This is a genomic window from Streptomyces sp. JLBG701, from assembly GCF_058544905.1.
The window spans coordinates 2091019-2148192 of the sequence record NZ_CM178588.1 but is presented as its reverse complement, the minus strand read 5'-3'; the positions used below and the strand labels follow the sequence as shown (position 1 = coordinate 2148192).

The following is a 57174-nucleotide window of genomic DNA, read 5'->3' as shown; positions in this document are numbered from 1 at the left end:
ACACAGGACAACGTGGCGACGCTGCGCCGCCGGGGCGCCGTCGTCATCGAGCCGGCCGTCGGCCGCCTCACCGGTGTCGACACGGGCAAGGGCCGGCTGCCGGAGCCCGCCGAGATCTTCGAGGTCTGCCGCCGCGTGCTGGCCCGGGGTGTCTCCGAGCCGGACCTCAAGGGGCGGCACGTCGTCGTCAGCGCCGGTGGTACTCGCGAACCCCTCGACCCGGTGCGCTTCCTCGGCAACCGTTCCTCGGGCAAGCAGGGCTACGCTCTTGCCCGCACGGCTGCTGCGCGGGGCGCCCGCGTCACGCTGATCGCCGCGAACACGGGTCTGCCGGACCCGGCCGGGGTGGATGTCGTCCAGGTCGGTACGGCCGTGCAACTGCGCGAGGCGGTCCTGAAGGCGGCCTCAGACGCCGACGCGGTCGTCATGGCCGCCGCCGTCGCCGACTTCCGCCCGGCGACGTACGCGGCCGGAAAGATCAAGAAGAGGGACGGCCAGGACCCCGAGCCCGTCGTCCTGGTGCGGAATCCGGACATCCTCGCGGAGATTTCCGCCGACCGCGCTCGCCCCGGCCAAGTGGTCGTCGGCTTCGCCGCCGAGACGGACGACGTCCTCGCCAACGGCCGCAAGAAGCTGGAGCGCAAGGGCTGCGACCTGCTGGTGGTCAACGAGGTCGGGGAGCGCAAGACCTTCGGCTCCGAGGAGAACGAAGCGGTGGTCCTGGGGGCCGACGGCAGCGAGACGCCCGTACCGTATGGTCCCAAGGAAGCCCTGGCCGAAACTGTGTGGGACTTGGTCGCGGAACGCCTCGGCTGAGGTTTCATTCGCTTCTCGGTTCCCTCGGACCTCGCACATTGAGGCGTGGCGACCCTGGTCAAGCCCACTCGACATTGGGCAGAATGCCCGTGCCGCAGGTCACAGCGCTTCCGAGAGGCGAGACAGGGGACCCGTGGCAGAGCGCGACCGATAAACTAATCTCGGACGATGCCGGGCGCAGCCCCCGAGCCCGTCCGCCCATGATCAGCCAGCAGCCGCTGCAACCCCAGGGAGCGTTGTGTCCCGTCGTCTCTTCACCTCGGAGTCCGTGACCGAGGGTCACCCCGACAAGATCGCTGACCAGATCAGCGACACCATTCTCGACGCGCTTCTGCGCGAGGACCCGACGTCCCGCGTCGCCGTCGAGACGCTGATCACGACCGGCCTGGTGCACGTGGCCGGCGAGGTCACCACCAAGACGTACGCGGACATCGCGACGCTGGTCCGCAACAAGATCCTGGAGATCGGCTACGACTCCTCGAAGAAGGGCTTCGACGGCGCCTCCTGCGGCGTGTCCGTGTCGATCGGTGCGCAGTCCCCGGACATCGCGCAGGGTGTCGACACCGCCTACGAGTCCCGCGTCGAGGGCGACGAGGACGAGCTGGACAAGCAGGGCGCCGGCGACCAGGGCCTGATGTTCGGCTACGCGACGGACGAGACGCCGACGCTGATGCCGCTGCCCATCTTCCTGGCGCACCGGCTGGCGAGCCGCCTGTCCGAGGTCCGCAAGAACGGCACGATCCCTTACCTGCGCCCGGACGGTAAGACCCAGGTCACCATCGAGTACGACGGCGACAAGGCCGTCCGTCTCGACACGGTCGTGGTCTCCTCCCAGCACGCCTCGGACATCGACCTGGAGTCCCTGCTGGCCCCCGACATCCGCGAGTTCGTCGTGGAGCCGGAGCTGAAGGCGCTCCTCGACGAGGGCATCAAGCTGGAGACCGAGGGCTACCGCCTCCTGGTCAACCCCACCGGCCGCTTCGAGATCGGCGGCCCGATGGGCGACGCCGGCCTGACCGGCCGCAAGATCATCATCGACACGTACGGCGGCATGGCCCGCCACGGCGGCGGCGCCTTCTCCGGCAAGGACCCGTCCAAGGTCGACCGCTCGGCCGCCTACGCGATGCGCTGGGTCGCCAAGAACGTCGTGGCGGCGGGCCTTGCCTCCCGCTGCGAGGTCCAGGTCGCCTACGCCATCGGCAAGGCCGAGCCGGTCGGTCTCTTCGTCGAGACCTTCGGCACCGCCGAGATCGACACGGACAAGATCGAGAAGGCGATCGACGAGGTCTTCGACCTCCGCCCGGCCGCGATCATCCGCGACCTCGACCTGCTCCGCCCGATCTACTCCCAGACGGCGGCGTACGGCCACTTCGGCCGCGAGCTTCCCGACTTCACGTGGGAGCGCACGGACCGCGTGGACGCGCTGCGGAAGGCGGCGGGGCTGTAACGACCAAGCCCTGCGGCAAGCTTCTTGCTGAGGCCCGGTGTCCCTTGGGATGCCGGGCCTCGGCGTTTCTGGGAGCGTTGCCGGAGCGGTTGGGCCAGCGGCGCCGGAGAGGTCGGGCGGCGTCGGTTGTCAGTGGGGTTTGGTAAGAATGCAAGCGTGAGCAGCGAGGATGGGGCGGGTGTCGGGGGCGGGGAGGGTGTGCCGCCTGAGCAGCTTGCCTTGATTCGGGAGAGTGTGCGGCAGGCCAAGGGGCCTCGGGCCAAGCCTCGGACTTGGCGGGGGGCCGCTCTGGCCAAGGAGTTGCCTGTTGCGCGCGTGCTGGTCGACAAGGGTGTGCTGCATCTTGACCGGTATTTCGACTATGCCGTGCCCGAGGAGCTCGATGCCGACGCGCAGCCCGGGGTGCGGGTGCGGGTGCGGTTCGGGGCTGGGCGCCATCGGGTGCGGGAAGGGCGGCGTGAGGGTGGGGGGCTTATCGACGGGTTCCTTGTCGAGAGGCTTGCCGAGTCCGACTATGCCGGGCCGCTTGCGGCGTTGGCTCAGGTGGTTTCGCCCGAGCCTGTGCTCAGTGAGGAACTGCTCGGGCTGGCCCGGGCCGTTGCCGATCGGTATGCCGGGAGTCTTGCCGATGTGCTTCAGCTGGCTGTGCCGCCGCGTAACGCGCGTGCCGAGCAGAAGCCCTCGCCCGAGCCGTTGCCGGCTCCCGGTGCGCCCGAGGTGGGGTCCTGGGCGCGGTATGAGCGGGGGGCGGCGTTTCTGGAGGCCCTGGCCTCGGGGGGTGCCCCGCGTGCCGTGTGGAACGCGCTTCCCGGGGCTGAGTGGAGTCAGGAGCTCGCCCGAGCCGTTGCGGCGACCCTGGCCTCCGGGCGCGGTGCGCTCGTCGTCGTGCCGGACGGGCGGGCCGCGGCGCGCGTCGATGCCGCGCTGACGTCGCTGCTGGGGGAGGGGCGGCATGCGCTGCTCACCGCCGACGCCGGGCCGGAGAAGCGGTATCGGCAGTGGCTCGCGGTGCGGCGGGGCGCTGTGCGCGCAGTGGTCGGGACGCGGGCCGCCATGTTCGCGCCTGTTCAGGACCTCGGGCTCGTCGCCATCTGGGAGGACGGGGACGACAGCCACAGCGAGCAGCACGCCCCGCAGCCCCACGCGCGTGAGGTGCTGTTGTTGCGGGCGGCCCAGGACAAGTGCGGCTTCCTGCTGGGGAGCTGGAGCTGCACGGTGGAGGCCGCGCAGCTCGTGGAGAGCGGGTGGGCCCGGCCGTTGGTCGCTGGGCGGGAGCAGGTGCGCGGTGCCGCTCCGCTCGTACGGACCGTGGGGGACGGGGATCTCGCGCGGGACGAGGCCGCGCGCGCCGCCCGGTTGCCGACCATCGCCTGGCAGGTGGTGCGGGAGGGGCTGCGGCAGGGGCCGGTGCTGGTGCAGGTGCCTCGGCGGGGATACGTACCGCGGATGGCCTGTGCCCAGTGCCGGGAACCCGCGCGGTGCCGGCACTGCGCCGGCCCTCTGGAGGGGCAGGACGCGGGGGTTCTGAGGTGTGGGTGGTGCGGGCGGGACGAGGGTGCCTGGCACTGTCCGGAGTGCGGGTCCTTTCGGTTGCGGGCGCAGGTCGTGGGGGCCCGGCGGACCGCTGAGGAGCTGGGGCGGGCGTTTCCAGCGGTGCCCGTGCGGACGTCGGGGCGTGAGCATGTGCTGGACACCGTGCCGGGGACGCCCGCGCTGGTCGTGAGTACGCCGGGGGCCGAGCCGGTTGCCGAGGGCGGCTATGCGGCGGCTCTGTTGTTGGACGGCTGGGCCATGGTCGGGCGACCTGATCTGCGGGCCGGGGAGGATGCGTTGCGGCGGTGGATCGGGGCGGCGGCGCTTGTGCGGCCGCAGGGGAGTGGCGGGACCGTTGTTGCCGTTGCCGAGCCGACCTTGCGGCCTGTGCAGGCGCTGGTGCGGTGGGATCCCGTCGGGCATGCGGTGCGGGAGCTTGCCGAGCGGGCTGAGTTGGGGTTTCCGCCGGTTTCGCGGATGGCGGCCGTGTCGGGGACGGGGGAGGCTGTTGCCGAGTTTTTGGGTGCCGTCGAACTGCCTCGTGAGGCTGAGGTGTTGGGGCCTGTTGCGGTGGCGGTGCCGCGGCGGGTGGGGGGGCCGCCGGCCGGGGAACAGTGGCAGCGGGCGTTGATTCGGGTGCCGCCGGGGAGCGGAGGGGCGCTTGCCCATGCGCTCAAGGCTGCGCAGGCGGCTCGGATGGCTCGAGGGGGTGGGGAGGTGGTGCGGGTGCGGATTGATCCGCCTGATATTGGGTGATTCCCTCGGCCTTCGGCCTCGGTTGTCTCCCACCCGCGCACCACCCGTTTCCAGTCGGATGATCGGATGCGAAGGGGACCCCTCCCGCGGAGGTCCTCGCCGTTGGCGGCTGTCCGTACATGCAGCTGCCTCCCGGTCTTCGTCCGGGAGGCAGGCAAAGGAATATCGGGTCAGCCGTTGCGTGGGCCCGGGAAAGCCGTCGGCCTGACCTCGTCCCGGAAGGTCGGGCTGCCTGCCGTCGGCTGGGTCGGCATGGAGCGGGCCGCGGGGACCGTCGGCACCGTGGAGATGCCGGTGGTGACGGCGACCGGGCGGGTGGCCGTCGTGTCCGTGGCCCGCTCGGTCTCGGCCGCTGCCTGGGTCGCGGCGCGGCGGGCACCGTAACGGCGGTGCACCGCCTGCTTGGTGACCCCGAGTGCCGAGCCCACGGCGTCCCAGGAGAAGCCGAGCGAGCGGTCGAAGTCGACTGCGGCCGTGACCAGGGTCTCGACACTGTCCCGCAGCTCCTGGGCGAGACGGACCGTCGGGGCGGGGGCGCGTCCGTAGACGACGAAGCCCGCGGAGGGGCCGGAGCGGCGCGGGCGGTAGACGTTGCCCAGCTGGGCGGTGAGCGTGCGCAGTGCGTCCACCTGCCGGCGGACCCGCTCGATGTCCCGCACCAGCAAGTGCAGGCTGGCCCGAGCCTGGGCGTCGTGGGTTGCGTGTTCGGCCATGAACAAGCCTCTCGAACCGGCGTTGAAAAGGATCGGGCCGCGATCGCGGCCCGTTGTGGTCAACTCTTCCTTGACCAACGCGTGTGCGCTCCGCTGGTCACGCAGTGGGGGCGTATGGGCATATGCGTACGCCCCCGGCGGGGGGGTCGCGCCTCGGCCTTCGGCCTCTCCCGTGGGGCTCCTCGCCGTCGGCGGCCGCGCCTCGCCATACACTTGTGCGTTGCCCCCAGCCGACACCGACCGAGAGGCCCGCACCCACCCATGAAGCTCGTCTTCGCCGGTACCCCCGAGGTCGCCGTTCCCGCACTGGACGCTCTGATCGCCTCCGGGCGGCACGAGGTGGCCGCCGTTGTCACGCGGCCCGATGCTCCCGCCGGGCGTGGGCGCAGGCTGGTCGCGAGTCCGGTGGCCGAGCGGGCCGAGGAGGCCGGGATCGAAGTGCTGAAGCCCGTCAAGCCGCGGGATCCGGAGTTTCTGGAGCGGTTGCGGGAGATCGGGCCCGACTGTTGTCCCGTCGTGGCGTACGGGGCCCTGCTGCCCCGCGTCGCCCTCGACGTTCCCGCCCAGGGCTGGGTCAACCTGCACTTCTCGCTGCTGCCCGCCTGGCGTGGCGCCGCTCCCGTGCAGCACTCCATCATGGCGGGCGACGAGATCACCGGGGCCTCCACCTTCCTCATCGAGGAGGGACTCGACTCCGGGCCCGTCTACGGCACGGTGACGGAGGCCATTCGGTCCACCGACACCAGCGGGGACCTCCTCACCCGGCTCGCCTTCGCCGGCGCCGGACTGCTCGCCGCCACCATGGACGGGATCGAGGACGGGAGCCTCAAAGCCGTACCGCAGCCGGGCGACGGGATCACCCTCGCGCCGAAAATCACCGTCGAGGATGCCCAAGTCGACTGGAGCACGCCCGCCCTGCGCGTCGACCGCGTCGTGCGCGGGTGCACCCCGGCCCCCGGTGCCTGGACCACCTTCCGCGGTGAGCGGCTCAAGCTCATCCAGGTCGCTCCCGTGACGGACCGGGACGACCTCGCTCCCGGTGTGCTTTCCGTCGGCAAGAACAACGTGTACGTCGGCACCGGCTCGTACGCCGTCGAGCTGCTGTGGGTGCAGGCCCAGGGCAAGAAGCCGATGCGGGCCGCGGACTGGGCGCGCGGGGTGCGGACCGCCGACGGGGACACTCTCGGGCGCTGATCCGCGGCACTGCCGGTCCACCCTTCACGACGTACGCTGGAATGCGCACTTCGGCGCACTTCAGCGCGCCACATCCCACACCCGGAGCACCTTTTTCGTGAGCGAGCAGCCCCGTCGGCCCCAGAAGCCCGGCAAGCCCTACCGGCGGCCCAAGAAGGACCCCGTCCGTTTCCTCGCCTTCGAGGCCCTGCGGGCCGTGGACGAGCGGGACGCGTACGCCAACCTCGTGCTGCCGCCGTTGCTTCGGAAGGCCCGCGAGAAGGGCGACTTCGACGGGCGGGACGCCGCGCTCGCCACCGAGCTGGTGTACGGGACGCTGCGGCGGCAGGGGACGTACGACGCTGTCATCTCGGCCTGTGTCGACCGGCCGCTGCGGGAAGTCGATCCGCCGGTGCTGGATGTGCTGAGCCTTGGGGTGCATCAGCTCCTCGGGACGCGGATTCCGACGCATGCCGCCGTGTCCGCCTCCGTCGAGCTCGCCCGGGTCGTCCTCGGTGACGGGCGGGCCAAGTTCGTGAACGCCGTGCTCCGGAAGGTCGCGCAGCAGGATCTCGACGCGTGGATCGCGCAGGTCGCGCCGCCCTACGACGAGGATCCCGAGGACCACCTCGCCGTCGTGCACTCGCATCCGCGGTGGGTCGTCTCCGCGCTGTGGGACTCGCTCGGCGGTGGGCGGGCCGGGATCGAGGAGCTGCTGGCGGCCGACAACGAGCGGCCCGAGGTGACCCTGGTCGCCCGGCCCGGGCGCTCCACCACCGAGGAGCTGCTCAACCAGGAGGCCGCGGTGCCGGGGCGCTGGTCGCCGTACGCCGTGCGGCTCAGCGAGGGCGGGGAGCCCGGCGCGATCGAGGCCGTGCAGGAGGGCCGGGCCGGTGTGCAGGACGAGGGCAGTCAGCTGGTCGCTCTCGCGCTGGCCAACGCGCCGGTCGAGGGGCGCGACGAGAGGTGGCTCGACGGGTGTGCCGGGCCCGGCGGCAAGGCCGCGCTGCTCGCCGCCCTCGCCGCCGAGCGCGGGGCCGTGCTGCTCGCCTCGGAGAAGCAGCCCCATCGGGCCGGGCTGGTGGAGAAGGCCTTGCGTGGTAACCCCGGGCCCTATCAGGTCATCGCCGCCGACGGGACCCGGCCGCCGTGGCGGGCGGGCTCCTTCGACCGCGTGCTGATGGACGTGCCGTGCACCGGGCTCGGGGCGTTGCGCCGGCGGCCCGAGGCACGCTGGCGGCGGCGGCCCGAGGACCTCGACGGGTTCGCGCCGCTCCAGCGCGACCTGCTGCACACCGCGCTCGAATCCGTGCGGGTCGGCGGGATCGTCGGCTACGCCACCTGCTCGCCGCACCTCGCCGAGACCCGGGCCGTCGTCGACGACGCGCTCAAGCGGCACCCGCACGCCGAACTCGTCGACGCCCGCCCCCTCCTGCCGGGCGTACCGGAGCTGGGCGAGGGTCCCGACGTACAGCTGTGGCCGCATCTGCACGGGACCGACGCGATGTATCTGGCGCTCATCCGCCGGACTGGCTGACCTTCGTTCCGGGTTCGGTCGGTGCCGGCGTGCCGCCGTCCTCGTGGGAGAGGCGGTGCGGCCACCACACCTTGCGGCCGACGTCCAGGAACAGGGACGTGACCAGCACCGATCGCACGATGAAGGTGTCCAGGAGGATGCCCAGCGCGACCGTGAAGCCGATCTCGGCGAAGGCCACCATCGGGAGGGTGCCCAGGGCGGCGAAGGTGCCGGCCAGGACCAGGCCCGCGGAGGTGATGACCGCGCCGGTCGCCGCCAGGCCCGTCACCACGCCGGGTCGGGTGCCCTGGCGGATCGCCTCCTCGCGGATGCGGGTGGTCAGGAAGATGTTGTAGTCGATGCCCAGGGCGACCAGGAACACGAAGACGAAGAGCGGGAAGTCCGTCGACTCGCCCGCGTAGTCGAAGACGTGCCGGAACGCGAGCGCGCTGATGCCCAGGGCCGCCGCGAACGACAGGATCACCGTGCCGATGAGCAGCAGCGGGGCGATCAGGGCGCGGAGCAGGGCGCAGAGGATCAGCGACACGACCACCAGCACCAGCGGGATGATCAGGACGTTGTCGTGGGTCGTCGCCCTGTCCATGTCCAGCAGGGCCGCTGTACCGCCGCCGACCTGGGCGTCGGCGTCCGGCACCGCGTGCACGGCGTCCCGGACGCGCTCCACGGTCTGTTTCGCGGCCTCGCTGTCCGCGGGGGCGGTCATCGTGGCCTCGAAGAGCACCTTGCCCTCGAAGGAGGGTTTCGTGTTCGGCGGCAGGCCGAGCGACGTCGGCACGACTCCGCGGGTCTCGGCGACCGCCTGGCCGACCTGCTGAGCCTGTGCCTGGTTGCTGACGATGACGAGCGGGTCGCCGGTGCCCGCCGGGAAGTAGCGTGCCGAGACCTCCTGGCCGACGATCGAGTCCGGTTTGCCGGTGAAGGCGTCCGCGTTGCTGATGCCCTCCGCGCGCAGCTGGATCAGGCCCAGAGCGCACACGGCCAGAGCCGCGGCCGTGGCGCCCCAGATCACGCGCGGGTTGCCGGAGATACGCCGGCCCATGCGGGCCCAGATGCCCTTCTCGGTCGGGTCCGCCGAGCCGAAATGCGGGATCACCGGCCAGAAGATCCAGCGACCGCAGATCACCAGCAGGGCAGGGAAGAGGGTGATCATCGCCAGCAGGGCGACCGCCACCCCGATCGCCGCGACCGGGCCGAGGCCCCTCGTCGAGTTCATCTCGGCGGCCAGCAGCACCAACATGCTCAGGACGACGGTCGCGCCGGACGCGATCACCGCCGGGCCCGCACGGTGCAGGGCGAGCGCCATCGCCTCGTGCCGGTCCTCGTGTCGGCGCAGCTCCTCCCGGTAGCGGGCGACCAGGAGCAGGGCGTAGTCCGTCCCCGCGCCGAAGACGAGGACCGTGAGGATGCCGGCGCTCTGGCCGTTGACGGTCAGGCCCGCGTGTTCGGCCAGGAAGTAGATCAGCGCCTGTGCGGTGAACAGGGCCGCGACCACCCCGAGCAGCGGCACCACGAGCAGGGTCGGGCTGCGGTAGGTGAGCAGCAGCATCACGATGACCACGGCCATCGCGGAGAGCAGCAGGGTGGAGTCGATGCCCTCGAAGGCCTCGGAGAAGTCTGCGGACGTGCCGCCGGGGCCCGTGATGTGCACGGCCAGACCGGCGCCGCCCTTGCCGACGATGTCCCGGATCGAGTCGACGGCGGGCGCGATCCGCTCCCAGCCCTGCTCGTCCATCGTGATCGGAACCAGGATCTGGGCGGCGCGGGGGTCGGTCTCACGGTCGTAGACGGGGCCCGTGGTCTCGGCGCCGCGGATGCCGTGGGCGCTGAGCTCCTTGACCTGGCCGACGTTCTCCTCGATCTGGGCCCGGTCGGCGGCGGTGAGGCCGCCCTCGCGCGCGTAGATGACCACGGCGGGGATCTGCTCAGGCCTGAAGTCCTCGGATATCTGGAGGACTTGGGTCGACTCGGCGGAACCCGGGAGCCAGGACGCGGCGTCATTGTCCTGGGCGTCGGTGAGCTTGGACGCGAAGGGTGCCGTAAGGAAGAGCAGCACCACCCACAACCCCAGTACGACCCACTTGGCACGCCGCCCGCAGACGAGGTGAGCGATCCCTTGCTTGCCGTTCATACCGACCCCCGTGATGGACGCGCCCCGGAAGGGGCGCGGGTCTGTGCCGATATGCGGCTCCGCCGCGGGGCGCGATCAGCCACAGACCGCCTGAATCGGACAAACGACCGTACCCGTGACGGACCCATGCCGCCAACCCCCGGCGGGCATGGCAGGCTTGGGTCATGGCCGCGCAGATCAACCCCAGCATTTTGTCCGCCGACTTCGCCCGCCTCGCCGAGGAGGCGAAGGCGGTGGAGGGAGCCGACTGGCTCCACGTCGACGTCATGGACAACCATTTCGTACCGAACCTCACGCTCGGTGTGCCGGTCGTAGAGTCCCTGGCCCGTGCGACGGACACTCCGCTGGACTGCCATCTGATGATCGAGGCCCCCGATCGGTGGGCGCCCCAGTACGTGGAAGCGGGTGCCTCGTCCGTCACCTTCCACGTCGAGGCGGCGGCCGCTCCGGTGCGGCTCGCCCGCGAGATCCGGGCGAAGGGGGCCCGCGCCTCCATGGCGCTCAAGCCCGCGACGCCCATCGAGCCGTACGAGGATCTGCTCTCCGAGCTCGACATGCTGCTGATCATGACCGTCGAGCCGGGCTTCGGCGGCCAGGCGTTCCTCGACATCATGCTCCCGAAGATTCGCCGGACCCGCGAGTTGATCAGCAAGCACGGCCTTGAACTCTGGCTCCAGGTCGACGGCGGGGTTTCGGCCTCCACCATCGAGCGCTGCGCCGAGGCGGGCGCGGACGTCTTCGTCGCCGGCTCGGCGGTGTACGGGGCATCGGACCCGGCCGAGGCGGTACGTGCACTACGCACGCAGGCTGACGCGGCGACGGCCAATGCGACCTGGGCGTGCGACCACTGAACCAAGGGAACGTGAACGGCTTCGTTCAGGGCTGATCAAGTCCGCCGGATCTGCGAGGATGAACGGCGTATCCAGAGTGTGAACAGCAGTGAGGAGATCGCCGTGTCGGGTATGTCGGCGGGCCGGTCAGCCATGCGGATGGGACCCGCAGAGCTGGTGCAGGCGGCGGCCATGGCCCGCCGCTTCTACCTTGAGGGCAAGTCCAAGATCCAGATCGCGGAGGAGTTCGGCGTCAGCCGCTTCAAGGTGGCCCGGGTGTTGGAGACCGCCCTCGAACGGGATCTCGTACGCATCGAGATCCGTGTGCCGGCCGAACTGGACGCGGAGCGCTCCGATGCGCTGCGCGCCCGTTACGGCCTCAGGCACGCTGTCGTGGTCGAGTCGCCGGCCGAGGCCGAGGACTCGCCCGACCCCGAGAACCTCGGCGAGGTGGCGGCCGACCTGCTCGGCGAGCTCGTCAACGAGGGCGATGTGCTCGGCCTCGCCTGGGGTCGGTCCACCATTCACATGGCGGCCTCCCTCGACCGGTTGCCGCCGTGCACGGTGGTGCAGCTGACGGGTGTGTACGACGCCGGGACCGCCGAGCGCGGTTCGGTGGAGGCGGTCAGACGGGCCGCCCAGGTGTCGGGCGGCGACGCCCACCCCATCTACGCCCCCATGCTGCTGCCGGACGCGGCCACCGCGGAGGCGCTGCGCCACCAGACCGGGATCGCCCGGGCCTTCGAGTACTTCGACAAGGTCACGGTCGCCTGCGTCTCCATCGGTTCCTGGGAGCCGGGCATCTCGACGGTGTACGACATGCTCACCGACGACGAGCGTGCGCACTACGCGACCCTCGGTGTCGCCGCCGAGACCTCCGCGCACCTCTTCGACGCCGAGGGCCGCCGGGTCGGGCGGGATCTGGGCGAGCGGTGCATCACCGTGAAGGCCGACCAGCTCCGCCGGGTCCCCGAGGTCGTCGCGATCGCGGGCGGGCAGCGGAAGGCCGCGGCGATCGACGCGGTGCTGCGGTCCGGTCTTGTCACCAGCCTGGTGACGGACACGTCGGCCGCGGACGCGCTGATGACGGCCGGGCCGCCGCCGAAGCCGGCGCTCAACCGGACGGATCCAGACGGCCCCTGACGGCCCATCGCCGCAGGTCGGCGACGGGACGGCCGTGGCAGCATCGGCGACATGCTGCTGCGGTTCGTCTCCCGAGTACTGCTCGTCTGTCTGGTCCTGCTGCCGGTCGGGTGTTCGTCGACGGACGCCGCCACCTCGACAAGCCCGTCCTCGGCCGTCGGCCCGGCCACGGTCGAGGAGTCCCAACTCCCCGCCGAGGCACGGTAGACCCTCGCGCTCATCGACGAGGACGGCCCCTTTCCGTACGCCAAGGACGGTGGGTCTTCTGCGCAGTAAACGGCAATTCTTTGGAGGGCTGGGGAGTCTCATCCTGGGAGTTGGCGGTTGCTGAACAAGGCCACAGCCGTCCCGTTCATCGACCAGCTCACCTGTCACGGGCCGAACATCGAGGGACGGGATCCAGTGATCCAGCCGACTACATGATCACGGTCTGCTTCCGCTGTTCGGATGTCTGCGACCTTGCGTCCTCGGTTGAGGATCACCATGCGGTGGGTGACCTCGTAGCACAGGGGCAGGTCGTGCGAGACAACGACGACTGCTGTTCCCTGCTCGGACAGTTTTCGGATCAAGTTCTCGACCTGACGCGTCTGTTCATACCCGAGCGCCGCCGTGGGCTCGTCGAGCAGGAGGACTCCGTGTGATTCGCCGGCGACTCGAATGGCGCTCCTCGCGAAGGCGATGGCCTGGCGTTGACCGCCCGACAGAAGCTCCACCGGGCGAATCATCGGCGCGGTGCGGACACCGAGCCTGTCGAGCTGCTCCTCCGCATGACGACGTTGCGCCTTGCGATTGACGAACCCGAGCCAGCCGAGTGAGCCCCGGTAGAGGATCTCCTGACCGAGATTCAGGTTGGTCGCTATGTCCTGGGGGTCCACCAGGGACAGGTCCTGGTAGACCATCTGGATCCCGGCGGCGGCAGCATCGTTCGGAGCGTGAAAGGTGCGCGTCTTACCGTTGACGACGATCGTGCCGTGCGTCGGACGGTGTGCACCCGACATCACGTTCAGCAACGTCGACTTGCTGGCACCGTTATCTCCCAGCAGGCCCACGACCTCTCCGGGGCCGACGCGGAAGTCGATCCCGTCAAGCGCACGCACGAATCCGTAGTGGTGTTCGATCTCAACGGGATTCTCGACCCGTCCGCCCGCCAACCCACGGCGGTCTCAAAGCCCTCGCTCTCAACTGCCACTGGAAGTGATCTTCAGTGAGAAAACCTCACTCGCCGCGATCCCGGACCGGTCGGTCACCGTCACCCCGAATCGGGGTCGAATAGGGGTCGAATCAGAGTGTTTTCCTCATGACTGCCTCCGATCGCCTCTGCGACGCGCCCTAGCAGGTCACAGCCGTTTTGACCTTCATAAGCCCAGGTCAGAAGGGTGGGGCGGATTTACCACGAATACACCGTCACCACGCCGGGCTCACGCGATCGCGGACCCCGGCGCATTGTCACCGGGCAGGGCGGCGAGATCTACTACACAGTGATCACTACGAATCGTTCAGGACGGTGCTGAGATGACAGAGCTCGCGGTCACGCTGAACCTCGACGGAGTCACGGACAAGGCGGGCCTGATGGACCGCTGCGCCCGGGCCCTTGGGCTGCCCGACTGGTTCGGCCGCAACTGGGACGCTCTCGCCGACAGCCTCTCCGACCACACCGTGTGGCCCGAGGGTGCCGTCGAGCAGGGGCTGCTGGTCGTCGTACGGAACTGGCGACCGTACGCCAAGGCGCGGCCGGACGAGTGGGAGACCGCCGTCGACGTCTTCGGCGAGGCGGTGGACCGGACGCCGACGCTTTCCGTGGTGCTCGCTCTCGGAGGGTGAGGCCGCGAAGCGCTCCGCTGGAAGTCCGGTGCGCTCTACGGTGACCGGCTCGGCCCCGTTGCCTGAACACACCCACACCCCCAAGCCAGTACCCCCTCCGGGCCGGGGTCGAGGGCGCCATCAACCAGGCCCTCGACGTTAGCGACCTACGCCGGGCCTGCTACCGCGGCCTGACCAAGACCAGCCTCCAGCACACCTACTCCACACGGCCATCAACGCCATCCGGCTCGACGCCCACTGGACCGACCAGTCCCGACGCCCACGGAACAGCCGACTCACCCGACTCGCTCACCCACTCACAGCCTGATCACCGGCCCCGTGTTCAGCAACAGAGTCTGGGTGCGGTGCGGCTGTGCGCTGGCGGTGGCGTCGGTGGCCAGGTACGCCTCCTAAGTGCGTCAGCGCGAGTTCGCTCTGCGGGGCGGACGCGGTGAGCGCGACGTTGTGGCCCTTGTCGGTGGACGGGCTCTGCCGTTCTGGCCTGTTGGCGGCGGACTGGCAGGATCCCGGACACGGTGGGGCGGGCGCACTTGAACGGAGGTCGTGGCCACGCATGAGCACGGGCCGGCATCCGTGAGGGTCGCCGAGGCACTGGCTGGGCACTGGTGCCCCGGCAAGGTGATCTGGAAGGAGACGTCGTTGTCAGTGAGGCGGGCGGTGAGCTGGGTTGATTCGAACAAGTGTCGTTGCAGCTGTTCGGGGGTGTCGGCTAGATGGTGGGCCAAGTAGGGGAGGGCGTTGAGAAGCTCGGGCGAGGGTGTCGACTGTTTCGGTGGGAGTAGCGGTACCGAGAGTTCGGAGCGCGCTGAGGGCGTTGATCCGCTGGTTTTCCAGTCGTTGTAGGTGTGGCGGAGGACGTGGCCGGTGTGGAAGGCGGCGAGCACGTCCAGCAGGAGCTCTTTGCGTATGCACGCGGTCTTGGGGTGGCCGGCGTAGGTGTCGGGGGCGTCCGGGCGGGGCGAATGGTCGTGAGAATCCCTTTTGGGATCCTGTCTGTCCTGGATGCGCGGTGCGGGGCAGCGCCCGGCGCCCTCGCCTGCGCCGACGTCGTGGTCTGCGGTGCGCGGCCGTTGAGCGGTTCGGTGTGCCGGGTGCCCTGATCGGTTGCGGTGGGGGGGGCGGGTAGCATCGGCCGCGCCGGGATCAGGGGGCCACCAGGGAAGGTACCCGGCTCGGGGATGGGCGATACGGAAGGGCGGGGCGGGCCATGACGACGCCACCGGGAGGCGGCCGGGATCCGCAGGCGAGCCTGCGTGATCTTGAGGCGATGCTGGACGCGGTCACGGACCATGCCGTCGTCAAGTTGGGGCCGGGCGGTGAGGTGGTCCGTTGGAGCCGCAGCGCCCAGGTGATGACCGGCTACACGGAGCCCGAGATCGTGGGTCGCTCGGTGTCGGTTCTGCACACCGAAGACGACCGCGGCGCCGGGCTGATGGAGCAGGAACTGGAGTCCGCCTGCCAGGACGGGCGGCGGGAGTTCCAGGGCTGGCGTGTCGGCAAGGGTGGCAAGCGGTTCCTCGCTCACATCGCCCTGACGCCGGTGCGCGGCGAGGACGGGACGGTGACCGGCTTCGTCGAGGTCTTCCGGGACGTTACGGAGAGCGCGCGGGCTGAGTCGTTGTTCCACGGCCTGCTGGAGTCGGCCCCGGACGCGATGGTGATCGTGGGACAGGACGCGCGGATCGTGCTGGTCAACCGGCAGACGGAGGCGCTGTTCGGCTTCGAGCGCGAGGAGTTGGTGGGCCGGGAGATCGAGGTGCTGGTGCCGGCGCGGTTCCGCGACCGCCATGTCGGCCATCGCTCCGGCTTCCTCGCCGATCCCCGGCTGCGGCCGATGGGCGCGGGGCTGGAGTTGTCCGGGATGCGCCGGGATGGGACCGAGTTCCCCGTCGAGATCAGCCTGAGCCCACTGCAGACCGCCGAAGGACAGCTCGTGGCGGCGGCCATCCGGGACGTCACCGAGCGCCGGGAGACCGAGCAGAGGCTGCTACGGCAGCGCGACGAGATCCTGGAGCTGTCCACGCCCGTGATCCAGGTGTGGGACAAGGTGCTGGCGCTGCCGATCATCGGGACGCTGGACACGCTACGGGCCACCCGGCTGACTGAGGGGCTGCTGGAGAAGATCGCGCAGACCCAGGCCGAGGTGGCCATCCTGGACATCAGCGGGGTGCCCACCATCGACACCCAGGTTGCCCAGCATCTGCTGAAGACGGTGCAGGCGGCCGCCCTGATGGGGACGGTGAGCATCATGAGCGGGGTGCGGCCGGAGACGGCCCAGTCCATGGTGCATCTGGGCATCGACATGGGGCGCCTGCGCTCCCGTAACACGTTGCAGGACGCCTTGCAGCTGGCGTTGGCGGTGCTGGCCGAGCGGGCCGGGACCGCAGCGGCGGCCGCCCGGGCGCTGACGTCGGGGGAGTCGCGGTGACCGAGGACGTGGTTCCGGTCATGAAGATCGGTAACACGCTGCTGGTCGCGTTGCACGGCGACCTGGACGACACCACGGTGATCCAGATCGAGGAGCAGCTCACCCGGGAGGTCGCGCGCACCGGTGCGTCGGGCATGCTCATCGACGTGAGCCGGCTGAGCGTGGTCGACTCGTTCATCGCCCGGGTACTGGCCAGGATCGTGGCAATGGTCCGGCTGTTGGGCGCACAGGCGGCCGTGGTGGGGATCCAGCCGGCGGTCGCCATCACCCTCGTGGAACTCGGCGTGCCGATGGGGCATCTGGACACCGCGCTCAACGCCGAACAGGGCTTGGCCCTGCTGGAGCGGCTGCGACGCGCCGATACCGGTACGGACCGCCCGTGACCGCCGCTGGTGCTGTGACGGACAGGGAACCGTCCGTTTTCGACATCGTCGACGAGTCCGACCTGATCCGCGTCCGCAAGGTGCTGCGCACCGAGGCCGAGGCCGTGGGGCTCAACCTGGTGGACGCGACCAAGCTGATCACGGCCGGCAGCGAGCTGGCCCGCAACATCCTCAACTACGCAACCGACCACCGTGGCCGGGTCACCGTCGAGCAGGTACACCGGCAGAGTCGGCGGGGTGTGCGGGCCACGTTCGCCGACGACGGTCCGGGCATCGAGGACATCGAGGCGGCGCTGACCGACGGCTTCAGCACCCGGGGCAGCATGGGGTTGGGCCTGCCGGGAGCGCGGCGGCTGGTGGACGACATGACCCTCACCTCCGCCGCCGAGTCGGGCACGACCGTGGTGATCGTGAAATGGCAGCGGTGAGGGTGGTATGGGTGTGGCGGCCCTGAGCGAGAGCGAACACCGCCGCTATGCCGTCGCGGCAGAGGAGGACGTCGGCGCCCTGCGCCGTGCGGTGGCCCGAATGGCCGCCGGACAGCACGCGCTGCGCCCGGGAGTGGCCGAGCTGGTGGCCACCGAGCTGGGCACCAATCTGCTCCGGCACGCCCATCCGGGCGGGTATGTGCTGGCCCGGAAGGCCGGGGTCGGGATCGAGTTGCTGTCCGTCGACCATGGCCCGGGTATGACTGCCGCTGCACTCGCCCCGTCGGCCGGGGCGGCCTCGCCCGTAGCGCCGCCCTCGTCCCGCGGGGGCGGTCTGAAGGCGGGGCTGAATGTCGTCAGGCGGAACGCCGCCGAGTTCGACTGGTACGCCACCCGCCGCGGCACCGTCGTTTACGCTCGGCTTGGCGTCCCTGTACCGGCCGGGCACGCGGGTTGGCGCTTTGGCGGGGTCAACGTGCCCCTCGGCGGCGACGGCGAGTCCGGGGACGCCTGGGCAGTCGCGCCCGGCTCACGGACAGCCGCCTTGGTCGTCGATGGACTGGGCCACGGCCCGGGAGCCGCCGTAGCGGCCCGCGCCGCGATCACCACCTTCGGAGGCGCTGTCGTCACCGACCTCGACCGGCTCGTCCGGCGCACCCACGAGGCGATGCGTGCCACCCGCGGCGGCGTCCTGGGCGCGTGTCTGATCGACCCCGGGCGCGGCGAGTTCGTCTACGCGGCGGTCGGCAACATCACCGGACGGGTCGTCACCGGCACGCGGTCCGTTCACTTGCTGGACCGTCCCGGCACCCTCGGCACCCAACTGCCCATTCCCACCGTCCGCCTTCAGCACGGCCCGTGGGAGCCCGGATCGACCCTCATCCTGGTCTCCGACGGCATCCGCTCCGCCTGGAGCCTGGAGGACCACCCGCGCCTGCTGGACCATCATCCGGCGATCATCGCCGCCGTGGTCCATCGTGAGTACGGCCGGGCCACCGACGACGCCACCGTGCTCGTGGTCCGCCAAGTCACGGCCGTGGCATGATGAGTCGGTTCTCGTCACCACGCGAAGGGCGGTCAGATATGGGGGACGTCCATGGCCTCCGGATCGCCGACGGCACGGACGACGCGGCCGGACAGCAGGCCGAACTGGCGCGCCGCGCACAGCTGGTGGACGAGCTGAGCCAGGAGCTGGACGACACCAACCGCGGCCTGATAGCCCTGCATACCGAGCTGGAGGCGGCCCGGCGCGCCGAAGCCCGGCTCGCCGCCATCGTGGCCTCTTCCGACGATGCCATGATCTCGGTCGGCCCCAGCCACCTCATCCAGACCTGGAACCCCGGCGCGCAGCGGCTGTTCGGCCACACCGAGCAGCGCATTCTCGGCCAGACCATCGACACGCTCATGCCCGGCGCGGCCTTCCACGTCTTCCAGGCAGTGGTGGAGCAGATCCGTTCCGAAGGGCACGCCGACTCCTACCAGAGCCGCTGGCTCCGTACCGACGGCACGGACGTCGATGTGGCGGTCACCGTCTCGCCGATGCGCGACGCGGAAGGGGCTCTGATCGGCTTCTCGACGGTGGCGCGGGACATCACTCACCAACTGGTCGCCCAGGCCGAGTTGGCCGCCGCCCGCGCCGAGCGCGAGGTGATGGCCGAGCGCGACCGCATCGCCCGCGACTTGCACGACATGGTGATCCAGCGGGTCTTCGGCGCGGGCCTAGCCCTGCAGAGCATCACCGCTCGCATCACCCGCCCCGACGCTGCGACGCGTATCCACACGGTCATCGGCGAACTCGACGCCACCATCCGCGAGTTGCGCGGCACCATCTTCAATCTCAACCAGCCCACCCAGAAGGCGGCCAGTCTCCGCGCCCAGGTCCTCGGCGAGACCGCCACCGCGCAGAACCGGCTCGGCTTCGCCCCCTCGGTCGAGTTCGACGGCCCTGTCGACGCCGCCCTGCCCGACGAAACCGCCGCGCACCTGCTCGCCGTGTTGCGTGAGGCATTGTCCAACGTTGCCCGCCATGCCCACGCCACCGCCGCCTGGGTCGCGGTCCATGCCGGAGACGAACTGCTCCTGGACGTCTCCGACAACGGTCGCGGTCTGGGCCGGCTCACCCACAGCAGCGGCCTGACCAACCTGCGCCGCCGCGCGGAGAAGCTCGGCGGCACGTTCGAGGTGGCCGACCGTCCCGAAGGCGGCACCCGTTTGTGCTGGCGCATCCCCCTCACCACCGAAGACGCGGCCCGCACCCCCTGACCCCGTCAGGTCGGCATCGGACGGCCCGACACGCGCGATGCGCGCCCTTCCTTTGGGTCAAGCGGGCCGGTGTCGTCTGGCCGGTTCGGGGAACTCAGGGGGACCGAAGAGCAGCCCGGGGGGACCGCCTTGCTCCCGCGGCCGACTGGTCGCGGGAGCCGGCCGCTCCCATCAGGGCTGCTGGCAGCGGCCGGCATGCTGAGTGGTCAGCCTCCCTCAGCTTTTCCCAGACCAGCGGGAGGCACGTCTCGTGGTTGACGTGGCCGTGTCCTGATACGGACGGTGCCTGTTGGGACGGTGACACGACGCGTGCATGTGTCGGCGGTCCCAACTCCGCCCCGGCGTCGGGTCTGGGACCGCACGTCCGCCGGAAGGCGACCAGCGGCGGGAGGCTCTGGGCTGTCATGGCCCTCGATCAAGTCCCGGAGCCTCCCGTCTGCCGGGCCCCAGGCCAGGCGGCGGCTTGTCCGGCCCGGGCCTCGATACGGGCCGACGGATGGGAGTCGGTGCCGGTCTGGATGATCGTGCTGCTGACGGTCAGCCGACCGGAGACCCGCTGGGCGGCGTCCCGCCGCTTGGCCGACGCATCCAGATCCGCCCGCGGCATGGCGTCGACTCCCGCCCTCGGTTACCAAGCCACTCCGCGGGCACGGTGAGGCGGCGTGGCAGACGACAGTTGCCACGACCGCCCCTGGCACCGACTCCCGCACCTGCACTACGAGTTGTCGCCGCGTCGGCCACCCCGACCGTCCGGCGGAGGCGGTCGAGGCGCTCACCCACACGGCGTTAAGGGCTCGACGCCACCCGAACGCGTCTGCCGATCGCCCCACGCGGTTACCGGCGGTGCATGGTTTCCAGGGCAGCGGCCAGGACGTGGGGGTCGTGGTGACCCTTGTAGACGGCAGGCGGTCGCCTGTCGAGGCCGAGGAGTTGGGCCACGGCTGTCCAGGCGGTGCGTACGGAGTACTCGACGGTGAAGACGACGTCGTCTGGCACCTCCGCGAACTGCCCGATGAAGGCGAGGTTAACCGATCCATCGGGTACGACCTTTGGCCGGTCGTCGCGGCGGCGGGCCAGGAACTGGCTGGTGATGTACGGCATCAGGCAGGGCACGACGGTGGAGGTCTCAAGGACGCGGGCCGCCGTCGGTTCGTCGAGGTGCAGGTGGTGCAGGACCTCTTCGAGGATCTCCCGGCCGGAGCACATCGTCATCGGCTTGGGCGTGTTGTTGCCCGCACGTCCGGGGAACAGTCCATAGCCCCACCAGACCGAGACGCCATCGGGCTGGTCGCGGTAGACCGGCTGGCGGTTGGCGACGATGGTGAGCAGCCAGTTGGAGTCGGTGAAGGTCATCAGGCCGCCCTTGCCGGTCTCGCGGCCGCTGAACTTCGCCAGGGCGTCGAGGAAGACAGGGTCCGTGGTGGTGACGGTGAACGACTCCCAGCGGGACTCCTTGACGTGCTTGTCGAAGGGGTCCGGGTTGCCGAAGTCGTCGCGTCCCCTGGCCAGTCGGTGCCACAGCAGCCAGGCGGCCGAGCGGTGGGGAGCCGGTGGCGGTGCGGCGGTATGCGAGCCGAGGCTGGAGGCGTCGGTCATCGAGCCGTTGGTGACCAGGACCAGGTCCTCGGAGGACACGGCGATCTTCTCGTCGCGTCCGTTTCGGGAGAGATAGATGGTCTCGACTGTGGTGCTCCGGTGCCCGGGCGCGAGGCCGAGGTCGGTGACGTGGCAGCCGGTGTCGACGGTGACGCCGCGCTCGCGGAGCCAGGCGATCAGCGGCCGCACGATGGAGTCGTACTGGTTGTAACGGGTCCGGTAGATGCCCGACATGGACGAGAACTCGGGGAAGAGGTGGATGAAGCGCCTCAGGTAACGCCGGAACTCGATCGCGCTGTGCCAGGGCTGGAACGCGAACGTGGTGCACCACATGAACCAGAAGTTCGTCGTGAAGAAGTGCTCGCCGAAGCAGTCCGTGATCCGCTTGCCGTCCAGGTGTCCCTCGGGGGCCGCCAGGCACCGCACCAGGTCCAGGCGGTCGTGTTCGGAGAAGCCCATGGAGCGGGTGTCGACGATCTTTCCGTCGCCGTCGACGAGACGGGCGATGTCGTCCCAGGCGAAGTCCTCGTGCCCGGCCAGGATCTCCTGTGTCACGGACACCGACGGGTCGTCCAGGGTGGGAATGGCGGACAGCAGGTCGTACGTGCAGCGGAACTCGGCCTCGAACATCCGTCCGCCGCGCATGGTGTAGCCGGCGTCCGCCGTGCCGCCCGCGTCCAGGCTGCCGCCGATGTTCCCCTGCCCTTCGAAGAGGCGGATGTCCGAACCCTGGAAACCGCCGTCGCGGATCAGGAACGTCGCCGCGGACAGTGCCGCGATGCCGCTGCCCACCAGATACGCCTTCGCCATCACACAACTCCTCGTCCTCGCCCGTCGATCGGGAACCACGTCACCCACGGTTCCCCACGCCGCCACCGCCGTCAGTGGGCCGATGGTCACCGCCTTACGGTCCAAGCGGACTTGACCACGGTCTGCCCGGACTCAGAGACAGCCCCTCGCCGTACACGCGCACAGACGCGGACGTCACAGCGGCCCGGGCAGCGGACCGATTCGCCGGCCTACCAGCCCTGGTATGAGCCCGCATGGGCGGGGACGTCGCCGGTCTCGGGCGTAAGGGCCAGGGTCGCGTCCACGCTGGGGTGCAGCTCGAAGACCCCTGCCAGGCCCACGGCGCGAAGGATCCGCCGGAAGCGGACGCTGTTGGTGACCAGCCGCAACCGGCCGTGCCGGGCCACGACTCGGTTCCGAGCCCGGCACAGGACCCCCAGACCGGTGCAGTCGATGAAGGCCATCGAGCGCAGGTCGAGCACCAGATCGGGGTGCGGGTCAGCGGTGAGCGCCTCCAGCCGGGCCGCCAGGGACGGCGCAGTGAAGATGTCGATCTCGCCGCGCAGCTCCACGACGGTTGCTTCACCGACGGTGCGTTCCGTGTGGTGAGGCGCGGGCTTGGTGCCGATGTCGGACATGGTCTGAGACAACAGGGCGAGGCGAGACGAGGGAAGGGCCGATCGGCCCTGCGGCCGGACCGGTCGGACCTGCCGGGCAACAACCCTGAACTCGCACATGGGCTCAAAGAACAGTCGCTGTGACCTGCGGGTGCGTATCGGGGTCGCTTGCCGTCCGGCGCCGGATCCCGGTGGGACTGGGGCTGCTTTCCGGCACGGCCAGGTCCGATGGCCCCTCACCCCGCGCTGCCCTTCGGCTGAGGATGGTCTGAAACCGCACACCGCGGTACTCGGCGAAAGACGGACTGGTCATGTACCCCAACGACGGATTCCGTGAACTCGACCCGCAGGAGTGCCTCCGTTTGCTGGCACAGGCGCCGGTCGGCCGCATCGTACACACGCGACACGCCCTGCCCGCGGTGCTGCCCGTCAACTTCTGTCTTGATGGCGACGGCACGGTGCTGCTGCGCACCTCGGCCGCCTCGGAGCTGGCCCGCGCGGTCGACGGGGCGGTGGTCGCCTTCGAGGCGGACGAGGTCGACGCTGCGAGGAACGCCGGCTGGAGCGTCGTCGTCACCGGCCGGGCCACGGTCGTGACCGATCCTGGCGAGCAGAAGCGGCTGGCACGGGTCGGCCCGAGTTCCTGGGTGCGCTCGCCCGAGGAGGTCTTCGTCCGCATCAGCCCGGAGCTGGTGACCGGGCGCGAGCTCGTCGGGGGCCGCACGCTGTACGGGGTGGACCTCCCCTTGTGAGCCGGGCCCGGGCGCGGACGGCCCGGTCCGAGGACGGGGGCCGAACGGCCGTGATGGGTACACGACTCAGCGATCACCGCGCCGTGGCGCCCTCCTCGCTGGGACAACACGGCCGTCCTGCGGTGCTGCGGCAGCTTTCCGGGTGGTTCTTCGGGATGCTGTCAGCATACCTGCTTGAAATACCGAACCACTCGGTTTAGTTTTGAAGGGACGTCGGACGGCTCGGTCGAGGCGTTCACCGCTCTCGGAAGGACCCACGCTCATGCGTTACGCAGTTCTCGGCACCGGCATCGTCGGCCGGACGATCGCCGCCAAGCTCGCTTCCCTCGGTCACGAGGTCGTCATCGGCACCCGCGACCCGAAGGCCACGCTCGCCCGTACGGGGCCCGACGGCATGGGCAACCCGCCGTTCTCGCAGTGGCAGTCCGCGCACGGGCAGGTCCGCCTGGAGACCTTTGCCGACTCGGCCGCCTGGGGCGAGACGGTCGTCAACACCACCGCCGGCGCGAGCAGCCTGCAGGCCCTGGAGGCCGCGGGCGCGGCGAACCTCGCGGGCAAAGTGCTCATCGACGTCGCCAACCCGCTCGACTTTTCCGTCGGGATGCCGCCGTCACTGAACCCGGCCAACACCGACAGCCTCGGCGAGCAGATTCAGCGCAGCTTCCCGGAGGCGAAGGTCGTCAAATCCCTCAACACCATGAACTGTCAGATCATGGTTGATCCGTCCCGAATCGCGGGCGAGCACACCGTGTTCGTGTCCGGCGACGACACCGGCGCGAAGAAGCAGGTGACCGAGCTGCTGGTCTCCTTCGGCTGGCCCGCGCCGAGCGTCATCGACCTGGGCGACATCAGCACCGCCCGCGGCACCGAGATGCTTCTCCCGATCTGGCTGCGTCTGTGGGGTGCGCTCGGCCACGCCGACTTCAACTTCCACATCGCCGGCGCTCGCACCGCCGTCTGACGGCGTACATCCGGCGACGTACTGAGGACGAGACACGGCGCATGCGGCGTCGTTCCCGCTCCTCCACTGCGCGAAGCATTGTCGGAGAGCTCCCGCTCCGGACGAAATCCCTGTCCAGGCCGTCCCAGCCTGCGTAGTGCCGTCAGCGTCGGGTGAACAGTCGGAGACCTGGTGACAATCCGACTTCCGATCCCTCTGGTACCGGCCCAGGCTTTGCACAGGGCAGTCGGGGCAATCGCCCCACACAGGCTCCCAGCCCCCGAGCCGCGCGACGACCGACGCGAAGCCGGCTGGAGCCGCACCGCCGACTGCACAGCTCCGGCCCCGTCCTCCCGGTGTGCATCCCAACCGGGCAACTCCCGCTGCCCGCCGCCGGGAGGACACCTCGCGCGAGGACGCGATCGCCATGCCAAGCACCCTGCACATGTCCGGAGCGGGTCCGGTGGCCTCCGGCGTCGGTACCGGGGTGACGCAGTCACCGAGTCGAATCGCCGTCACTCGGGAAGTGGGGCCGGCACAACACCTCACAGTGGTGTGCGCGTACTGCACTCGCCGGGGTCTGGGGCGTCGGCCCTCGACGGAGCGGGACAGGGGGCCTCCTCGGCCAACCGGACGGCACGCAGCCACTGACCACCAACTGACTGGACGATCGATCTCAGTCCCACCGAGTTCTTCGCCTGCTCCGGCCTGAGGCTGTTGTGCCCCGCCCACAAGAGCGCCCGGACCCACGGCGGTCACCTGCTCCTGGTCTGCCCCCACCCCATGATCCTGCGGATCCCGCAGGCGGCTCGCCTCGCCGACCTCTTTCGCCCCATGACCACCCTGGACGAGGCCATCGACCGGTCCCCCTGACGCCAGGTTCCTACAGCCGCTCGCCGTGCCCCCGCGCTGAATCCCGTACCGAACCGCTCGGTGCGGGATTCCCCTATCCTGTCCGGATGGGTGACACGCAGACCAAGAGCGCGGGACGGCCGCGATCGGCCGAGAAGGACGCCGCCATCCTCCAGGCGGCCTTGGAACTACTCGCCTCGCACGGCTACACCCGGATGAGTCTCAGCCAGGTGGCCGCCGCTGCCAACGTCAGCAAATCCACCATCCACCTGCGCTGGAAGACCAAGGCAGACCTCCTCACCGCGGCCCTCGCAGCCTTGCGCATGGCCGACGCCCCGCCGGCCAGCGGCAACACCCGGGCGGACCTGACCGCCGTCCTGAAGGACTTTGCCGTGACCGTGGAACGGGTGCGCGGTATGGCCCTCATCGGCACCTGCTTGGCCGAGGAGGCACACACCCCCGAACTCCTCGCCTTGTTGCGGGAACGCACCGTCATGCCCAGGCGAGCGCTGCTGCGCGAGGTCCTCGAACAGGCCCGTGACCGCGGTGAGATCCGCCCCGGCGCCGATCTGGAAGCAGCCGTCTCCGCCCTCCTCGGCCCCTTCTACGCCGACTACATGGCCGACCGCAGCGGCCGTACGGGCTGGGCAGAGGACGCGGTCGACCTCGTCCTGGCCGGCCTGCGCCCTACGGACGACTAGACAACGGCAGCGCGCCGCCAGGCGCCAGCCATCCCGACAGCACCAGGGCCGTCTTACAGGCCAAACCGTTGCCACGGCGCACGCCGACCGCTGCGGCAACGGCCGCGGGCGGGCCCACACCGAGGTCGAGCAGCGCGATGGTCCGGAAGTAGAGGGTGCCTACTGGTAGTCCGCGGCCGGCGCAGCGGGCGTGGCGACCGATACCGAGCCGAGCGGGCCCGTTCGGGCAAGGCGCTCTGCGGGTAGTGCAGCGCGGCTCACAGCTTGAGCGTGAACCAGGTGCTCTTGCCCTCGTCGGTGGGGCGGACGCCCCAGCTGTCGGCGAGGGCACGGACGAGGAGGAGACCGCGTCCGGATTCGTCGTCCTCGGCCGCGAAGCGGGGCTGGGGGAGGTGTGGGCTGTGGTCGCTGACCTCGACGGTGAGATCGGTGGCGGTGCGGCGCAGGTGCAGGCCGATGGGGCCTGCGGCGTGCTGGACGGCGTTGGTGAGGATTTCTGAAAGCAGGAGAAGCGCTTCGTCCACCGGAGTGGCGCACTCCCAGGCGGTGAGGGCCTTGCTGAGGAAGGCGCGCCCCTCGGGTACGGAAGACGGTAGGGCGGGGAGGTCGGTGGTGAGCGCTGCCAGCGGTGCGGCCGGGAGCTGGGCCAGGAGCAGGGTGACGTCGTCGTCGTGGCTGTCGGCGTCGGGCAGCAGGCTGGCCAGGACGTGCTCGGCGGCGGCTTCCAGGCAGGGGGTGCCGGTGAAGAATTCGTTCAGTACGGCGGTGAGTTCACCGACTCGTTCCTCGATGTCGCTGCCGGGTGTCTCGACCAGCCCGTCGGTGTAGAGGATGAGGGCGGCTCCTGGTGGGATATCCGCACTGGACTGCTCATAGAGAATGTTGCCCACGCCGAGGGGAGCATTCACGGGCGCGGGGAGGTTGCGGACACCGGCACCCGGGGCGGTGACGAGGACGGGCAGGTGGCCCGCGGAACAGACGGTCACGGTGCCGGTGTCCGGGGCGATGATCACGTAGCAGCAGGTGACGAGCTGGTCGGGGACGTCGAGATCAGTGACACAGGTGTCCAGGGCCTGCATCAACTGGCGCGGCTGCATTCCGGTCTTGGCCAGTGCGTGTGCCGCCGAGCGCAACTGGCCCATGACGGCGGCGGCTTCGAGGCCGCGGCCCATGACGTCGCCGATGAGCACACCTACCCGCCCGGCGCCGAGCGGGATCAGATCGAACCAGTCGCCGCCCACGCCGGCGCCCTGGGTCGCGGGACGGTAGCGGCTGGCAGTGGCCAGGCCCGGGATGGCCGGCGGGGTGCCCATGAGACTGCGCTGCAGGGTGAGTGCGATGTGCCGCTGCTGCTCGTAGAGGGTCTTGAGTTCGGCCTCCGCGTGCTTGCGGTCGCTGATGTCCCGCACGATGGCGCACGCGCCGACCACCGTGCCACCGGTGTCCCGGGTCGGCCACAGCGTGACGTCGACGTCCAGCAACGCGCCGGACTTGGTGAGCCGCAGCGTCTCGAAGTGCTCGACCTTCTCGCCGTGCCGAAGCCCCTCCAACAGGGCGTTGATCTCGTTCTCCAGGCCGGACGGGGCGAGCAGGGACACGTGTCGGCCGATGGCCTCCTCGGCCGTGTAGCCGTAGAGGCTCTGTGCGGCGGTGTTCCAGTAGGTGATGAATCCGTCGAGGGTCTTGGCGAGGATCGCGTCCTGGGACGACTCGACCAGTGCGGCGAGTTCGTTGATGCGGGCCTCGGCTGCTTTGCGGTCGCTGACGTCGCGGACGGCGGCGGAGACCAGCAGCCCGTCCGAGGTCTCCAGCGGGCTGAGACTGATCTCCACGGGGAACTCGGTGCCGTCCTTGCGCAACCCGCGCAGATCGAGCCCGGCGCCCATCGGCCGCACCTGGCGATTGGCCGCGTAACCCTCGCGGTGCAGGGTGTGCTGGCTGTGGAAACGGTGCGGCATCAGCAACTCGACCGGGCGGCCCAGCAGTTCCTCGCGCCGGTAGCCGAACAGCACTTCGGTCTGGGCGTTGACGAGCTTGATGGTTCCGGTGTCGTCGACGATGACCATGGCGTCCGGCGCCGCTTCCAGCAGTCCCCGGAACCGCTCCTCGGCGGCTCCCGGCCCGCTGTCGCGCACGGCCGTGCTGCGCCGACACTGGTCCAGGCCGACTGTCGGCGCCGACAGGGCCAACTCCGGTCCGACGAAGTCACCCATGCGCACCTCCTGGTTCACTGCCGTGCAGTGTTGAAGGCCATCCCAACGCAGTGGGAACCCCGCTGCCACCACATGTCGCTTACTGTCCGTCCCTTGCTCGAACCTGTCCGTGGCCGACATGCTGGACGGTCGACTCCCGGTTCGACCGGAACCCCGGGGCAGGTCCTGCGGCCCATGTCCCGGGCGGACGCCGTGTACGGCACTCCGCACATCGTGAGCGATGTGATGACCTGCACCGCCCGGTCAGGCCCTGGTCACTGGGGGATACCTGTGTCGTTCCGCAGGGGGCAGTGGAGTGGTGGCGAGCGCCGGCTGACAGGGGATCAGGTCGAGGTCGGCGGTGGGGTCTGCACGACATAAGGCCGGGTCGCCGTCCGTGCGGACGCACCGGCCTTCCACCGGCGCGGGTTTTCGTGGCTCACGCGGTCCGGCCCGGCTACAGCATCCGGGCCGGACGGTCATCGCGTTCTTGGCGGGTGCGTTCACCAGTGGCCGAGGATCTTCAGCCACACGGCGCCGACGCCCATCCAGATGACGATGTTGGCCGCTGCGGCGGCCAGGCCGGTGCGCCACCACTCGCCGAGGGTTACGTACCCGCCGCCGAACAGCACGGGTGCCGGGCCCGAGGCGTAGTGGGTCAGACCGCCGTACAGCGAGCTGATGAAGCCGAGCACCAGCGCGGCCATCACCGGCGGCGCCCCGGTGGCCACAGCCGCCGTGAGGAACGCGGCGTACATCGCGGCCACGTGCGCGGTGTTGGAGGCGAACAGGTAGTGGGAGAACAGGTAGACCAAGGTCAGGGCCACGAAGGCGGCCTGCCACCCCACGCCGGAGACGGCATCGGTGATCGAGTCGCTGAACCAGCCGATCACGCCGAGGTCCTGCAGTTGGCCGGCCATCATGACCAGGACGGAGAACCAGACCAGGGTGGTCCAGGCCGACTTCTCGGCGACCAGGTCGGCCCAGGTCAGTACGCCGGTCACGAGCAGCAGGGCGACGCCGGTGAAGGCGGAGACGGTGGCCGACAGGTCCCAGACCTGGCCGCCGACCGACCAGAGCAGGAGCAGCAGGACGAAGACCGCTGCCATGGTCCACTCGTTGCGGGACATCCGCCCGAGCTCGGCGAGCTGGGCGCGGGCCTGGCCCGGCGCCTCGGGGGTCTGGCGCAGTTCCGGCGGGAAGATGCGGTACAGCAGCGCGGGGAGGACCAGCAGGGCGACCAGGCCGGGCACGATCGCCGCTATCGCCCACGAGGTCCACGTCAGCTGTACGCCGTGGTCGGCGGCGAGCTTCTGCACCAGTGGGTTGGCGGCCATGGAGGTCAGGAACATGGCGCTGGTGACCGTGTTGACCTGCATCGCGGTCACGCTCAGGTAGGCGCCCAGCTTGCGGCGGCTCTCGTCGCCGGGGTGTGAGCCGGCGGTGGTGCTGAGCGAGCGGATGACGGGGTGGATGACGCCACCGGAACGGGCCGTGTTGCTGGGCGTGGCCGGAGCCAACACCAGGTCGGTCAGGGTGATGCCGTACGCCAGGCCGAGGCTGCTGCGGCCCAGGGCCCGGACGAACTGCAGCGCTATCCGGCGGCCCAGGCCCGTCTTGGTGAAGCCGAGGGAGATGAAGAACGCCGCCACGATCAGCCAGATCGTCGGCTCGGAGAAGCCCCCCAGCGCGACATCCGGCTCCAGCGTGCCCGTGATCATGGTGGCGGTGAGGCCGACGAGGGCGACCGCGCCCAGCGGCAGGGGCTGCAGGATCAGGCCGAGCACTGTCGCGGTGAAGATGGCCAGGACCGCCCACCCGCCGGACTTGATCCCGTCGGGCTGCGGCAGCAGATAGACGATCAGCCCGGCCGCGACGGGGACGAGCCACTTCAACGTCGTCCACGCCGTGGCGGCCCTGGGCCCGGACTTGGTGGGGTCCGGGGCGGACCCGGCGAGTGATCCTTCGGTATCCCGGAACGGGCTCATGTTGCCATCCCATGCGTAGGTCCCGGCACGCCTCGGAATGCTCAGCCGGAACAGGTTCGAGCTTTCGCATCTACGGTGACGGGCGGAGGAGGGCCCTGGCGCGAGGCGACCGGCCCCAGCCGTGGGGCCGAACGGCACTACAGGGGACGCCCGAACGGCGTGGCACACCGGGCCGCATGACGCCGAGTCAGCGCAGGGGCGGAAGCGTGCCGCGACAGCCCTCGGCCTCGTCGTGCTGGTGGTCGCGGCCGGGACTGTCGGCTACGCAGCGGGCGGCGACACATTAGTGAAGCGCCACGACGGGCACTGGACACTGGTCCGCCCTGTCCCGGACTACTCTCCGTCCGTTGCGGGCAGGGGAACGGTCCATTCCATGACGGTGCCAGTGGGCCGGTTGGCCCCGAGCGTCAGGCTGCCGCCCAGGTCGGAGGCGCGCCGCTGGAGGTTGGCCAGGCCGCTGCGGCGGGTGACGGCCGGATCGATGCCGGAGCCGTTGTCGGCCACGCGCAGCAGCAGCCGGGTGCCGTCCGTCTCGGCGGTGACCTCGACGCGCGTGGCGTGAGCGTGCCGGGCGGCGTTCGACAGTGCCTCGCGCAGCACTGCCAGGAGGTGCTCGGCATGGTCGGAGGGCACGTGGGTGTCGAGCAGACCGGTCATGCGCAGTGAGGGTGCGAAGCCGAGCGTCTCGGCGGCCTGGTCGGTCTCGGTGACCAACTGGGCGCGCAGCCCCCCGCGGCCCCCGGAACGGTCGTGCTCACGCAGCGCGAAGATCGTGCTGCGTACCGTCTTGATCGTGTCGTCGAGATCGTCGATCACCCGCTGGATGCGCTCGGCCGCCTCGGGCCGGTCGGCCACCCGGCCGAGCACCGAGTTGAGGGTCATCCCGGAGGCGAACAGCCGTTGGATGGCCAGGTCGTGCAGGTCGCGGGCGATGCGGTCGCGGTCGTTGAGGACCAGCAGCTGATCCGCGTCCCGGCGGTGCTCGGCGACCTCCAGGGCGAGCGCGGCCTGGTCGGCGAAACCGCCGATCATGGCCATGGCGGCGTCGGGGAAGTCCGGGCCGCCGGGCCGGTTGGCGATCTGCAGCACCCCGCGCACCTGCTCGGCGGTGCCCAGCGGGAGGAGGAATCCGGGCCCCAGGTCAAGCCGCCCCGCGGAACCGCCCTCCGCCTCGGGCTCCGCCGACAGCCTGCTGCTGGTGATCCGCTCGCTGGAGTGGTAGACCTTCGCGGCCAGCGACGTGGCCGCCAGCACCAGCCCGCGCACCAGCTCAGCGCCCTCGCCGTCAGCGGCCTCGATCACCAGGCCGTCGCCGTCGTTGAACGGCACCGCCAGCGTGACCAGATCGGCCCCGGCCAGCCGCCTGACGGTCGCGGCGACCTGATGCAGCACCTGGTCCGGGTCGGTGCCCGACAACAGCCCGCGGGTCAGCTCGCCACTCGCCGCCAGCCAGCGCTCCCGGCGGCGTGCGTCGTCGTACAGCCGGGCGTGCTCGATGGCCACCCCGGCTGCCGCCGCCAGCGTGCGCAGCACCGCCTCGTCATCGTCGTCGAACTGACCCCCGCCGCGCTTCTCGGTCAGATACAGGTTCCCGAAGACCTTCTCGCGCACCCGCACCGGCGCACCCAGGAACGTGGTCATCGGCGGATGCCCTTCCGGGAAGCCCACCGCCTCGGGATGCCGGCCCAGGTCTGCCAGCCGCAGCGGCTCCGGCTCCCGGATCAGCAGCCCCAGGATGCCCCGGCCCTCGGGATAGTGGCCGATCGCGCCGATGGTCTCCTCGTCCACACCGACCGTGATGAACTGCTGGATCCGCCCTTCCTCGCCCAGTACCCCCAGCGCCCCGTACTCGGCGTCGACCAGGGCCACCGCGGACTCGGTGATCCGCCGTAGTACCACATCGAGATCCAGGTCGGAGCCGATCGCCAGCACCGCATCCAGGAGCGTGTGCACCCGGTCGCGAGTCGCCCCGACCCGCGACACCTGGGCCTGCAACCCCTCCAGCAGATCGTCCAACTGCGACTGGGGCGCCGCCGATCTGTCCCTCGGTCGTTCTGCCGGGGTGCCCGCCATTCCCGTTCCTTCCGGACTAGGTGCCTCTGGCACGTTCCCAGAATGCCCCCAACGGTACGGCCGATGCACGAACGGGCGTGTGAAGAGCAGGGATCGCGGCAGCTACGACACCGCCTCTCCGACCCTCGCATCGGGTCGAGGATGGCGCGATCTTGTCCGCATCGGCGAGGAGAAAGCGCGACGAACGGTGCGCTGGCCGGGCGTTTGGTGCTCTGGAGACCGGTCTGCTGCGAAGGGACAGCGGTGTCCCGCTCGCAGGCATGGTCCGGCGCAGGATGGGGGAGCTCAGGGGCCGGCCGCCGGTGTCCGCCCGCGCGCTGCCGACCGGGCTCCAGGAGAGCTCATCGACGATCCCGGGCCGGCCGGGTGGCTCGAGGCCGTACGTCTGCAGGGCCAAGCCGTCCGGCTCGTCGGTGGCCGGCCTCCTCCTCGTCGCCCAAGGGGCCGGGGCCCGCCGCCCCCGGCCCGGAACCTCCACCTCCCCTTCTCAAGGCTTCGGACCGGGCCGAGGGCCTGTCCGGGGACGTGCCCGCGCGGGCACGAGGTCGACGACCCGCGTAAGACCGCGGCCCTTCACGAGGCCGTCCCCCTGGCGCGCTGGGCACGGAGGCCGCGATGATTTGAACAAAAGTGTTCAGCCCAGCGAGGCGCCCGAGTACTCCAGTCTTCTCGCGCCCCGTTACGACGTTCCGGTATCGCGCCTCCTCCAGACATCGAGGTTGGCGCCCCGCCAGGACTGGCGTTGTTCATCGGTGGAATGGTCGACCATCCAACGCTGCAGAGCATCGATATCGGTACCCATTTCGGTTGCCGTAGGCACGAGCATGGTGCGAAAGGTCAGCTCGTACCACCAAGAGAAAGAATCCCCGAAAAGGCGGGATACGTATTTCTCCTGAACGGCCCCGTATTCAACAGCAAGCCATAACCTTTGGAAAAAGTAGATCACTTGATCCAGGTCGGCCGCGCCGGAGTAGCCCAACTGATCCCTGAGCTCCCGATAGTCCAGTTCAGGGTGGCCTCTGAGCAGCTCTGCCGCAGCGTGACGTGCGCGTATCATGTCCGAACTGTTGTATTCTCGATGAAGATCAAAGGTGAAATTGAGCCGCCGTTGGCTGTCGGCTGCCCGTCGGGCAAGGGAGGCGCCGACGAGGACACCGAGAAGGCTGGCTATAACACCAAGTGCCGTATCCATGGTTCTCCCCCAAGGGCAAGTGGGTGCTGCGGATTCGGGTGCCGGGGTCTCATCCTGAAGGCCAGTTACGAAGCTTTATTGATCAGGCCGCCTGCGCCAGGTAGTACAGGGTGATGTCGCGCCGTTCGGCAGGGCGGGCCGTGCGGCGGGTGAGGCGCCTGGTCATCAGTGTGATGGTCGCTCGGGTAATGAGTTCCCGGTAGCCGGCAATGATCTGCTCGTAGCGCTCGCGGTTTATGTGACCGGTCCGCGACCCGGTGGCGGGCGAGGGCCACGTGCAGATGGTGCTGCGCCTCGGATACGGCCCACAGGGCCCCGCCACGCCACGCCGCCCCGTCCGGGACGTCCTTGAGGCCGGGTAACCCGGACATACGGATGCCACGTGTCCCGGCGTCAGTCGTGACGTCCTGCACGGGGTGCGAGCCGCCCGTTGGCCAGGGAGTACATCCTCACCTGGTACGTGACCGGGTCGATCCGGCCGCGCATCCGCTGTCCCACAAGCCGCCGCTCGGCGGCCTCGAGCGCGGAGCGACGGTCCCGGAGCCGACGCCGCGGCGACCGACGGCTCGTAGCCGGTGCCAGCAGGCGGGCCGTGTCGTACAACGCGCCGACAAGAATCAGCAGACAGAGCAAAGCGGCTACGGCAACCATGGCATCGGCCCTACGAGGAGCGGCTCCACCCGGTACGGGCGGTCGGTGTCAGCCTGTTCCCGGACGGCCTTCCGGTACAGGGCCCACTCGGGTCACTGCACGGGCCGACCGTCCCTTTCGCCACTTGGTCGGGTCAGGGCGCGCAGATGGGGACGAGCTGCGCCGCCCGACCGGAGTGGACCGGGGGAGGCGAAACGCTCGGGGCCTCTGGGGGCCCGGGCGCGGTGCCGGCTCGTCCGATCACCCGTTGCTTGGTCAGTGGTGCGGGACCACCGCGACCGGTGCCGTGGCGTGGTGCAGCAGGGCATGGGTGACGGGCCCGATGCGGGCGCCGAGCGGAGTACGGCGGATGCGCCGGCCGACGACGACCAGCGACGCGTCGGCCGCGGCGTCCACCAGGTGGCTGCCCGCGTTCCCGACCGCGGCCTGCTCGACGACCTCGACACCGGGGAACTTCTCGCGCCATGGCGCCAGTACCGCCTCGACGGCGCTCTCCTCCTGGCGGGCCAGTTCGCCGCCCAGCGCTGGATCCGCGGCGAGTCCGTAGGCGAAGTAAGGCGGCAGGTTCGCGCCGTGCACCACGCGCAGCCTCGCCGCACGACGGGCCGCGGCCTCGAACGCGAACGCGATGACCGTGTCGGCGGGCTGCTTGTGATCGAGCCCCAGCACGACGTCCCGGAAAGGCGTGGCGGCGGAAGGGCGGCCGTCTGCGTCCGGCTGGTGCTCGTCCTCGGCGCACGCCCCGGAGCGTACGAGGACGACGGGCCGCTCGGTCTGCGCCACGAGGCCGAGCCCTACCGAGCCGACCAGGAAGCCGGTGACGCCGCTCAGGCCCCGGGAGCCGATGACCAGCGGGTCGGCGTGGCCGGACGCCGCAAGCAGCGCGGTCACGGGCGGCCGCGCAACCTGCTCCGATGTGATCTCCATATCCGGGTGCCGGTTGTGCAGCCGCTCGGTCGCCTCGCGCAGGACGTGGCCGCCCCAGTGCCGGTGCGGAGCGTCGCCGGGCAGCGGCTGGGCGTACGGTTGCCAGTCCCAGGCGTGCACCAAGTGAACGGCGAGGCCCCGCCGTTCCGCTTCGCGCGCGGCCCACTCGGCCGCGGCCAGGCTTTCGGGCGAGCCGTCCAGTCCGACGATCACGGTACGGGGCATGGCGAGGACCTCCTTGGGGTGGATGGGGGCCTTGTGCGGCCCGTTGACACGGTGTCAGCCGAGCGGCCGCGCCAGCAGGGCCGAGTGGCCCGCTGCCCGGTGTCGTACGGCCCTGATGATCGGGATTGTCGGGCGGGACCCGAGCGGACCGGATCTGCTGGTGCGGTGTTCCCGCCCCCCCTTTGACGGGTTGGGCAAAACCTAGTCGCGAGGCGGGGCCTCGTGGACCGACCGCCGCGACGGGTACCACTCCTTGCCGACCGGGCGACCGGCCATGTTCCAACTCCAGGAGACCGTCGGCGTGATGCGCATGTAGAGGCCTGGGCCGACCATCCCCACGCGCTCGACCGGCTCTTCGGCACGGCCGTAGACCCGTACGCCTCGGGCGACGAACGGATCGAGGGACACCAGATCGTCGATGACGAGGGCCACCTCGTGGTTGCCTGCCCGGACGTTGCGGAACTTGCGGGTCCCGGCGACCGCGGAGCCGGTCCCGCCGACCCAGAAGTACGTGCCGTCGTACTCGAAGGCGAGGGGGACGACATCGGGCTGCCGGCCGTCGGGAGACAGCGTCGCGACGCGGGCGAGCGGCTGGGACCGCATGTAGGCGATCTCTTCATCGGTGAACGACATGACATCCTCCGGGCCTACGCGTGAAGGGGACTTCCACCTTCCATACGACATGCATTCCTCCCGGCCGGCACCGATCCGACGCGTCTGAACGTGCACCCCGACGGCCGGTCCCGGCGCGCCAGGGCTGCCCTCGGGCCCTGGCCACGCATCTCTCGTCGTCGGCTCGATCGGTGTCGTCCTGCGGGCCGTATGAGGCCACATGGCCCGCGATGGCGGGCCGGTCAACCCTCCCCCGGAGCGGGACGGTGGCCGAGGGTTGACGGAACGGGGGACGAACCGTGTGGAGGAGCCGTCATGCAGATCCGGGAAATCGACGCTACGGCCGTTCAGGCCCTGATGTCCGCGGCGGTGGCCGCGCCGTCGATCCACAACACGCAGCCCTGGCGGTTCGGCCTGGATCCGGACAGCCGGTCGATCGAGGTCCGCGCCGACCGCAGGAGGCCCCTGCCGATGGCCGATCCGGACCTGCGGGCCCAGCACCTGTCGGTGGGCGCCGCCGTCTTCAACCTTCGTGTGGCCGCGGCGCATCTGGGCTGGAATCCCGTCGTACGACTGCTGCCCGCCCCGAACGACCCCGACCTGCTGGCCACCGTGCAACTGACGGCTGTGCCCGCCGCCGACGGGCAACCGTCCTTCCACGACCTGTATGAGGCGGTCCAGCGGCGTCACACCAGCCGGATGCCCTTCACCGGCCGCCCGGTGCCGGACCCGATCGTCACGGAGATGATCAGCGCCGCCCGGGCCGAGGGCGCGCACCTGGACGTCCCCGACATCCTGGGGACCAGGCGCCTGCTGCGCCTGACCCAGACGGCCGAGGCCCGCACCGCCGGCCATCCGGCCCGCACCGCCGAGGTGCACACCTGGATCACTCTCCCGCGAGCCGACACCCCCTACGGCATCCCCTTGACCGCCCTGGGCCCCCGGGACGCGTCCGGACGGATGCCGATGCGGGACTTCACCGGCCCGCTGCCCGCACCGCATCTGCCCGCCCTGCGCTTCGAACGCCACGCTCAGGTGGCCCTGCTGTGGACCCTGCGCGACCGGAGGGAGGACTGGCTGCGGGCGGGCCAGGCCCTGGAGCACGTGCTGCTCACGGCGACCGTGCACGGAGTGCGTACCTCGATGCTGCACCAGGCGATGGAGTGGCCAGACCTGCGGGCGGCGATGGACGGATCGGGGCGGCGGTGCTGCCCGCAGCTGCTGATCCGGTTCGGGTACGGCCCGGACGGCCACCGCACGCCGCGTGCGTCCGCGTAGCCCATGACTCGTCCCGCCCAGGGCAGCGGCCGGTGACCTCCAGTGTGGGGACCGAGCAGGCGGACTGACTCTTTCTCAGCGGCTCGCACCCCCACGGACTGGCTGCCCAACGGACCCTGGGAAGGGGGCCGTTACCCCCAGCCCGCGCCTGCTACCCACAGGGCCCACCGGCCCCGGTTGGGGACCTGCGGCCCCTCCTCCGGCACCACCGCCACCACCACGCTGGAATCAAATCCCCGTTGAGGAGGCAGAAACCATGGTCCGCAGTGTTGTCGTAGGTCTCGATGGCTCGGCCGAGAGCCGTGCCGCCGCCGAGTGGGCGGCCCGTGAGGCGAAGCGGCGCTTCCTTCAGGTCAAGCTGGTCCACGTCTGGGAGGCGGTCCCCGCGCCCATGGCCCTGGCGCCGTTCCTCGGCGCCGAGACGCAGCTGCAGTGGAGCGAGCGAAGCGAGGCGGGGGTACCCCCGGCCGAAGGCTGGGGGAGCATCCCGCGCGAGGCGGCCGAAGAGCTCCGTCTGCGTCACCCCGGTCTGGACGTGACGGTGGAGCAGGTCCCCGGCCGGCCCGCCGAGGTGCTGCCCGAGGCGGCGAAGGACGCAGAGCTGCTGGTCCTCGGCTCCCGAGGGGTGAGCGGCATCGGAGGATTCCTCGTCGGCTCCGTGGGCCAGGCCGTCGTGGCGCACGCCGAGCAGCCGGTGGTTCTCGTGCGGGCGGGGGAGCAGGCCGTGGACGGGCATGCGATGGATCCGTCCGGCATCCCGTTCGCTGGGGACCCGTTCGGGCCCGTCGTCCTCGGGCTCGACACCGACAGCCCCGACGACACGCTGCTGACCTTCGCCTTTGAGGCGGCCGCCCGTCGTGTCACACCCCTGCGAGTCGTCCACGCCTGGACCCTGCCGCCGTACTTCGCCTACGGCCTGCCCGCCGACCCCGAGCTCAACGCCTTGCTGGGCAAGCAGGACGCTGTCGCACTGGCCGGGGTGCTGCACCGCTGGAAGGAGAAGTACCCGGCCGTCAAGGTCGTCGAGGAGTCCCGCTCCGGCAATCCCGCCATCCAACTGATCGACGCCTCCCGCGAGGCATCCCTGGTCGTCGTGGGCCGCCGGATCCGCCGTAGCCCGCTCGGCGCGCATATCGGCCCCGTCACGCACGCCGTCCTGCACCACGCCACCGCCCCCGTCGCCGTCGTCGCGCACGACTGACGCATCCTCACGCATGGAGCATTGGTCAAGGACACGGCAGAGCTTCCCTTGGTGGTGGGCGTGGACGGCTAGCCGAGCCTGCGGGCCGTGGACTGGGCGGCCGACGAGGCCGTCCTGCGCGGCGTGCCGCTGCGGCTGGTCCACGCCTGCCGGTGGGAGCTTGCCCACGACCTCGGCAAGCCGTCCGCGCAGGTGTTGCCCCAGGACCTGGTCGGTGACTCCGCCCGGCGCGCCCGCTCCCGGCAGCCCGGTGTGAGGGTGTCCACCGACGTGGTGTTCGAGGAGCCCGAGTACGCCCTCGTGCACGAGCGACGGCGTGCCTCCGCGCTGGTGGTGGGCTCTCGGGGCCGCGGTGGCATCACCGAACTGCTGCTCGGCTCGGTGAGCCTGACCGTGGCCGCCCACGCCCACTGCCCGGTGATCGTGCCGCGCGGCAGCCATGACAACCAGGTGACGCCCGCTGTCCGCGGACGCGTCGTCGTGGGCGTCGGCGAACACCCGGAGCCGTCGGCGGCCGTGCGCTTCGCCTTCGAGGAGGCGCGGCGGCGTGGGGGCCCCTGGAGGCCGTACGGGCTTGGCGGCGCCCCGCACACGAGAGCACTGACCATCCGCTGCTGGCCGTCGAGTCCGCCCGCCTGCACGAGGAACAGGCCGCCCAGACGCTGGAGGCGGCGCTGCGCGACGCCCCCGAGGACGTGGAAGTGCGCCGGCGCACCGTCGAGGGCCACGCCCGCAAGGTGCTCCTGGACGCCTCGCACGAGGCACAGCAGGTGGGCGATCATGTTCAGCCGGCGCCGCAAGCGCTCCTGCTGCTCAACATTGCTCACCGAGAACCAGTACTTGCGCAGGAAGAGTTGGCACTCCTCCTTGGTGCAGAAGCCAATCCGGGCGACACGCGGGTTGAGATGCTCGGCGACCCGTTTGATGGTGCCGCACTTGCCCGCCGCGTCCCGGCCCTCGAAGACGACGGCCAGACGGGCGCCCACACCTGCAGCTTCACCAACTCCGTCTGCAGGCGTAGCAGTTCCCTCTCGTACGTCTTGCGCGGCAGTGTCGCCGCCTCCTAGGCCACTCGATCACCGCTCCCGTGGCGCACTGCCTTGGGTGGGCCCGCGCCCAGTGCCAGTTCCGCTGTCCTGCGCGGGGAAGGCAGTCCCTCCGGCCCGTACCCGAGGCGGAGCACCATCTGGGCGTGAGCGCGCCGGTCGCCATCGGCCCGTCCGAGCTGGTCGCGCAGGTCGGGCCACTCCAGTGCCTGGTGCAGCAGGGACGCCCGTGCGCCGTGCGCGGTGGCCACCAGCAGGACGCGTTCGAGTGCCTGGCCGGCGCGCAGCCAGTCGGCCCGCCGGTCGTGCAGCGTGGACAGCACCATGAGGGACGGCCGTGTCTCGAAAGGCAGGGCGGCCAGCACGGCCGGGTGCCGATGGGCGCCGAAGTCCCGCATGGGGATCCGGTCCCGGAAGTCCTGTGGGCCCAGTGTCTCGGGCGGCATGCCGAGGGCCGCGTCGTTCGGTTCGTGCACCCAGCGGCGGCTCTCCGCGGCCCTGTCGGGGTCGGCCGTGTTGCGACGCTCAGCCTCTCGGGTGAGCTGCAGCAGGCGGTCGGTCTCGGCCGGTCCAGGACGACTCAACAGGGCGCCTTCGGCGTGCGCGGCCTCGGCGAGCTCGGCCAGGACGGGGGTGGGCAGCGGCCGTTCGGAGTACGGGAAGCGGCTGCTGTGCCGGTGCCACAGCGCGTCGTACAGGTGCGGTGTGGAGGAGGAGGCGGTGGTGCCGCCGAGCCGCACGGTCGCGAGGAGGTTCGGCTCGTCGGGCCGGGGCAGCAGCCGGGTCACCGGCTCCCTGCCGAAGTGAGCCACCGCCACTCGGAGGTTGAGCACCGCGCAACCCACGGAGAGGTGCAGGGCGCGTCCGGTCGGATCGATGTGGCGCAGCCCGCGGTCCGCCGCGGCACGGATCTCCAGCGTGGCGCTGTCCGGGGCCAGTCGGAACCGCCAGGGCTGCGTGTTGTGGATCGAGGGGGCAGCTATGGCCGCGGAGACCAGGTCCTCCAGGGTCGGGACAGCGAGAACCGCAGAACGCATCAGGAACACCTCCCCGCCCTACGCCGACGGGTCGGCGGGGCTTGTCGTGAGCAGAAGCCAGCCTGGCGCCCAGGCCAGTGGCCGCAGGAGGGGTCGTACGGCCCTATCCGGTTCCGAACGGCCCGAGTTCATTGCGCGGGATCACCTGACCCGTGCCGTTCGGAGCCGGCCGCATCAGGGCCGACCGGCCCTACTGGCGTCTGGAATGCGCCCTGACCGGCCCTCCCATCGCGGACTGGTGGTACATCCCGTCGACAGTGCGAATGTGAAGGCCGGCGCCAAGGTCGGCACCGCGATGTCGGTGTGGACAGACGGACACGAGCAGCTGGTGTCCGCTCCGAAAGGCCCGGCGGCTCGTTCTCCCGTCGTGGCTCTGGTTGTCTCTGGAGGCGGTCTCCTGAGGCTTGTTCACTCGCTGTGGGTCATGACGGTGACGCGTTCTCGCTCTCGCTGTGATCTGACGGGGCAGTGGCCGACTCGGAGGAACCGCTGTGCTCGGCGAGGTCGAACTCCACGTTGACGACGCCCTCGATGGCCCGGACCAGACGTGCGGCCACGGGCACCAGGGACGTGTCCCGGATGCGGCCGCTGAGCGTCACGACTCCGTCCCGCACCGCCACGCGTACGGCTGACGTCGGCGCGGGGAAGAGGTAGGACACCACCTCCCGGCGGACCTCCTCCGCGATCTCCTCGTCCTCGCGCAGGAACACCTTGAGCAGGTCGGCGCGGCTGACGATGCCCTGCAGCATGCCCAGTTCGTCGACGACGGGCAGGCGTTTGACCCTCGCGTGAGCCATGGTCCGCGCGGCCTGCGCGAGCGTCGCGTCCGCATGGACCGTGAGGGCCGGAGAGGTCATCAGCTCGCCCGCGGTGACCGCGCCGGCCTTCGCCAGGTCGGACAGGCGCCGCAGCTGGGTGTACCGGTCGGGGTCGCTGTCGCGGAACTCCTCCTTGGGCAGCAGGTCGGCCTCCGACACGACCCCGACGACGCGGCCCTCGCCCTCCAGGACGGGCAGGGCGCTGACCTTCCAGTCCTGCATCATCCGCACGATCTCCTTGAAGGCGGCCTCGCGGCCGATGGCGGCGACGGTCTCGCTCATTACGTCGCTCACGATGTGCGGGCTGCCGTGCATGAGTCCTCCTTGGTCGCTGTCGCTTCGACTCGTCGGCGCGGTCACAGGAGGCTGCCGCTGCCGTGAGGGGCGTACAGGTCAAGCAGCCGGGTCCGGGCCGAGCGCAGGCGGTGGGCGAGGACGCCACCCACCCACTGGGCGACGCTCGAGCCGAGCGCGGGGTCGTCGTTGCACATCGAGCGGATCGTGGCGGCGTCGAACTCGTAGGCACGCACCGGACTGGTCGCCTCGGCACCCAGGTGCCAGGTGTGTGGGGCGAACAGCCAGGACCAGCCGATGAGTTCGTTGTGTCCGAGGGTCTCGATGACGGCCGCGCGATGGCCGGGTACGTGCATGTCGAGGGCGACGGTGCCGGTACGGATGATCCAGAACCGATCCGCCTTGCCGCCTTCCTCGAAGAGGCGTGTGCCCTGCGGGAACGACACTTCCCGAGCGAAGCGCATCAGCCTATGCCGGTGCTCGGCGGGCAGCGCCCGCAGCATGCTGGCTGTGGCGGGAGCGTTCATGACGTGCCTCCGATCCGGGCGTACGTACCTGTCACGTCCAGCGTGTGCCCATGCCCCGTAGCGGGCCATGGGCCACCAGGCCCCATGGCCGGGCCGCCCGGTACCCGGTGAGAGCCCTTGGGCCCCCTGTGCCGGAACGGGCCCTGCGGTTCGATGAAGCCGGGAGACAACCCATTCGAAGGGGGTGTTCATCGTGGGTACGTCACTGACCCCGGAGTTCTGGAGGCTGTTCGCCGTCCTCCTGGTGATCTCCATGGCGGTCACCTTCGTGCTCAGCGCCGCGCTCGACTCGCTGGTGCTACGGGCACAGCGGCGCCACGTTCGTCGTCGGCCGACGGCCACGCGGACGACCGAGGCGTCCCACCGACCCGATCGGACTCTGATTCGTCGCTGAGTGGATGTCGGCATCCGTGCGAGTCCTTTGCGGGCTGGAGTGGGGCCGAAAGGGTCCATGAGGGGTCTGTACGGCCCCTGCGTACAAGGCCGTTCCTGCACGACGCTCGAACCGGAAGTGCACAACAGGCTCGGACGTAGGAGGTAGGCAGCATGCTTCGGCAGGTCACCGCAGGAGTTGACGGTTCCCCCGAGAGTCTCGCGGCCGCGCAGTGGGCGGCCAGGGAGGCCCTGCGGCGCGGAGCCTCGTTGAGGCTGGTGCACGCGTGGCAGTGGCATCCCCGCCCGGCCTCCTCCGTACCGGCGGACGCGAGTGAGGGCGATTGGGCCGAGCGGACCCTGGACCAGGCGGTCATGAGCGTCCGTGCGGCGCACCCCGGGCTGCGGGTCGTCGACCAGTTGGTGTCCGGCTCCGCGGTCGCCGCCCTGCTCGCGGCGGCCGAGGAGTCGGAGTCGCTGGTGCTCGGCTCCCGCGGACTCGGCGGTATCGCGGGCTTCCTGGTCGGGTCCGTGTCCCAGCGCGTCGTCGCCAGGTCCCCGCAGCCCGTAGTGCTCGTGCGTGCGGGTGAGAGCGCCGCCGACGAGCACCTTCCCACGCCCGACGGTGTCTCGCCGGAGGAGATCCCCGAGACCCCGTACCGCGATGTCGTCCTCGGGCTGGACACCCGGCGTCCCTGCGACGAACTGATCGAGTTCGCCTTCGAAGCCGCCCACCGCTACGGCGCCGCACTGCACGTGATCCATGCCTTCAGCGTTCCGTCGGCCGACGGCGCCGACCTGCACGCGGTCACAGGCTCCGGGCCGGAGCTTCTCGCGGCACAGGAACGAACCGTCGTCGCGGCGCTGCGTCCGTGGTGCGAGAAGTTCCCCGAGACCTCCGTGACCGAGACCGTCTCCGAAGGAAGGGCGGCCACCGCGCTGGTGCGCGCGTCGTCCGGAGCCTCCCTCGTCGTGGTGGGACGCCGCATACGGGACGGCCACCTCGGCACGCACATCGGGCCCGTGACTCACGCGGCGCTGCACCATGTCGGCTGCCCCGTCGCCGTCGTACCGCACGCCTGAACCGGCTCTCCAGGAGCTTCCATCGGTTCCCGGCACCAGTCGGCGCCTCACGATCACCGCACCCGCCTGGACCGGGAACTGCTCGACACCCACGGCCTCGACGGGCCGGAGGTCACCAACGAGGTCTTCCCCCGCCCACCTGCACCGTCTTCGACCAGGCGGAGAACCGGTTGCACACCATCAAGGCCGTGCTGGTCGCCACACTGGAGGACTGAACCGTGCGCATCGTCATCGCCCTCGGCGGCAACGCCCTGCTGCGCCGGGGTGATCGCCCCGACGCAGCCGTACAGCAGGCGAACATCGACCGGGTGGCCACCGCCGTCGCCGCCCTCGCCCTCGAACACGAGGTCGTCATCACCCATGGCAACGAGCCGCAGATCGGTCTGCTCGCCATGGAGAGCGCGGCCGACCCGGTCCTGACCGCCCCCTATCCGCTGGACCTGCTCGGCGCCCAGACCGAGGGCCTGATCGGCTCGCTGCTCGTCCGGACCCTGCACGACGCGCTGCCCGGCCGCAAGATCACCGCACTCGTCACCCACACCCTGGTACGGCCCGACGATCCGGCCTTCGCGCGGCCCACGAAGCGCGTCGGCCCCGTCTACCCCCGCGACGTCGCCCGCTCCCTCGCGCGAAGGCGGGGCTGGCACATCGCCAAGGACGCCACCGGGTGGCGCCAGGTCGTCGCCTCCCCCTCGCCCGAGGGGATCGTGGAGACCGAGGCCATCCATGACCTGCTCACCTGCGGCGCGCTGGTCATCTGCGCCGGCGGCGGAGGCGTTCCCGTCACCGCCGACAGCGACACCGGCGCGCTGCACGGAGTGGACGCGGTCGTCGACAAGGACCTCACTGCGGCCCTCCTCGCCGAGGACCTCAAGGCCGACTTCCTGCTCATCCTCACCGACGTCCCGTGCGTCTACGACGGCTATGGCACCCACGACCCGCAGCCCGTCCTGGACGCCACTCCGGACGACCTGCGCCGCGGTGGCTACCCCGACGGCTCCATGGGCCCCAAGACGGAGGCCGCAGCCCGGTTCGTCGAACGCACCGGTGGCCTGGCCGCGATCGGCGCCCTCGACGCGGCGTACGAGATCGTCCACGGCAGGTCGGGGACGCTAGTGCGTCCCGATCTGTCGATCGGCTGAGTCGGTCCGGGCGGGGCTGGTGGGCCGAACGGCCCCATGGCCCGGGGACGGATGGCGCCGTTCGCAGGCCCTGTCCGGCACTGCCCGTGAGCACAGCGGAAGACGAGCATCTGCAGTGAGAGACGCACGTGTGACAACAGGGAGAGGACATCCGGCGATGACCGCAACGGTGACAGCTGGCAGCCGAGGGGCCGAGGCATGGCGTGGTTTCGCCGGGACACTCTGGCGTGACCGTGTCGACGTACGTGACTTCATCCAGGCCAACTACACGCCGTATGAAGGGGATTCGGGGTTCCTGGTCGGTCCGACGGAGCGGACCCTGGCGGTCTGGGGCAAGGTCAGTGTTCACTTCCCCGAGGAGCGGCGCAAGGGAGTCTTCGATGTCGACCCGGGCACCCCGTCCACCATCACCTCGCACCGGCCGGGTTTCATCGACCGCGACCGGGAGTTGATCGTGGGCTTGCAGACCGATGCCCCGCTGCGGCGGGCGATCATGCCGGGTGGCGGGCTGCGGATGGTGGAGAACAGTCTGGAGGCGTACGGCTACCAGGCGGATCCCTTCGTCACGCGTGTCTTCGGGACGTATCGCAAGACCCACAACGACGGTGTCTTCGACGCGTACACCCCTGAGATGCGGGCCGCGCGCAGGGCCGGGATCATCACCGGTCTGCCGGATGCCTACGGTCGTGGCCGGATCATCGGGGACTACCGGCGGGTCGCGCTGTACGGTACCGACCGGCTGGTGGAGGCCAAGCGGGCCGAGCGTGCTGTGCTGGATGGGCGGCTTTCGAGCCCGGATGTCATCCGGGACCGTGAGGAACTGGCCGAGCAGATACGGGCGTTGGGTGAACTGGGCCGGATGGCCGCCTCGTATGGCTGCGATGTCAGCCGGCCCGCCGCCACCGCCCATGAGGCGGTGCAGTGGCTCTACCTCGGTTTCCTGGCGGCGGTGAAGGAGCAGAACGGTGCCGCGATGTCGCTGGGGCGCACCTCCACGTTCCTGGATGTCTATCTCCAGCGGGATCTGGCGGAGGGTGTCATCGACGAGAGGCGGGCGCAGGAGCTCATCGACGACTTTGTGATCAAGCTGCGGATCGTGCGGTTCCTGCGCACCCCGGAGTACGACGCGCTGTTCTCCGGTGATCCGACCTGGGTGACGGAGTCCATCGGCGGTATCGGCGGTGACGGGCGCACGCTGGTCACCCGCACGTCGTTCCGCTTCCTGCAGACGCTCTACAACCTCGGCCCGGCCCCGGAACCCAACCTGACCGTGCTGTGGTCGCCTCGACTGCCTTCCGCCTTCAAGGAGTTCTGTGCCCGGGTGTCCATCGACACCAGCGCCGTGCAGTACGAGTCCGACGACCTGTTGCGGCCGCGGACCGGCGATGACACCGCGATCGCGTGCTGTGTGTCGGCGATGACGGTGGGCCGGCAGATGCAGTTCTTCGGGGCGCGGGTGAACCTGGCCAAGGCGCTGCTGTATGCGGTCAACGGCGGCCGGGACGAGATGACCGGTGAACAGGTCGCGCCCCAGGCCCGCGCCCTGTCCGGCGAGTACCTGGAGTACGGGGAGCTGTCGGCCGCGTACGACCGGATGCTGGACTGGCTGGCGCAGACGTATGTGAACACCCTCAACGTCATCCACTACATGCACGACAAGTACGCCTACGAGCGCATCGAGATGGCGCTGCACAACCACCCGGTGTACCGCTACATGGCCTGCGGCATCGCCGGACTGTCGGTGGCCGCGGACAGCCTCTCGGCCGTCAAGTACGCCCGGGTGAAGGTGGTCCGGGACGACACCGGACTGGCTGTGGACTACGAGACCGAGGGCGACTTCCCGGCGTTCGGCAACAACGACGACCGTGTCGATTCCATCGCGGCCGGCCTGGTGAAGTCCTTCATGTCCAAGGTCCGCCGCCACCCCGCCTACCGGGACGCCGAACACACCCAGTCGGTGCTGACGATCACTTCGAACGTCGTCTACGGCAAGCACACCGGCAACACCCCCGACGGCCGGCGCGCCGGGGAGCCCTTCGCGCCCGGCGCCAACCCGATGAACGGCCGTGACCGGCACGGGGTCGCCGCCAGCGCGCTGTCGGTCGCGAAACTGCCCTACGAGCAGGCCCGTGACGGCATCTCACTGACCACGACGATCACTCCCGAGGGGCTGGGGCACCACCCGGAGGAGCGGCCGGGCCACCTGGTCGGCATCCTCGACGCCTACATGGCCTCCGGCGGCTTCCACATGAACGTCAACGTCCTGGACCGGGCGACGCTGGAGGACGCCATGGACCACCCCGACAAGTACCCGGAGCTGACCATCCGGGTGTCCGGTTACGCCGTCAACTTCGTCCGGCTGACCCGCGAGCAGCAGCTCGACGTGATCAGCCGTACCTTCCACGGATCGCTGTGAGCACCACGGTCGCGCCGGTGACGGGCCGGATCCACTCCTGGGACCTGTCCACCGGCGTGGACGGTCCCGGGACGCGGTTCGTTCTCTTCCTCAGCGGTTGTCCGCTGCGCTGCCTGTACTGCGCCAACCCCGACACCTGGCACATGCGCGACGGTCGGGAGGTCACGGCCGGCGAGGCGATGGCGGAGATCGACACGTACCGGGCCTTCGTCACCACCGCCGGGGGAGGGGTCACCATCACCGGCGGGGAACCGCTGCTCCAGCCCGCCTTCACCGCCGCCGTGCTGCGCCGCTGCAAGGAGGCCGGACTGCACACCGCCCTGGACACCTCCGGCTTCCTCGGCGCCCGCGCCACCGACCGACTCCTCGCCGACACCGACCTGGTCCTCCTGGACATCAAGTCCTTCGACATCACCACCTATCGGGAGCTGACCGGCGGCGAACTCGCCCCCACCCTCAACTTCGCCACCCGCCTGGACCGACTCGGGATCCCCGTGTGGATCCGCTACGTCCTGGTCCCCGGCTGGACCGATGACGAGGCCTCCGTCGACGGCCTGGGCGCGTTCCTCGCCGGCCTGCGTAACGTCGACCGCGTCGACATCCTGCCCTTCCACAAACTCGGCGCCGCGAAGTACGACTCCCTCGGCATCCCCTTCGCGCTGCGTGACACTCCCGTACCGGACCCGGACCTCATCGAGCGGGTGCGCGAGCAGTTCCGGGCGCACGGCCTGCGGGCCGTGTGACAGAGCGGGCGGCGGCGCGCGGGGAGACGTCGCCCGAGCACTCCGGCGGGAACGCCGCCACCAGCACGGTGGTCACGACTGGCGTGCGTCACCAACCGGACAACGGCGATGGCGGTGTCCGACGGTGCGTCGGCGGCGGCTGCGGTCCGGGTGTGGTTGTCGTGCCGGTGTGGCCGGACGTTGGCAAGGTGGACTGGTTTCAGCGACTCGCCTGCCCGGTCCCAGGTGGGTAGCCGTTCCGACGCGGACTGCTCAAGGGCAATCCGCAGGAGCGGGACCTGCGGCCACTCAGCGAGGAGATCACGGAAGCGCACCGCGTCGTCATGCGAGACATCGTGCGTGCCACCGCGATCACCGAGCGGACCTGCCCCACCCCCTTCGCGGTGTTCGCGGGACAGACGGACAACATTGTTCCGCCCGCGTCGGCGCAGGATGTCTTCCCGGACGTCTCTGTGCTTCCTGGGGACCACAACGGGATCATCCGCTCCGACGCGCGCGAGCACCTGTGCTACGCGGCCCTGCGACGCCATCTCCTCCTTTGTTTCTCGGACCGGCCACCCAGCGACGCCCCGGCGAGCGCTCCGACGGGTCTGGCGCTGGCCCCGGAGCCTTGGTCTGCTCCGGGCCTGGACCCGATCCCCAAGGGCGCGGAAGCAGTGTCCGCGACGGTCCTCAGGGGCACCCGCCCGCTCTATGGCGGTCATGTCGGGCTGTGGAACGGTACGGCTTCATCGGCTCTCAGGCCGGGATGTGCTCGACACCGATGCGCTTGCGGAACACCCAGTACGTCCAGCCCTGGTAGAGCAGCACCACCGGCGTCATGATCGCCGCCACCCAGGTCATGACCTTCAGCGTGTACGCCGACGAGGAGGCGTTGCTCACCGTCAGACTCCATGCCGTGTTCAGGCTGGACGGCATCACGTCCGGGTAGAGCGCGAGGAAGAGCATCGAGACCGCCCCGGCGACGGTGACGCCGGAGAGGGCGAACGCCCAGCCTTCGCGGGCCCGTTGGTTCGCGGCGAGAGCGCCGAGCAGCGCGACCACGGTGAGGACGAGCGCGACGAGGCTGCGGACATTGCCACCGCTGCCCTGGGTCCACAGCAGGAAGACCAGCGCGAGCCCGGCGGTGGCGAGGCCCGCCCGGCCGGCCAGCGCCCGGGCCCGGTCGTGGATGTCGCCGCGCGTCTTGAGCGCCGAGAAGACCGCGCCGTGGAAGGTGAACAGGGCGAGCGTGACGAGGCCGCCGAGGAGGGCGTACGGGTTGAGCAGGTCGAACACTGTACCGGCGTACTCGCCCTCGGCGTCGATCTTCACGCCGTGGACGATGTTCGCGAAGGCCACGCCCCACAGGAACGCGGGCAGCAGGGAGGTCCAGAACAGGGCGTGTTCCCAGTTGCGCTTCCACTGCGCGTCGTCGCGCTTGCCGCGGTACTCGAAGGCGACGACACGGACGATCAGGCAGACCAGGATGGCCAGCAACGGCAGGTAGAAGCCGCTGAACAGGGTGGCGTACCAGACCGGGAACGCGGCGAAGGTGGCACCGCCGGCGGTGAGCAGCCACACCTCGTTGCCGTCCCACACCGGGCCTACGGTGTTGATGAGCACCCGGCGCTCGGCCTCGTCGCGGGCGAGCAGCTTGGTGAGGATGCCGATCCCGAAGTCGAAGCCCTCCAGGAAGAAGTAGCCGATCCACAGGACGGCGATCAGGGCGAACCAGACGTCGTGCAGCTCCATGATCCGTTCTTTCTCGTCAGGCCGTCAGTAGGCGAAGGTCATCGGGCGGTCGGTGTCCTCGTCGGCGGTCGGGCCGCGCAGTGAGGGGACCTCCGGTGGCGGCAGTTCGTCGACGGGGCCGGCCTTGGCGTACTTGACGAGCAGCCGCACCTCGACGACGGCCAGTACGGCGTACAGGGCGGTGAAGACGCTCAGTGAGGTGATCTGCTCGGCGACGGAGACGCCCGGCGAGACCGCGTCGGCGGTGGTCATCAGCCCGTACACGCTCCAGGGCTGGCGGCCCATCTCCGTGAAGATCCAGCCGAAGGAGTTGGCGACCAGCGGGAAGCCCATGGTGAGGACCGCGAACCGCCAGGCCCAGGTGTTCAGGGTCGGGCCCAGCCCACGGTTCGGGGTGAGCATCAGCAGCGGGACCTCGACCTCGTCGCGCCGCCTGTCGGCGGCCAGCCACCGCTTCTTCCGGGTCAGCCACAGCCCGGCGAGGCCGATCACGAAGGAGGCCATGCCGAAGCCGATCATCCAGCGGAACGACCAATAGGCGGTGGGGATACTGGGCTTGTAGTCGTCGGCGAGATCGCCGTACTTCGCCTTCTCCAGCGCCTCGACGGTGCTGATGCCGGGCACCGCCGAGGTGAAGTCGCCCTTGGCGAGATAGGACAGCAGCCCGGGTATCTCGACCTCGACGGTGTTGCGGCCCTCGTCGACATCGCCGTACGCGAAGAGGGAGAAGGGGGCCGACTCCTCCGTCTCCCAGAGGGCTTCGGCGGCGGCCATCTTCATGGGCTGCTGCTCGTACATCACCTTGGCGAGCGCATCGCCGCTGAGCGCCGTGCCGAGACCGGCGATGACGACCGTGACCAGGCCGAGGCGCAGCGACGTACGCATGGCGGCGATCCGGCCGGGGGTGTCCGGCTTCGCGGCCTTCGACGCTCGGCGCAGCTGGTACGCGGCGATGCCGACGATGAACGCGCCACCGGTGAGGAAGGCCGCGGTGAGGGTGTGAAAGACGACGACCAGGGTGGTCTTCTGGAAGAGCACGGCCGCGATGTCGTTCAACTCGGCGCGACCGGTGACCTTGTTGACCTCGTAGCCGACCGGGTGCTGCATCCAGGAGTTGGCGGCCAGGATGAAGTACGCCGACAGGAACGTGCCGATCGCCACCAGCCAGATGCAGGCCAGGTGGATCTTCCGCGGCAGCTTGTCCCAGCCGAAGATCCACAGGCCGATGAAGGTCGACTCGAAGAAGAACGCGAGCAGCGCCTCCATGGCGAGCGGGGCGCCGAAGACGTCACCGACGAACTTCGAGTAGGCCGACCAGTTCATGCCGAACTGGAACTCCTGCACGATGCCGGTGGCCACGCCCATCGCGACGTTGATCAGGAAGAGCTTGCCCCAGAAGCGGGTTGCCTTGAAGTACTTGTCCTTGCCCGTGCGCACCCAGGCGGTCTGCAGCCCCGCGACGAGGAAGGCCAGGCTGATGGTGAGCGGGACGAACAGGAAGTGGTAGACGGTCGTGATGCCGAACTGCCATCGGGCCACGGTCTCCTGAGCCAGCGCCAGCTCCACGGCGGGCCTCCTCGTGTACGGGGTTGCGCGCACCCCGGGTTCGGTGGGCGGCAGGGGAAAGGCCGGACCGGCCACGGAGGTCGCCGGCCCGTGGACGACACCCTCGCGGGCGGGCGTGCCGCCAGGACAGCGCCGTACGGTCCTGCCACTGGGGCCGAACGGACCACAGTCCCGGCTCTTCTCCGGGCCCAATGGCACTGCGGGGCTCACGGCTCCGGAGCGGAATCCCCGCCGTCGCCGCCTCTCCCGGCTCTCTGCTCCCTGCCGCGCCCGAGGCCGTTCGGCCCTCCGACAAGGGGCGCTCGGCGCGTCGGCAGGTGCTCACGGCCCCTGCCCCGCGAGTCCGCCGACGACGAGCATCGTCCACGGAGCCACCGTGGGAACCAGTCGAGCCGACCGGCGGCCAACTCGCCACCGTCCTCGGCCTTTTCCCGCCGAACACCCCGCGCACCCGAGCACGGAACAGAAGGGAACTGCACCATGACGCTCCACTACGTGGCCGTCGGAGTGGACGGCTCGCTGGTCGCCGTACGGGCGTTGGACCGGGCCGCGGACGAGGCGGCGCTCCGCGGCGCGGCGCTGCACATCGTGTACGCCGTGCCGGACCGTGACGAGGCCGGGCCGGTTCTGGCGTCGGCCGCCTCCCGGGTCCGAGAGCGTCACCCCGGCCTGCCGGTGGTGGCGTCGGCCGCGGAGGGCGGCGCCGTGGACGCGCTGGCGCGCGAGAGTGAAGGCGCCGCGCTCACCGTCGTCGGCACCCGCGGACTGGGCGGGCTCACCGGTCTGCTGCTCGGTTCGGTGAGTGTGCGTCTAGCCGCGCACGCGCACAGTCCGCTGCTGGTGGTACGCGGTGACCATCCGTGCGGGGACGGTGGCGAGGTGCTGCTCGGCCTGGCCGACGACACCGACGCGGACGTGGCTGCCTACGCCTTCCAGGAGGCGGAGCGGCGCGGCGCCCGACTGCGCGTCCTGCACTCCTGGACCCACCGGCACATCACCCCCGAGCTACCCTCACCCGTGCCCGCGACGAGCCCGGGACAGCGCCAACTCGCCCAGCAGGACCGGACCGAGGAGGCCGTGCCGCGATTCGCCATGGCCCGGCTGCGGCAGCAGCACCCCGAGGTCGGAATCGAGACCCGCACGGTCCGCACCGACCCGGCGCAGGCACTGCTGGAGGCCACCCGCGAGGCCGACGTCGTCGTCATCGGCGCCCACCGCCGCACCAGCCGGCTCGGCCCGCAGCTGGGGCCGGTCGCGCACACCCTGGTGCACCGCTCCCACTGCCCGGTGGTCGTCGTGCCGAGCGGGTGAACGGCACCACGCGATCCGAGGGATGCCCCGGTAGGCCCTGTCGGGTACCCGCTGGGCGGGCGGAGAGTGGGGAGGTGCGGACCGGCAGGTACGCCGGCCCATGCCCCGACCCGGAAGGGAATCCCCTATGTCCGTCGACACGCAGCAGGCGCCCGCCCGGCTCACGGACGACGAGCTGAGGACGCTGGACGCCCACTGGCGCGCCGCGAACTACCTGTCCGTGGGCCAGATCTACCTCATGTCCAACCCGCTGCTGACCGAGCCGCTGCGCCCGGAGCACGTCAAGCCGCGGCTGCTCGGCCACTGGGGCACGTCCCCGGGCCTGAACCTGGTCCACACTCACCTCAACCGCGTCATCAAGGCCCGAGGCCAGAACGCCCTGTGCATCTGGGGGCCTGGACACGGCGGTCCCGCTGTCGTGGCCAACTCCTGGCTGGAGGGTTCGTACTCGGAGACATATCCGGACATCAGCCGGGACGCCGACGGCATGGCGCGCCTCTTCAAGCAGTTCTCGTTCCCCGGCGGGATCCCCAGCCACGTCGCGCCCGAGACGCCGGGCTCGATCCACGAGGGTGGCGAGCTGGGCTACTCGCTCTCGCACGCGTACGGGGCCGCCCTCGACAACCCTGACCTCCTCGTCGCCTGCGTGATCGGCGACGGCGAGGCGGAGACCGGGCCGCTGGCTGCCTCCTGGCACTCCAACAAATTCCTCGACCCGGTCCACGACGGGGCGGTCCTGCCGATCCTGCACCTGAACGGCTACAAGATCGCGAACCCGACGGTCCTGGCCCGGCTGCCCGAGTCCGAACTCGACGACCTGCTGCGCGGATACGGCCACTCCCCGATCCACGTCACCGGCGACGACCCGATGACCGTGCACCGGGCGATGGCCGCCGCCATGGACGACGCCCTGGACCGGATCGAGTTCATGCAGCGCACCGCACGCGAGGACGGCGTCGCTGAACGGGCTCACTGGCCGGTGATCGTGTTGCGCACCCCGAAGGGCTGGACGGGGCCCGCCGAGGTCGACGGTCTCCCCGTGGAGGGCACCTGGCGCGCCCACCAGGTCCCGTTGGCCGCTGTCCGCGACAACCCCGAGCACTTGCGACAGCTGGAGACCTGGCTGCGCTCGTACAAGCCCGAGGAACTCTTCGACGAGCACGGCCGCCCCCGCGAGCAGGTGCTGGCCTGCGTTCCCGAGGGCGCCAGGCGCCTGGGCGCCACCCCGCACGCCAACGGCGGGCTGCTGCTGCGCGAGTTGCCCCTGCCGGAGCTGGACCGGTACGCCGTTCCGGTCGACAAGCCCGGCGCGACGCTGCACGAGCCCACCCGGGTCCTCGGCGATCTGCTGGAGCACGTCATGCACGACACCAGCGGCCGCCGCGACTTCCGTCTCGTCGGCCCGGACGAGACCGCCTCCAACCGGCTCCAGGCCGTCTTCGACGCCAGCGGCAAGGCCTGGCAGGCCCAGCACCTTCCGGTCGACGAGCACCTGGACCGGCACGGCCGGGTGATGGAGATCCTCTCCGAACACACCTGCCAGGGCTGGCTGGAGGGCTACCTCCTCACCGGCCGGCACGGACTCTTCTCCTGCTACGAGGCCTTCGTCCACATCGTCGACTCGATGGTGAACCAGCACATCAAGTGGCTGCGCGTCACCCGCCGACTGCCCTGGCGCGCGCCGATCGCCTCCCTCAACTACCTGCTGACCTCGCACGTCTGGCGCCAGGACCACAACGGCTTCTCCCACCAGGACCCCGGCTTCGTCGACCACGTCCTCAACAAGAGCCCGGAAGTCGTACGGGTCTATCTGCCGCCGGACGCCAACACCCTCCTGTCCGTCGCCGACCACGTGCTGCGCAGCCGCGACTACGTCAACGTCGTGGTCGCCGGTAAGCAGCCCTGCTTCGACTGGCTCACCATGGACCAGGCCCGCGCCCACTGCGCGCGGGGCGCCGGGATCTGGGAGTGGGCCGGTACGGAGAACGGCGAACGGGAGCCGGACGTCGTACTCGCCGCCGCCGGCGACGTCCCCACCCAGGAGGTGCTGGCCGCCGCACAGCTGCTGCGCACCCATCTGCCGGAGCTGGTCGTCCGGGTCGTCAACGTCGTCGACCTGGCCAGGTTGCTGCCGCGTGAGGAACACCCGCACGGCATGAGCGACTTCGAGTACGACGGCCTGTTCACCCGCGACAAGCCGGTGATCTTCGCCTACCACGGCTACCCGTGGCTGATCCACCGCCTCGCGTACCGACGGGTCGGCCATGCGAATCTCCACGTACGTGGCTACAAGGAGATCGGGACCACGACCACGCCGTTCGACATGGTGGTCCGCAACGACCTCGACCGCTACCGCCTCGTCATGGACGTCATCGACCGCGTCCCGGGCCTGGCCGTACGGGCGGCCCCCGTACGGCAGTTGATGGAGGACACCCGGCTGCGCCACCACGACTGGATCCGTGAACACGGTGTCGATCTCCCCGAGGTCGCCGACTGGACCTGGGACGGCTGAACGGACCCGCAGAGACGGGACGTTCGGCCCAGTTCTCCGGGCCTCGCAGCCCCTCCGAACTCCCTTGGCGGAGCGGGACATTGGAGACGCAAGGAGAGTTGTCGATACCCCGCGCGTCACCCCCTTGGAAGGGATGAGCATCATGGCAGTCCACAACCACCCGCAACGGCACCCGGGATTCCACTTCCCGTCCCTGCGCAGGACCGGGACGGCGGCACCGGCGTCCGCCGACACGACCACCGCGGCGGCGACGGCGACCCGCGCGTACGTCTTCGCCGGGCTCCGCGTCCTGACCGGGTTCGTCTTCCTGTGGGCGTTCCTGGACAAGACCTTCGGCTTCGGCTACGCGACCCAGTCCGGCAACGGCTGGATCGACGGTGGCTCGCCGACCAAGGGCTTCCTCAGCGGCGTGGCCGTCGGGCCGATGGAGTCCACCCTCCAAGGCTGGGCGGGCGACACCTGGGCGGACTGGCTGTTCATGCTCGGTCTGCTGGGCATCGGCCTCGCCGTCACCGCCGGCATCGGGCTGCGGCTCGCGGCCGTCGCCGGGACCGCGATGATGGCGCTGATGTGGATCGCCGAGTGGCCGCCCGCCAAGCACCTGTCCGACGGTGCGGCGAGCATGTCGACGAACCCGTTCGTCGACTACCACCTCATCTACGCCGTCGTCCTGATCGCCCTCGCGGCGGCGGGGGCCGGCGCCACCTGGGGCCTGGGCAAGGTCTGGGCGCGGCTGCCGTTCGTCAGCCGCAACCGCTGGCTGCTCTGAAACAGTCGGCCCGGACCGGGGCGCCACCGCGATACGCGGCGGCGCCCCGCTTTCGTGGTGTCGCGGAAGAGGACGGGCCGATCGGCGTCGGCTCGGGGCCGAGCGGCCCTACGGCGTTGTGGGGCACCGGCAGTGCCCGGTGGTTGCGCGGAAACGCCGCCTCGCAGGTCAGGTAGCGGACACATGTCTCGGCGCGCGACACCGGTCCCCGCTCAAACTGGCCGCATCCGCCTGGGCGGTGATGCCTCGGCCACCGGCGGGCCTTGCCGGTGAGCACGGCCAGGGCCACCACCGCGCCCCAGACCCCGATGTCGCCGTACCCGATGCTCCACCTCACCCCGCCGAGAGCAGGGATGTGGCGGACCGTCGGGGGAGCGGGCGGTCCCCTGCGGCGTGGCCGAGGCGCAGGATCATCTGGGGGAACTGGCCGCTGGGTATGGCCGCCCGCACTTCCGCGCGCAGGCGCGGCAGTTCCAGGGGCTGGGTGTGGAAGGCGGCCGCGACCCCGTGGGCAGTGGCGTACAGCAGGACGCGCTGGAGGGCCTGCCCGGCGCGCAGCCAGTCATGACGGGAGTCCTGCTGCGTGGTGATGAGGGCAACCAGGCCGGTTCTGGTGGGCCACACCGCCGGTGGGGACGGCATGGTGCGGGCGATGCCGAGGTAGTCGCGGTCCGGGAGAGCGGTGCAGTCCGGGTGGTAGGGGCAGACCTCCAGAGGCACGCCGTCTCGGCGGTCGCCGTGGGACGCACGCGTCCAGGAGGCCAGTTCGGCGATGTGTCCGGGATGGGACCGCTGCACGCGTTCGGCGGTGCGGACCAGGTCCGCGAGGCGAGCCCGCTCGCTCCGGGAGTCCACGGTGTGCAGCTCGGCTCCCTCGGCGTCGGCGTGGTCGCGCAGCTCGTCGATCAACGGCTGCGCGAGCGGCGAGGACTGGAACGGCCCGCGGTGCGTGCGCCGCTGCCGTACGGCGCGGAACATCAGCTCCTCGTCGTTGCCCGGTGGCACGTACGACCCCCAGCTGACGCGTGCGAGGTGGACCGGATTCCATGGGTCGGGGAAGGAACGTACGACGGGCAGGAAGCCCAGGTGCCGCATCGCGAGCCGCACGTTGAAGAGGGCCGCGCCGCCGCTGATGACCATCTCCCGCCCGTCCGGATCGGCGAGCGGGAGCCGGCGCGCGGGATCCGCGTACAGGTCGAGCTGCGCCTCCCGGCCGACGAACTGCCACGGCTGGGTGTTGAACAGCGAGGGAGCGGTGATGCCCGCTCGCACCAAGTAGTTGGCCGCGTGATCGACACGTGTGTGGGTCGCGTACATGGCAGGTACCGCCGTTCGCCGCCGCCCGGTTGGGCACGCTGTTTCCGGTGTGCATCTCAACGGTCCACGTACGCCACCTGCGAGAGCAGGGGCCGGACGTCCCCCGGCGAGGGCCGTACGGCCCGCCTTCGTCACCGCCGTCGACATCGAGCCGGACACGCTGGGCATGGCCCACCGGCTGGGGGCGGACAAGATCGTCAACACTCGTACGCACGACCCCGTTGCCGAGATCAAGGCCGCGGTCGGCGCCGACATGGCCGTCGCGCAGGTCCTCCGGATGGTGCGCCGGTCAAGAGCCGGTTCGTTGAGCGTGGTCAACGCCGGAGACGGTGCCGGCGGGCGCTGAAGGGTGTGCGGTGCGGCGGGACTTCGGCGGCCTCCACGGTCAGGGTGTCATGCGCGAGCTCCATGCCGTCCCGCACGGTCACCAGGACGGAGTGCGTCTCGCCCACGCTTCCAAGACGCCCGGTGACCGTCACCTTGTGGCCGGTCACCGTGACGTG

At 70.5% G+C, this 57174-nt stretch carries 48 protein-coding genes and 5 pseudogenes (2 of these 53 cut by a window edge); 33 read left to right on the top strand and 20 right to left on the bottom strand.

What is annotated here, in order from left to right; all coding sequences use genetic code 11:
- The 3 genes from coaBC to AC5DRG_RS09830 all read left to right on the top strand — a co-directional run.
- Positions 1-816, top strand: partial view of a bifunctional phosphopantothenoylcysteine decarboxylase/phosphopantothenate--cysteine ligase CoaBC gene (gene coaBC, locus AC5DRG_RS09840; protein ID WP_491809617.1) — the 3' portion only. The gene continues 387 nt to the left of window position 1, outside the view; only the last 816 of its 1203 coding nucleotides appear in the window; the start codon falls outside the window, past its left edge; the stop codon is at positions 814-816.
- Positions 817-1054: 238 nt separating this feature from the next.
- On the top strand, positions 1055-2263 hold the full coding sequence (gene metK, locus AC5DRG_RS09835) for a methionine adenosyltransferase (RefSeq protein ID WP_491809616.1): 1209 nt from the start codon (positions 1055-1057) through the stop codon (positions 2261-2263).
- Positions 2264-2419: 156 nt separating this feature from the next.
- Positions 2420-4552 carry a primosomal protein N' gene (locus tag AC5DRG_RS09830; RefSeq protein ID WP_491809615.1) on the top strand — a complete coding sequence of 711 codons (2133 nt, stop codon included), beginning with the start codon at positions 2420-2422 and terminating at the stop codon, positions 4550-4552.
- A 170-nt stretch (positions 4553-4722) separates the two neighbouring features.
- Here AC5DRG_RS09830 and AC5DRG_RS09825 read toward each other — a convergent pair whose 3' ends face one another.
- Complete coding sequence (locus tag AC5DRG_RS09825) at positions 4723-5265, bottom strand: hypothetical protein (protein WP_491809614.1); 543 nt, start codon at positions 5263-5265, stop codon at positions 4723-4725.
- A gap of 261 nt (positions 5266-5526) precedes the next feature.
- Here AC5DRG_RS09825 and fmt point away from each other — a divergent pair, with 261 nt between their 5' ends.
- A complete protein-coding gene (fmt, locus tag AC5DRG_RS09820; protein ID WP_491809613.1) occupies positions 5527-6459 on the top strand; it encodes a methionyl-tRNA formyltransferase in 933 nt (310 codons plus the stop codon).
- Between the two features lie 97 nt (positions 6460-6556).
- A complete protein-coding gene (locus tag AC5DRG_RS09815) occupies positions 6557-7975 on the top strand; it encodes an RsmB/NOP family class I SAM-dependent RNA methyltransferase (protein ID WP_491809612.1) in 1419 nt (472 codons plus the stop codon).
- Here AC5DRG_RS09815 and AC5DRG_RS09810 read toward each other — a convergent pair.
- On the bottom strand, positions 7956-10103 hold the full coding sequence (locus AC5DRG_RS09810; protein WP_491809611.1) for an MMPL family transporter: 2148 nt from the start codon (positions 10101-10103) through the stop codon (positions 7956-7958). The genes AC5DRG_RS09815 and AC5DRG_RS09810 overlap by 20 nt on opposite strands.
- 164 nt (positions 10104-10267) lie before the next feature.
- Here AC5DRG_RS09810 and rpe point away from each other — a divergent pair, with 164 nt between their 5' ends.
- From rpe to AC5DRG_RS09795, 3 genes are all read left to right on the top strand, one after another.
- Entirely contained in the window at positions 10268-10954 is a 687-nt protein-coding gene (rpe, locus tag AC5DRG_RS09805) for a ribulose-phosphate 3-epimerase (RefSeq protein WP_491809610.1), read from the top strand.
- Between the two features lie 78 nt (positions 10955-11032).
- Positions 11033-12076: a sugar-binding transcriptional regulator gene (locus tag AC5DRG_RS09800; protein WP_491809609.1), complete on the top strand. Its 1044-nt coding sequence runs from the start codon at positions 11033-11035 to the stop codon at positions 12074-12076.
- Positions 12077-12127: 51 nt separating this feature from the next.
- Positions 12128-12283: a hypothetical protein gene (locus tag AC5DRG_RS09795; RefSeq protein ID WP_491809608.1), complete on the top strand. Its 156-nt coding sequence runs from the start codon at positions 12128-12130 to the stop codon at positions 12281-12283.
- Between the two features lie 164 nt (positions 12284-12447).
- On the opposite strand, the gene AC5DRG_RS09790 is transcribed toward AC5DRG_RS09795, so the two are convergent.
- Entirely contained in the window at positions 12448-13227 is a 780-nt protein-coding gene (locus AC5DRG_RS09790) for an ATP-binding cassette domain-containing protein (protein WP_491809607.1), read from the bottom strand.
- Positions 13228-13464: 237 nt separating this feature from the next.
- Between AC5DRG_RS09790 and AC5DRG_RS09785 the strand changes: the two are divergent.
- From AC5DRG_RS09785 to AC5DRG_RS09755, 7 genes and pseudogenes are all read left to right on the top strand, one after another.
- A pseudogene (locus AC5DRG_RS09785) lies at positions 13465-13592 on the top strand (ribonuclease domain-containing protein); the annotation flags it as partial.
- On the top strand, positions 13589-13897 hold the full coding sequence (locus AC5DRG_RS09780) for a barstar family protein (protein ID WP_491809606.1): 309 nt from the start codon (positions 13589-13591) through the stop codon (positions 13895-13897). The pseudogene AC5DRG_RS09785 and the gene AC5DRG_RS09780, both read left to right, overlap by 4 nt.
- Positions 13898-15104: 1207 nt before the next feature.
- A complete protein-coding gene (locus AC5DRG_RS09775; protein ID WP_491809605.1) occupies positions 15105-16325 on the top strand; it encodes a PAS domain S-box protein in 1221 nt (406 codons plus the stop codon).
- Positions 16322-16708, top strand: coding sequence for an STAS domain-containing protein (locus AC5DRG_RS09770; protein WP_491809604.1), 387 nt, complete (start codon positions 16322-16324; stop codon positions 16706-16708). The genes AC5DRG_RS09775 and AC5DRG_RS09770 overlap by 4 nt, the downstream gene beginning before the upstream one ends.
- A 14-nt stretch (positions 16709-16722) precedes the next feature.
- On the top strand, positions 16723-17136 hold the full coding sequence (locus AC5DRG_RS09765) for an ATP-binding protein (protein ID WP_491809603.1): 414 nt from the start codon (positions 16723-16725) through the stop codon (positions 17134-17136).
- Between the two features lie 13 nt (positions 17137-17149).
- Positions 17150-18181, top strand: coding sequence for a SpoIIE family protein phosphatase (locus tag AC5DRG_RS09760; RefSeq protein WP_491809602.1), 1032 nt, complete (start codon positions 17150-17152; stop codon positions 18179-18181).
- Between the two features lie 38 nt (positions 18182-18219).
- Positions 18220-19398, top strand: a complete 1179-nt coding sequence (locus AC5DRG_RS09755; protein WP_491809601.1) for a PAS domain-containing sensor histidine kinase — start codon at positions 18220-18222, stop codon at positions 19396-19398.
- A 415-nt stretch (positions 19399-19813) separates the two neighbouring features.
- Here AC5DRG_RS09755 and AC5DRG_RS09750 read toward each other — a convergent pair whose 3' ends face one another.
- From AC5DRG_RS09750 to AC5DRG_RS09740, 3 genes are all read right to left on the bottom strand, one after another.
- Entirely contained in the window at positions 19814-20005 is a 192-nt protein-coding gene (locus AC5DRG_RS09750) for a hypothetical protein (protein WP_491809600.1), read from the bottom strand.
- A gap of 227 nt (positions 20006-20232) precedes the next feature.
- Positions 20233-21804, bottom strand: coding sequence for an oleate hydratase (locus AC5DRG_RS09745; protein WP_491809599.1), 1572 nt, complete (start codon positions 21802-21804; stop codon positions 20233-20235).
- Between the two features lie 209 nt (positions 21805-22013).
- On the bottom strand, positions 22014-22421 hold the full coding sequence (locus AC5DRG_RS09740) for an STAS domain-containing protein (RefSeq protein ID WP_491809598.1): 408 nt from the start codon (positions 22419-22421) through the stop codon (positions 22014-22016).
- 290 nt (positions 22422-22711) lie between these two features.
- Between AC5DRG_RS09740 and AC5DRG_RS09735 the strand changes: the two genes are divergently transcribed.
- The 4 genes from AC5DRG_RS09735 to AC5DRG_RS09720 all read left to right on the top strand — a co-directional run bounded on the left by AC5DRG_RS09735 (position 22712) and on the right by AC5DRG_RS09720 (position 25645).
- A complete protein-coding gene (locus AC5DRG_RS09735; protein WP_491809597.1) occupies positions 22712-23152 on the top strand; it encodes a pyridoxamine 5'-phosphate oxidase family protein in 441 nt (146 codons plus the stop codon).
- A 262-nt stretch (positions 23153-23414) separates the two neighbouring features.
- The gene (locus tag AC5DRG_RS09730; RefSeq protein ID WP_491809596.1) at positions 23415-24113 is read left to right on the top strand and encodes an NADPH-dependent F420 reductase; all 699 of its coding nucleotides are present in this window, start codon (positions 23415-23417) and stop codon (positions 24111-24113) included.
- 648 nt (positions 24114-24761) lie between these two features.
- Positions 24762-24965 carry an STAS domain-containing protein gene (locus tag AC5DRG_RS09725; RefSeq protein ID WP_491813004.1) on the top strand — a complete coding sequence of 68 codons (204 nt, stop codon included), beginning with the start codon at positions 24762-24764 and terminating at the stop codon, positions 24963-24965.
- A gap of 86 nt (positions 24966-25051) precedes the next feature.
- Positions 25052-25645, top strand: a complete 594-nt coding sequence (locus tag AC5DRG_RS09720; protein WP_491809595.1) for a TetR/AcrR family transcriptional regulator — start codon at positions 25052-25054, stop codon at positions 25643-25645.
- 257 nt (positions 25646-25902) lie between these two features.
- On the opposite strand, the gene AC5DRG_RS09715 is transcribed toward AC5DRG_RS09720, so the two are convergent.
- The 4 genes from AC5DRG_RS09715 to AC5DRG_RS09700 all read right to left on the bottom strand — a co-directional run bounded on the left by AC5DRG_RS09715 (position 25903) and on the right by AC5DRG_RS09700 (position 33090).
- Positions 25903-27858, bottom strand: coding sequence for a PAS domain S-box protein (locus AC5DRG_RS09715; RefSeq protein WP_491809594.1), 1956 nt, complete (start codon positions 27856-27858; stop codon positions 25903-25905).
- Positions 27859-28340: 482 nt separating this feature from the next.
- Positions 28341-29825, bottom strand: coding sequence for an anion permease (locus AC5DRG_RS09710; RefSeq protein WP_491809593.1), 1485 nt, complete (start codon positions 29823-29825; stop codon positions 28341-28343).
- A 333-nt stretch (positions 29826-30158) separates the two neighbouring features.
- Entirely contained in the window at positions 30159-31898 is a 1740-nt protein-coding gene (locus AC5DRG_RS09705) for a sensor histidine kinase (RefSeq protein ID WP_491809592.1), read from the bottom strand.
- A gap of 679 nt (positions 31899-32577) precedes the next feature.
- On the bottom strand, positions 32578-33090 hold the full coding sequence (locus AC5DRG_RS09700; RefSeq protein WP_491809591.1) for a hypothetical protein: 513 nt from the start codon (positions 33088-33090) through the stop codon (positions 32578-32580).
- Between the two features lie 248 nt (positions 33091-33338).
- Between AC5DRG_RS09700 and AC5DRG_RS09695 the strand changes: the two are divergent.
- A pseudogene (locus AC5DRG_RS09695) lies at positions 33339-33452 on the top strand (Acg family FMN-binding oxidoreductase); the annotation flags it as partial.
- Between the two features lie 544 nt (positions 33453-33996).
- Here the strand turns inward: AC5DRG_RS09695 and AC5DRG_RS09690 are convergent.
- Both AC5DRG_RS09690 and AC5DRG_RS09685 read right to left on the bottom strand, forming a co-directional pair.
- Positions 33997-34893, bottom strand: coding sequence for a universal stress protein (locus AC5DRG_RS09690; RefSeq protein ID WP_491809590.1), 897 nt, complete (start codon positions 34891-34893; stop codon positions 33997-33999).
- 201 nt (positions 34894-35094) lie between these two features.
- Positions 35095-35526 carry a PPOX class F420-dependent oxidoreductase gene (locus tag AC5DRG_RS09685; RefSeq protein ID WP_491809589.1) on the bottom strand — a complete coding sequence of 144 codons (432 nt, stop codon included), beginning with the start codon at positions 35524-35526 and terminating at the stop codon, positions 35095-35097.
- Between the two features lie 294 nt (positions 35527-35820).
- Between AC5DRG_RS09685 and AC5DRG_RS09680 the strand changes: the two genes are divergently transcribed.
- The 3 genes and pseudogenes from AC5DRG_RS09680 to AC5DRG_RS09670 form a co-directional block, all read left to right on the top strand.
- Entirely contained in the window at positions 35821-36783 is a 963-nt protein-coding gene (locus tag AC5DRG_RS09680; RefSeq protein ID WP_491809588.1) for an Acg family FMN-binding oxidoreductase, read from the top strand.
- Positions 36784-37039: 256 nt separating this feature from the next.
- Positions 37040-37984, top strand: coding sequence for a universal stress protein (locus tag AC5DRG_RS09675; protein ID WP_491809587.1), 945 nt, complete (start codon positions 37040-37042; stop codon positions 37982-37984).
- Between the two features lie 78 nt (positions 37985-38062).
- Positions 38063-38811: pseudogene (locus AC5DRG_RS09670) on the top strand (universal stress protein); the annotation flags it as partial.
- Here AC5DRG_RS09670 and AC5DRG_RS09665 read toward each other — a convergent pair.
- From AC5DRG_RS09665 to AC5DRG_RS09650, 4 genes and pseudogenes are all read right to left on the bottom strand, one after another.
- Positions 38770-39035: pseudogene (locus AC5DRG_RS09665) on the bottom strand (polyphosphate kinase 2 family protein); the annotation flags it as partial. The pseudogenes AC5DRG_RS09670 and AC5DRG_RS09665 sit on opposite strands and share 42 nt — an antisense overlap.
- 12 nt (positions 39036-39047) lie before the next feature.
- Positions 39048-40067, bottom strand: a complete 1020-nt coding sequence (locus tag AC5DRG_RS09660) for an Acg family FMN-binding oxidoreductase (protein WP_491809586.1) — start codon at positions 40065-40067, stop codon at positions 39048-39050.
- Positions 40068-40489: 422 nt separating this feature from the next.
- On the bottom strand, positions 40490-41200 hold the full coding sequence (locus tag AC5DRG_RS09655; protein ID WP_491809585.1) for a CBS domain-containing protein: 711 nt from the start codon (positions 41198-41200) through the stop codon (positions 40490-40492).
- 41 nt (positions 41201-41241) lie between these two features.
- A complete protein-coding gene (locus AC5DRG_RS09650; RefSeq protein ID WP_491809584.1) occupies positions 41242-41706 on the bottom strand; it encodes a Crp/Fnr family transcriptional regulator in 465 nt (154 codons plus the stop codon).
- Positions 41707-41899: 193 nt separating this feature from the next.
- Between AC5DRG_RS09650 and AC5DRG_RS09645 the strand changes: the two genes are divergently transcribed.
- From AC5DRG_RS09645 to pflA, 6 genes and pseudogenes are all read left to right on the top strand, one after another.
- Positions 41900-42100: a hypothetical protein gene (locus tag AC5DRG_RS09645; protein WP_491809583.1), complete on the top strand. Its 201-nt coding sequence runs from the start codon at positions 41900-41902 to the stop codon at positions 42098-42100.
- A 152-nt stretch (positions 42101-42252) separates the two neighbouring features.
- Positions 42253-43161, top strand: a complete 909-nt coding sequence (locus AC5DRG_RS09640) for a universal stress protein (protein ID WP_491809582.1) — start codon at positions 42253-42255, stop codon at positions 43159-43161.
- A 48-nt stretch (positions 43162-43209) separates the two neighbouring features.
- Positions 43210-43376, top strand: a pseudogene (locus AC5DRG_RS09635) (ornithine carbamoyltransferase); the annotation flags it as partial.
- 3 nt (positions 43377-43379) lie between these two features.
- The gene (locus AC5DRG_RS09630; protein ID WP_491809581.1) at positions 43380-44303 is read left to right on the top strand and encodes a carbamate kinase; all 924 of its coding nucleotides are present in this window, start codon (positions 43380-43382) and stop codon (positions 44301-44303) included.
- Between the two features lie 157 nt (positions 44304-44460).
- A complete protein-coding gene (gene pflB, locus AC5DRG_RS09625) occupies positions 44461-46719 on the top strand; it encodes a formate C-acetyltransferase (protein ID WP_491809580.1) in 2259 nt (752 codons plus the stop codon).
- The gene (gene pflA / locus AC5DRG_RS09620) at positions 46716-47462 is read left to right on the top strand and encodes a pyruvate formate-lyase-activating protein (protein WP_491809579.1); all 747 of its coding nucleotides are present in this window, start codon (positions 46716-46718) and stop codon (positions 47460-47462) included. The genes pflB and pflA overlap by 4 nt, the downstream gene beginning before the upstream one ends.
- Positions 47463-48200: 738 nt before the next feature.
- Here the strand turns inward: pflA and cydB are convergent.
- The gene (gene cydB, locus AC5DRG_RS09615; RefSeq protein WP_491809578.1) at positions 48201-49196 is read right to left on the bottom strand and encodes a cytochrome d ubiquinol oxidase subunit II; all 996 of its coding nucleotides are present in this window, start codon (positions 49194-49196) and stop codon (positions 48201-48203) included.
- A 24-nt stretch (positions 49197-49220) separates the two neighbouring features.
- Positions 49221-50762 (bottom strand): cytochrome ubiquinol oxidase subunit I, encoded by a 1542-nt coding sequence (locus AC5DRG_RS09610; protein ID WP_491809577.1) that lies wholly within the window; start codon positions 50760-50762, stop codon positions 49221-49223.
- Positions 50763-51242: 480 nt separating this feature from the next.
- Between AC5DRG_RS09610 and AC5DRG_RS09605 the strand changes: the two genes are divergently transcribed.
- The 3 genes from AC5DRG_RS09605 (at position 51243) to AC5DRG_RS09595 (ending at position 55354) form a co-directional block, all read left to right on the top strand.
- On the top strand, positions 51243-52073 hold the full coding sequence (locus AC5DRG_RS09605; protein ID WP_491809576.1) for a universal stress protein: 831 nt from the start codon (positions 51243-51245) through the stop codon (positions 52071-52073).
- A 127-nt stretch (positions 52074-52200) separates the two neighbouring features.
- Entirely contained in the window at positions 52201-54585 is a 2385-nt protein-coding gene (locus AC5DRG_RS09600) for a phosphoketolase family protein (protein ID WP_491809575.1), read from the top strand.
- Between the two features lie 142 nt (positions 54586-54727).
- Positions 54728-55354: a hypothetical protein gene (locus tag AC5DRG_RS09595; protein ID WP_491809574.1), complete on the top strand. Its 627-nt coding sequence runs from the start codon at positions 54728-54730 to the stop codon at positions 55352-55354.
- 333 nt (positions 55355-55687) lie between these two features.
- On the opposite strand, the gene AC5DRG_RS09590 is transcribed toward AC5DRG_RS09595, so the two are convergent.
- A complete protein-coding gene (locus AC5DRG_RS09590; RefSeq protein ID WP_491809573.1) occupies positions 55688-56671 on the bottom strand; it encodes an Acg family FMN-binding oxidoreductase in 984 nt (327 codons plus the stop codon).
- 49 nt (positions 56672-56720) lie between these two features.
- On the opposite strand from AC5DRG_RS09590, the gene AC5DRG_RS09585 reads away from it, so the two are divergent.
- On the top strand, positions 56721-57017 hold the full coding sequence (locus AC5DRG_RS09585; RefSeq protein ID WP_491809572.1) for a hypothetical protein: 297 nt from the start codon (positions 56721-56723) through the stop codon (positions 57015-57017).
- Here the strand turns inward: AC5DRG_RS09585 and AC5DRG_RS09580 are convergent.
- Positions 56986-57174, bottom strand: the 3' portion of a protein-coding gene (locus AC5DRG_RS09580) for a hypothetical protein (protein ID WP_491809571.1). Its footprint extends 177 nt past the window's final position; 189 of the gene's 366 nt are visible here — the last part of the coding sequence; its start codon lies off the right edge, out of view — the gene reads right to left on this strand; the stop codon is at positions 56986-56988. The genes AC5DRG_RS09585 and AC5DRG_RS09580 overlap by 32 nt on opposite strands.

Coding starts and splice junctions, on each gene's coding strand:
- AC5DRG_RS09825 (WP_491809614.1), bottom strand. CDS start 5,265: ATGGCCGAACACGCAACCCACGACGCCCAGGCTCGGGCCAGCCTGCAC.
- fmt (WP_491809613.1), top strand. CDS start 5,527: ATGAAGCTCGTCTTCGCCGGTACCCCCGAGGTCGCCGTTCCCGCACTG.
- AC5DRG_RS09810 (WP_491809611.1), bottom strand. CDS start 10,103: ATGAACGGCAAGCAAGGGATCGCTCACCTCGTCTGCGGGCGGCGTGCC.
- rpe (WP_491809610.1), top strand. CDS start 10,268: ATGGCCGCGCAGATCAACCCCAGCATTTTGTCCGCCGACTTCGCCCGC.
- AC5DRG_RS09795 (WP_491809608.1), top strand. CDS start 12,128: ATGCTGCTGCGGTTCGTCTCCCGAGTACTGCTCGTCTGTCTGGTCCTG.
- AC5DRG_RS09780 (WP_491809606.1), top strand. CDS start 13,589: ATGACAGAGCTCGCGGTCACGCTGAACCTCGACGGAGTCACGGACAAG.
- AC5DRG_RS09775 (WP_491809605.1), top strand. CDS start 15,105: ATGACGACGCCACCGGGAGGCGGCCGGGATCCGCAGGCGAGCCTGCGT.
- AC5DRG_RS09755 (WP_491809601.1), top strand. CDS start 18,220: ATGGGGGACGTCCATGGCCTCCGGATCGCCGACGGCACGGACGACGCG.
- AC5DRG_RS09750 (WP_491809600.1), bottom strand. CDS start 20,005: ATGCCGCGGGCGGATCTGGATGCGTCGGCCAAGCGGCGGGACGCCGCC.
- AC5DRG_RS09745 (WP_491809599.1), bottom strand. CDS start 21,804: ATGGCGAAGGCGTATCTGGTGGGCAGCGGCATCGCGGCACTGTCCGCG.
- AC5DRG_RS09740 (WP_491809598.1), bottom strand. CDS start 22,421: ATGTCCGACATCGGCACCAAGCCCGCGCCTCACCACACGGAACGCACC.
- AC5DRG_RS09735 (WP_491809597.1), top strand. CDS start 22,712: ATGTACCCCAACGACGGATTCCGTGAACTCGACCCGCAGGAGTGCCTC.
- AC5DRG_RS09730 (WP_491809596.1), top strand. CDS start 23,415: ATGCGTTACGCAGTTCTCGGCACCGGCATCGTCGGCCGGACGATCGCC.
- AC5DRG_RS09720 (WP_491809595.1), top strand. CDS start 25,052: ATGGGTGACACGCAGACCAAGAGCGCGGGACGGCCGCGATCGGCCGAG.
- AC5DRG_RS09715 (WP_491809594.1), bottom strand. CDS start 27,858: ATGGGTGACTTCGTCGGACCGGAGTTGGCCCTGTCGGCGCCGACAGTC.
- AC5DRG_RS09710 (WP_491809593.1), bottom strand. CDS start 29,825: ATGAGCCCGTTCCGGGATACCGAAGGATCACTCGCCGGGTCCGCCCCG.
- AC5DRG_RS09705 (WP_491809592.1), bottom strand. CDS start 31,898: ATGGCGGGCACCCCGGCAGAACGACCGAGGGACAGATCGGCGGCGCCC.
- AC5DRG_RS09700 (WP_491809591.1), bottom strand. CDS start 33,090: ATGGATACGGCACTTGGTGTTATAGCCAGCCTTCTCGGTGTCCTCGTC.
- AC5DRG_RS09690 (WP_491809590.1), bottom strand. CDS start 34,893: ATGCCCCGTACCGTGATCGTCGGACTGGACGGCTCGCCCGAAAGCCTG.
- AC5DRG_RS09685 (WP_491809589.1), bottom strand. CDS start 35,526: ATGTCGTTCACCGATGAAGAGATCGCCTACATGCGGTCCCAGCCGCTC.
- AC5DRG_RS09680 (WP_491809588.1), top strand. CDS start 35,821: ATGCAGATCCGGGAAATCGACGCTACGGCCGTTCAGGCCCTGATGTCC.
- AC5DRG_RS09675 (WP_491809587.1), top strand. CDS start 37,040: ATGGTCCGCAGTGTTGTCGTAGGTCTCGATGGCTCGGCCGAGAGCCGT.
- AC5DRG_RS09660 (WP_491809586.1), bottom strand. CDS start 40,067: ATGCGTTCTGCGGTTCTCGCTGTCCCGACCCTGGAGGACCTGGTCTCC.
- AC5DRG_RS09655 (WP_491809585.1), bottom strand. CDS start 41,200: ATGCACGGCAGCCCGCACATCGTGAGCGACGTAATGAGCGAGACCGTC.
- AC5DRG_RS09650 (WP_491809584.1), bottom strand. CDS start 41,706: ATGAACGCTCCCGCCACAGCCAGCATGCTGCGGGCGCTGCCCGCCGAG.
- AC5DRG_RS09640 (WP_491809582.1), top strand. CDS start 42,253: ATGCTTCGGCAGGTCACCGCAGGAGTTGACGGTTCCCCCGAGAGTCTC.
- pflB (WP_491809580.1), top strand. CDS start 44,461: ATGACCGCAACGGTGACAGCTGGCAGCCGAGGGGCCGAGGCATGGCGT.
- cydB (WP_491809578.1), bottom strand. CDS start 49,196: ATGGAGCTGCACGACGTCTGGTTCGCCCTGATCGCCGTCCTGTGGATC.
- AC5DRG_RS09605 (WP_491809576.1), top strand. CDS start 51,243: ATGACGCTCCACTACGTGGCCGTCGGAGTGGACGGCTCGCTGGTCGCC.
- AC5DRG_RS09600 (WP_491809575.1), top strand. CDS start 52,201: ATGTCCGTCGACACGCAGCAGGCGCCCGCCCGGCTCACGGACGACGAG.
- AC5DRG_RS09595 (WP_491809574.1), top strand. CDS start 54,728: ATGGCAGTCCACAACCACCCGCAACGGCACCCGGGATTCCACTTCCCG.
- AC5DRG_RS09590 (WP_491809573.1), bottom strand. CDS start 56,671: ATGTACGCGACCCACACACGTGTCGATCACGCGGCCAACTACTTGGTG.